Annotated in this window: 51 protein-coding genes (2 of these 51 cut by a window edge); 12 read left to right on the forward strand and 39 right to left on the reverse strand. The window is 66.8% G+C overall.

All coding sequences use genetic code 11. The features are described 5' to 3' along the window. The 8 genes from ACWRN3_RS04060 to leuS form a co-directional block, all read right to left on the reverse strand. Positions 1–1,575 carry the 5' portion of a ComEC/Rec2 family competence protein gene (locus ACWRN3_RS04060; protein WP_476739924.1) on the reverse strand. It extends 285 nt beyond the left edge of the window, so the window shows 1,575 of its 1,860 coding nt (coding positions 1–1,575); its start codon is at positions 1,573–1,575; the stop codon falls past the left edge of the window. 361 nt (positions 1,576–1,936) lie between these two features. After that, entirely contained in the window at positions 1,937–2,836 is a 900-nt protein-coding gene (locus ACWRN3_RS04065) for a ComEA family DNA-binding protein (protein ID WP_476739925.1), read from the reverse strand. A gap of 612 nt (positions 2,837–3,448) precedes the next feature. Then, positions 3,449–3,760: a hypothetical protein gene (locus ACWRN3_RS04070; protein WP_476739926.1), complete on the reverse strand. Its 312-nt coding sequence runs from the start codon at positions 3,758–3,760 to the stop codon at positions 3,449–3,451. A gap of 9 nt (positions 3,761–3,769) precedes the next feature. Next, on the reverse strand, positions 3,770–4,444 hold the full coding sequence (locus tag ACWRN3_RS04075; protein WP_476739927.1) for a hypothetical protein: 675 nt from the start codon (positions 4,442–4,444) through the stop codon (positions 3,770–3,772). Positions 4,445–5,014: 570 nt separating this feature from the next. Beyond that, entirely contained in the window at positions 5,015–5,419 is a 405-nt protein-coding gene (locus ACWRN3_RS04080; RefSeq protein ID WP_476739928.1) for a hypothetical protein, read from the reverse strand. A 482-nt stretch (positions 5,420–5,901) separates the two neighbouring features. Next, positions 5,902–6,930, reverse strand: coding sequence for a hypothetical protein (locus tag ACWRN3_RS04085; RefSeq protein ID WP_476739929.1), 1,029 nt, complete (start codon positions 6,928–6,930; stop codon positions 5,902–5,904). Between the two features lie 175 nt (positions 6,931–7,105). Beyond that, positions 7,106–8,101 (reverse strand): DegV family protein, encoded by a 996-nt coding sequence (locus ACWRN3_RS04090; protein WP_476739930.1) that lies wholly within the window; start codon positions 8,099–8,101, stop codon positions 7,106–7,108. A gap of 87 nt (positions 8,102–8,188) precedes the next feature. Further along, positions 8,189–10,711 (reverse strand): leucine--tRNA ligase, encoded by a 2,523-nt coding sequence (leuS, locus tag ACWRN3_RS04095; RefSeq protein WP_476739931.1) that lies wholly within the window; start codon positions 10,709–10,711, stop codon positions 8,189–8,191. Positions 10,712–10,999: 288 nt separating this feature from the next. On the opposite strand from leuS, the gene ACWRN3_RS04100 reads away from it, so the two are divergent. After that, positions 11,000–12,517, forward strand: a complete 1,518-nt coding sequence (locus tag ACWRN3_RS04100) for an FAD-dependent oxidoreductase (RefSeq protein ID WP_476739932.1) — start codon at positions 11,000–11,002, stop codon at positions 12,515–12,517. Between the two features lie 117 nt (positions 12,518–12,634). Here ACWRN3_RS04100 and glpK read toward each other — a convergent pair whose 3' ends face one another. The 3 genes from glpK to ACWRN3_RS04115 form a co-directional block, all read right to left on the reverse strand. Continuing rightward, positions 12,635–14,149, reverse strand: coding sequence for a glycerol kinase GlpK (glpK, locus tag ACWRN3_RS04105; RefSeq protein ID WP_255172300.1), 1,515 nt, complete (start codon positions 14,147–14,149; stop codon positions 12,635–12,637). Positions 14,150–14,191: 42 nt separating this feature from the next. Then, entirely contained in the window at positions 14,192–14,941 is a 750-nt protein-coding gene (locus ACWRN3_RS04110; RefSeq protein ID WP_159631930.1) for an MIP/aquaporin family protein, read from the reverse strand. Positions 14,942–15,032: 91 nt separating this feature from the next. Further along, on the reverse strand, positions 15,033–16,856 hold the full coding sequence (locus ACWRN3_RS04115; protein WP_476739933.1) for a glycerol-3-phosphate dehydrogenase/oxidase: 1,824 nt from the start codon (positions 16,854–16,856) through the stop codon (positions 15,033–15,035). 125 nt (positions 16,857–16,981) lie between these two features. On the opposite strand from ACWRN3_RS04115, the gene ACWRN3_RS04120 reads away from it, so the two are divergent. Genes ACWRN3_RS04120 through ACWRN3_RS04135 form a run of 4 tightly spaced genes read left to right on the forward strand, consistent with a single transcriptional unit; the run spans position 16,982 to position 20,851 of the window. Next, the gene (locus ACWRN3_RS04120) at positions 16,982–17,947 is read left to right on the forward strand and encodes a sugar-binding transcriptional regulator (protein ID WP_324645268.1); all 966 of its coding nucleotides are present in this window, start codon (positions 16,982–16,984) and stop codon (positions 17,945–17,947) included. A 19-nt stretch (positions 17,948–17,966) separates the two neighbouring features. Beyond that, complete coding sequence (locus ACWRN3_RS04125) at positions 17,967–18,836, forward strand: aldo/keto reductase (protein ID WP_224026142.1); 870 nt, start codon at positions 17,967–17,969, stop codon at positions 18,834–18,836. Between the two features lie 9 nt (positions 18,837–18,845). Further along, a complete protein-coding gene (locus tag ACWRN3_RS04130; RefSeq protein ID WP_476739934.1) occupies positions 18,846–19,775 on the forward strand; it encodes an alpha/beta fold hydrolase in 930 nt (309 codons plus the stop codon). After that, positions 19,772–20,851, forward strand: coding sequence for a glycosyltransferase family 4 protein (locus ACWRN3_RS04135; protein WP_476739935.1), 1,080 nt, complete (start codon positions 19,772–19,774; stop codon positions 20,849–20,851). The genes ACWRN3_RS04130 and ACWRN3_RS04135 overlap by 4 nt, the downstream gene beginning before the upstream one ends. Here the strand turns inward: ACWRN3_RS04135 and ACWRN3_RS04140 are convergent. The 13 genes from ACWRN3_RS04140 to pyrR all read right to left on the reverse strand — a co-directional run bounded on the left by ACWRN3_RS04140 (position 20,848) and on the right by pyrR (position 35,906). Continuing rightward, positions 20,848–22,932 carry a primosomal protein N' gene (locus ACWRN3_RS04140; protein ID WP_476739936.1) on the reverse strand — a complete coding sequence of 695 codons (2,085 nt, stop codon included), beginning with the start codon at positions 22,930–22,932 and terminating at the stop codon, positions 20,848–20,850. The two genes, ACWRN3_RS04135 and ACWRN3_RS04140, sit on opposite strands and share 4 nt — an antisense overlap. A 126-nt stretch (positions 22,933–23,058) precedes the next feature. Further along, positions 23,059–24,294, reverse strand: a complete 1,236-nt coding sequence (gene metK, locus ACWRN3_RS04145) for a methionine adenosyltransferase (RefSeq protein ID WP_255172307.1) — start codon at positions 24,292–24,294, stop codon at positions 23,059–23,061. A gap of 76 nt (positions 24,295–24,370) precedes the next feature. Beyond that, the gene (gene coaBC, locus ACWRN3_RS04150) at positions 24,371–25,609 is read right to left on the reverse strand and encodes a bifunctional phosphopantothenoylcysteine decarboxylase/phosphopantothenate--cysteine ligase CoaBC (RefSeq protein ID WP_476739937.1); all 1,239 of its coding nucleotides are present in this window, start codon (positions 25,607–25,609) and stop codon (positions 24,371–24,373) included. 38 nt (positions 25,610–25,647) lie between these two features. Beyond that, positions 25,648–25,908 carry a DNA-directed RNA polymerase subunit omega gene (rpoZ, locus tag ACWRN3_RS04155; protein ID WP_003800778.1) on the reverse strand — a complete coding sequence of 87 codons (261 nt, stop codon included), beginning with the start codon at positions 25,906–25,908 and terminating at the stop codon, positions 25,648–25,650. 15 nt (positions 25,909–25,923) lie between these two features. Next, positions 25,924–26,517, reverse strand: coding sequence for a guanylate kinase (gene gmk, locus ACWRN3_RS04160; protein WP_255172309.1), 594 nt, complete (start codon positions 26,515–26,517; stop codon positions 25,924–25,926). Positions 26,518–26,561: 44 nt separating this feature from the next. Then, on the reverse strand, positions 26,562–26,879 hold the full coding sequence (gene mihF, locus ACWRN3_RS04165) for an integration host factor, actinobacterial type (protein ID WP_201302514.1): 318 nt from the start codon (positions 26,877–26,879) through the stop codon (positions 26,562–26,564). Positions 26,880–26,989: 110 nt separating this feature from the next. Beyond that, a complete protein-coding gene (gene pyrF / locus ACWRN3_RS04170) occupies positions 26,990–27,850 on the reverse strand; it encodes an orotidine-5'-phosphate decarboxylase (protein ID WP_476739938.1) in 861 nt (286 codons plus the stop codon). Beyond that, positions 27,843–31,157, reverse strand: coding sequence for a carbamoyl-phosphate synthase large subunit (carB, locus tag ACWRN3_RS04175; protein ID WP_324642048.1), 3,315 nt, complete (start codon positions 31,155–31,157; stop codon positions 27,843–27,845). Before carB ends, pyrF begins: the two co-directional genes overlap by 8 nt. Beyond that, the gene (carA, locus tag ACWRN3_RS04180) at positions 31,157–32,458 is read right to left on the reverse strand and encodes a glutamine-hydrolyzing carbamoyl-phosphate synthase small subunit (protein WP_476739939.1); all 1,302 of its coding nucleotides are present in this window, start codon (positions 32,456–32,458) and stop codon (positions 31,157–31,159) included. Before carA ends, carB begins: the two co-directional genes overlap by 1 nt. After that, positions 32,439–32,957, reverse strand: coding sequence for a PH-like domain-containing protein (locus ACWRN3_RS04185; RefSeq protein ID WP_324642052.1), 519 nt, complete (start codon positions 32,955–32,957; stop codon positions 32,439–32,441). The genes carA and ACWRN3_RS04185 overlap by 20 nt, the downstream gene beginning before the upstream one ends. Further along, the gene (locus tag ACWRN3_RS04190; RefSeq protein WP_255172312.1) at positions 32,957–34,297 is read right to left on the reverse strand and encodes a dihydroorotase; all 1,341 of its coding nucleotides are present in this window, start codon (positions 34,295–34,297) and stop codon (positions 32,957–32,959) included. Before ACWRN3_RS04190 ends, ACWRN3_RS04185 begins: the two co-directional genes overlap by 1 nt. Further along, entirely contained in the window at positions 34,297–35,322 is a 1,026-nt protein-coding gene (locus ACWRN3_RS04195) for an aspartate carbamoyltransferase catalytic subunit (protein ID WP_255172313.1), read from the reverse strand. The genes ACWRN3_RS04190 and ACWRN3_RS04195 overlap by 1 nt, the downstream gene beginning before the upstream one ends. After that, positions 35,319–35,906, reverse strand: coding sequence for a bifunctional pyr operon transcriptional regulator/uracil phosphoribosyltransferase PyrR (gene pyrR / locus ACWRN3_RS04200; RefSeq protein ID WP_141160350.1), 588 nt, complete (start codon positions 35,904–35,906; stop codon positions 35,319–35,321). Before pyrR ends, ACWRN3_RS04195 begins: the two co-directional genes overlap by 4 nt. Positions 35,907–36,084: 178 nt before the next feature. Between pyrR and ACWRN3_RS04205 the strand changes: the two genes are divergently transcribed. Next, entirely contained in the window at positions 36,085–37,362 is a 1,278-nt protein-coding gene (locus ACWRN3_RS04205) for a PrsW family intramembrane metalloprotease (RefSeq protein ID WP_476739940.1), read from the forward strand. Positions 37,363–37,432: 70 nt separating this feature from the next. On the opposite strand, the gene nusB is transcribed toward ACWRN3_RS04205, so the two are convergent. The 14 genes from nusB to ACWRN3_RS04275 all read right to left on the reverse strand — a co-directional run bounded on the left by nusB (position 37,433) and on the right by ACWRN3_RS04275 (position 51,012). Beyond that, a complete protein-coding gene (nusB, locus tag ACWRN3_RS04210; RefSeq protein WP_141160348.1) occupies positions 37,433–37,843 on the reverse strand; it encodes a transcription antitermination factor NusB in 411 nt (136 codons plus the stop codon). Next, the gene (efp, locus tag ACWRN3_RS04215; RefSeq protein WP_141160347.1) at positions 37,843–38,406 is read right to left on the reverse strand and encodes an elongation factor P; all 564 of its coding nucleotides are present in this window, start codon (positions 38,404–38,406) and stop codon (positions 37,843–37,845) included. The genes nusB and efp overlap by 1 nt, the downstream gene beginning before the upstream one ends. Positions 38,407–38,578: 172 nt before the next feature. Continuing rightward, positions 38,579–39,097 (reverse strand): tetratricopeptide repeat protein, encoded by a 519-nt coding sequence (locus ACWRN3_RS04220; protein ID WP_255172315.1) that lies wholly within the window; start codon positions 39,095–39,097, stop codon positions 38,579–38,581. Further along, complete coding sequence (gene aroB / locus ACWRN3_RS04225; RefSeq protein WP_476739941.1) at positions 39,097–40,188, reverse strand: 3-dehydroquinate synthase; 1,092 nt, start codon at positions 40,186–40,188, stop codon at positions 39,097–39,099. Before aroB ends, ACWRN3_RS04220 begins: the two co-directional genes overlap by 1 nt. Next, entirely contained in the window at positions 40,185–40,754 is a 570-nt protein-coding gene (locus tag ACWRN3_RS04230) for a shikimate kinase (protein ID WP_476739942.1), read from the reverse strand. Before ACWRN3_RS04230 ends, aroB begins: the two co-directional genes overlap by 4 nt. Continuing rightward, positions 40,754–41,953, reverse strand: a complete 1,200-nt coding sequence (gene aroC, locus ACWRN3_RS04235) for a chorismate synthase (protein ID WP_476740011.1) — start codon at positions 41,951–41,953, stop codon at positions 40,754–40,756. The genes ACWRN3_RS04230 and aroC overlap by 1 nt, the downstream gene beginning before the upstream one ends. Before the next feature lie 23 nt (positions 41,954–41,976). Further along, complete coding sequence (locus ACWRN3_RS04240; RefSeq protein ID WP_255172318.1) at positions 41,977–42,837, reverse strand: shikimate dehydrogenase; 861 nt, start codon at positions 42,835–42,837, stop codon at positions 41,977–41,979. Then, positions 42,834–44,570, reverse strand: coding sequence for an endolytic transglycosylase MltG (mltG, locus tag ACWRN3_RS04245; RefSeq protein ID WP_476739943.1), 1,737 nt, complete (start codon positions 44,568–44,570; stop codon positions 42,834–42,836). Before mltG ends, ACWRN3_RS04240 begins: the two co-directional genes overlap by 4 nt. Further along, complete coding sequence (gene ruvX / locus ACWRN3_RS04250; RefSeq protein ID WP_255172320.1) at positions 44,567–45,166, reverse strand: Holliday junction resolvase RuvX; 600 nt, start codon at positions 45,164–45,166, stop codon at positions 44,567–44,569. The genes mltG and ruvX overlap by 4 nt, the downstream gene beginning before the upstream one ends. Before the next feature lie 7 nt (positions 45,167–45,173). Next, positions 45,174–47,852 carry an alanine--tRNA ligase gene (alaS, locus tag ACWRN3_RS04255; RefSeq protein WP_255172321.1) on the reverse strand — a complete coding sequence of 893 codons (2,679 nt, stop codon included), beginning with the start codon at positions 47,850–47,852 and terminating at the stop codon, positions 45,174–45,176. A gap of 126 nt (positions 47,853–47,978) precedes the next feature. Continuing rightward, positions 47,979–48,209, reverse strand: a complete 231-nt coding sequence (locus ACWRN3_RS04260; protein ID WP_224026156.1) for a DUF6167 family protein — start codon at positions 48,207–48,209, stop codon at positions 47,979–47,981. Between the two features lie 17 nt (positions 48,210–48,226). Then, the gene (locus ACWRN3_RS04265; protein WP_141160339.1) at positions 48,227–48,601 is read right to left on the reverse strand and encodes a DUF948 domain-containing protein; all 375 of its coding nucleotides are present in this window, start codon (positions 48,599–48,601) and stop codon (positions 48,227–48,229) included. Positions 48,602–48,746: 145 nt separating this feature from the next. Further along, positions 48,747–49,373: a 30S ribosomal protein S4 gene (gene rpsD / locus ACWRN3_RS04270; protein WP_009357431.1), complete on the reverse strand. Its 627-nt coding sequence runs from the start codon at positions 49,371–49,373 to the stop codon at positions 48,747–48,749. A gap of 169 nt (positions 49,374–49,542) precedes the next feature. Then, positions 49,543–51,012, reverse strand: a complete 1,470-nt coding sequence (locus ACWRN3_RS04275) for a replication-associated recombination protein A (protein WP_255172322.1) — start codon at positions 51,010–51,012, stop codon at positions 49,543–49,545. Positions 51,013–51,075: 63 nt separating this feature from the next. On the opposite strand from ACWRN3_RS04275, the gene ACWRN3_RS04280 reads away from it, so the two are divergent. From ACWRN3_RS04280 to ACWRN3_RS04305, 6 genes are all read left to right on the forward strand, one after another. After that, positions 51,076–51,744 (forward strand): acVLRF1 family peptidyl-tRNA hydrolase, encoded by a 669-nt coding sequence (locus ACWRN3_RS04280; protein WP_476739944.1) that lies wholly within the window; start codon positions 51,076–51,078, stop codon positions 51,742–51,744. A gap of 66 nt (positions 51,745–51,810) precedes the next feature. Continuing rightward, entirely contained in the window at positions 51,811–52,596 is a 786-nt protein-coding gene (locus ACWRN3_RS04285; protein WP_476739945.1) for an IclR family transcriptional regulator, read from the forward strand. Positions 52,597–52,718: 122 nt separating this feature from the next. After that, positions 52,719–53,480 carry an SDR family NAD(P)-dependent oxidoreductase gene (locus ACWRN3_RS04290; RefSeq protein ID WP_476739946.1) on the forward strand — a complete coding sequence of 254 codons (762 nt, stop codon included), beginning with the start codon at positions 52,719–52,721 and terminating at the stop codon, positions 53,478–53,480. A gap of 94 nt (positions 53,481–53,574) precedes the next feature. Next, positions 53,575–55,251, forward strand: coding sequence for a 4-oxocyclohexanecarboxylate 2-dehydrogenase (chcC1, locus tag ACWRN3_RS04295; protein ID WP_476739947.1), 1,677 nt, complete (start codon positions 53,575–53,577; stop codon positions 55,249–55,251). 1 nt (position 55,252) lies between these two features. Next, positions 55,253–55,582 carry a Dabb family protein gene (locus ACWRN3_RS04300; RefSeq protein ID WP_255175592.1) on the forward strand — a complete coding sequence of 110 codons (330 nt, stop codon included), beginning with the start codon at positions 55,253–55,255 and terminating at the stop codon, positions 55,580–55,582. A 17-nt stretch (positions 55,583–55,599) separates the two neighbouring features. Further along, positions 55,600–57,003: an MFS transporter gene (locus ACWRN3_RS04305; RefSeq protein ID WP_476739948.1), complete on the forward strand. Its 1,404-nt coding sequence runs from the start codon at positions 55,600–55,602 to the stop codon at positions 57,001–57,003. Positions 57,004–57,027: 24 nt separating this feature from the next. Here ACWRN3_RS04305 and ACWRN3_RS04310 read toward each other — a convergent pair whose 3' ends face one another. After that, positions 57,028–57,671, reverse strand: the 3' portion of a protein-coding gene (locus tag ACWRN3_RS04310; RefSeq protein ID WP_255175593.1) for a GNAT family N-acetyltransferase. 121 nt of this gene lie beyond the right edge of the window; the window shows 644 of its 765 coding nt (coding positions 122–765); its start codon lies beyond the right edge, outside the window — the gene reads right to left on this strand; it ends in the stop codon at positions 57,028–57,030.

The following is a 57,671-nucleotide window of genomic DNA, read 5'->3' on the forward strand; positions in this document are numbered from 1 at the left end:
GGACAGCATCCCCGGCACCCCTTCCGGCCATGGGAGCGCAGACCCCGGCAGCTGGGCTGCGATCCTGGCCGTAGCCGCGACGGCCGCGCTGAAGGTCCCGGCAACGGCTATCAGCGCTGCGGCCCCCCACGGCAAAACGACCACCAGGGGCACCGCTGCTGTTCCCAGCAGGGTCACGGGAGCCACCAGGGGCGAGGCGACGACATTGGCCGCCAGGGAATAGGTTGAAAACTGGGGTTGCAGGAGCACGATGACGGGCCCGCACAGCAGTTGGGCGGACAACGGAACCGCTACCGCGGCAGCGAGCCACCGTGGGACCGCCGCGGGAATCCAGCTGATGATCCGCCGGCCTATAAGAATGATTCCCAGTGTGGCCAGGACAGAAAGCAGGAAGCCAAAACTCGTGCCAAGAGCCGGATCCGCCAACAGCAGCCCCAGTACAGCCAGGCAAAGGAAGCTCAGACCGCGCCCTGAACGTCCACCGGCCAGAGAGGCGACGCCAATGGCTCCCATCAGCGCTGCCCGCAGAACGCTGGCATCAGGCCCCACCAGGACCACGAAAAGGGCCAGGCCGCCAAGGGCAACAGCTGCGGCAGGGGCACGCGGCAGCCGGAACCACCGGCACAGCAGCAGCAACGCCCCCAGCACCAGGCTGCAGTTTGCCCCGCTGACTGCCGTCAGGTGCGTCATGCCAACCGCTTTCATGGCGTTGTTCAATCCCTCATCCAGCGCACTGGTGTCACCGGTGACCATCCCCGGGAGGAGCCCGCGGGCATCCGGTTCGAGGAAAGCCGAGGCAGAAACGAATCGGCCGCGGAGCTCCCTGGCTGACTCTTCCAGCAGTGAGCCACCCGAGGGCTTGCCTGGAGCCGTCGAAGCGGCCAGGTTTCCCGCCTCCTGCCCTCCGGGGTCTGCCGGCCGCAGCTTGCCGGCAGCCCGGAGCGTCTGCCCCGGCACCACGCCGCCCCACCCCTGCCCGCCCATCACCACGAGCCGGGCGCGGGTGCGAACCAGGATGCCACCCGTTGTCACTTCCCGCGTCCACACCGGGACCGACCACCTCCCCGCCGCCCCTCCGGGTCCGGCCAGCGCCCGCGGGTTTCCGGCTACCTCGACAATGACGACGGCCGACTTTCCGTCCACGATGGCCTCAGCGAGCGGCCCCTCGAACCGCTGGCTTGAGGTTGTCGCGGAATGGGCTGCCGCCGCGGCGGCCAGCATCAGGGAGACGCCCAATGCTGCCCGAAAGCTTCGGCCCCGGACACCGAGCCTCCATCCCGGCCCCGAAGCGCGGGCGGCGGCACGCAAGCTTCCCCTCCGTCCTCCCTTCGCGGCGCGGGCCAGGAAAAGGCCGCCAACTGCCGCAAGCGCGCAGCACACGGTGGCCAGCCACGGGGGCGGCAGCCAGAGCCCCGCCACCGAGGCAGCCCACACCGAAACTGCGGGGAGGGCAAGCCGGACGTCCGTGCGGCGCCGCGGTCCCACATGGCCGGAGTCACTTTCCTCCCGCTCGTGGCCGCTTTCAACCAGCCGCCTGAGAGCGCGGTCCAGGCACTGCGCCCAATACCCTTTCATGTCCCCAAAGGTCAGAGCCCGGCAGGTCAGAGCCCCGGCTTTCAGGGCCCGGCCCTTCGGGGTCCGGCCTTTTGCGGTCCCGCGGCGGCGTGCCGGCAGACCTGGCGCCTGCGGGCGTGCCCGTCCCAGGGACGGTGGAACTGCTCCGGGACGCGAACGTGTTCCGGGCGGTTGCGTTGTCGATGGGTGCACCCCCCGTGCGGGACCCCCGGTGTCTGGCCCCCGGCCGGGCCCCTGCACCGCCGAGTCCACGAACCGGTTCCAAGGACTCGTGGCTCCCTCTCCCCCGGCGGGGCCTCCCCGCCCTTCCGGGCCGTCGGGCCTGCCTGTGCTGCTCCTTCCGCTTGCCATCCGGGATGCCTTAGACCGTCACAAAGGGCAGCAGGACCTCGAGCAGCTTCGGCCCGACGCCATCCACCGCGTCCAGTTCTTCGACGCTTTTGAAAGGTCCATGGTCTTTTCGCCAATCCACGATCCGCTGGGCTAGTACCGGACCGACTTTGGGAAGCGTGTCCAGCATGGCAACGTCAGCGGTGTTGAGGTTGACTTTCTCGCCCGCAGTGCTGCCTCCTGACCCCTGTGTTCCGGTAGTGTCCGCGCCGCTGCCGCCGGAGCCAGGGGCGTACGGCGGCGCGGTAGCCGGCTCGCCCTGCAGCGGGACGACGATCTTCTGGCCGTCCTCCATCACGAGTGCAAGGTTGAGCTGGTTGGCGTCGGCCTCCGGTAGTGCTCCGCCCGCAGCGGCAATGGCGTCCTCAACGCGGCTTCCCTGTTGAAGCCGTACTACTCCTGGTTTGGCCACGGCACCGGCCACATGGACCACCAGCAGGGCCGCAGGGGCGGACTCCGCGTGGTGTGGCCCGGCATCCGGTTGATCTGCTTCGGCCTCATGTGGGGTATTCCCCCTTTCCTGGGTTTCGGCGGTTGTCCCGGAACCAACGCCTGCCAACGGCAGGACTTCCGGTGCGGCAGCGGCTGCCTGCCACCAGAACCAGGCGCAGGCGGCGGCAGCGAGGGCAGCCAGCAGCAGGGCAACGCGCAACCCCACCCGCCAACGCAGCGTAGGCGCAGTACTGGACGTGCATTCCGGACCAACGGCGCCTGGAGCCCCACTTGTTTCTGCAGGCCCCCGGTATTCGAAACCGCCCAGGCCCAGGTCGTCCTCCGAAGCCCCTGCCGTTGCCTCCCCCAGGGCGGCCTGCAGCCTTGCCCTCACAGGCCGCGCCTGCTGACCTGTTGCTGCAGCGTCCCGGCGTGACATAGCTCCACCCTAAGAATCCTGCCCGCTGCCCGGCAGGCGCCAAAGCCCCTATGTGGAAACTTGGGGCCCCGACGCCCGATTGCCAGAAGCAATCAAGGACGACCGAAAGCAGCATAATTTCCTGATCTCCGCAGCAAACTGGTATCTGGTTTGTGATATCAAGCTGCAGCCTCATCAACGGTCATGGCCCCCTGCTTCCCGGTCCAGCCCCGCCGCCGATGCCGCCAGGCCCGAATGACCTCGGCGCCGCCACGGGCCAGCAGTTGAGCCTCGAAGGCGTCCACGTGCGGGAGCAGCTAGTAGCGAAGGTACTGCTGGACTGCCGAACGCATACGGTGAGTCAACGTTTTTGCGCCCGTGGCTTAGGGCTTCCAGGGAGTGATCCGGACACTGGTGAGGGCACGGTCCCCGGATGGATTCATCCTGGCTGAGGCACAGACGCTGAAGGCGTAGCGCGTCAGGGCGACGTTGATACATCCTGGCATTCGCACCGGCCAGAGCCGGGCAAAGCTGCCAGAACAGCCCGCGGTAATGCTGTGGTACTCCCCCAAGTTGTGACAGAGCGGGAGCCTGCGACGGGTCACTGCGCGCGGTTTAGCAACACGTGGCTGCTCAATACTGCGCGACCGCGGAAAGCATGACCGCGCCGGTCACCACCGCCATTGCGAGGGAGGCCAGGGTGATTGTCCAGCTGAGTACCGAGCGTTCTTTGTGATGGATAACGCTGACCAAGCCGAGCACCGCTGTGGCCGCAGCAGGGGCTATGACTGCCTGACCGAACCCGTACCAGACCCAGTTGAAGAACGGATACTCCATCATCGGCCCGAGCGTGATCCACGCGATAAGGGTCGCTACGACGGTGATGGCAGCGAAGAGCAGGCTCCAGCGCCCGGACGCTGAGCGGGGTGTAATTGTGATGGACATTTCTTCTGCCTAGGGGTGTGGTGTAAACAGGCTGATGAAAAATGCAAGGTAGAAGTACGCCAGCTGCGCCGGCCCGGCGACCAGTGCGACGACCGAAAGCACTGAGCGCTCCCGGTAACTGAACATGGCCGCCAGTGCCAGCGCTGGTCCGGACATCGCTATTGCCGGGCTCAGGGCAGCCCATGGGCTGTACTGAAGAACCTCACCGACTCCAAGAAAGGCCGCGGCCCACCATCCGAGGGATGTCGTGGGCAGGAACCGTGTCACTGCTCCTTCAGCCCGGAATCCCGCGAGAATACCCAGCACCGCCGCCGCAGTAAGAGCAATGGTCCCGGCGAAGATGAACACGTCGGGGGTCACGGGCATCTGTGTGCCCGGTGAGAAAACTACCGAGGCGGCAGCCATGATCGCGGCCGAAAGAACAAGGAAAGCAAGCGCGCAGTAGCCGAGCGCCGTGCGGATAAAGCGGTGCTTTCGCGCCTCGGCCGCGATCGCTGAGACGATGCTGAGAACAAAGGCACCGACGGCGACAGTAGCCCAAATGGCCGGCCCGGCGGGCGGAGGCCCCGACGGGAGAAAACAGGCCGTGAGGGCCACAATGAACAGCCCCACAGCCGTCCGGAAACGGGAGATACGCGGCACGGCACGCCCGGCTGCGTACGGGGACTGAAGCGGAACTGCCATCGGAGGCTCCAAATGTGGTGGAAATTCACCCTAAGAGGCGAACCGTGGGATGGGAAAACATTGCAGTGGACAATAAGGCCTTGTGCAGCCACATCACTGGTCGACTTCCTGCCGCCGCCTCTGAGGCTCATCGCGTCCTTAATAGAATGATTGGCTCGGCAACCAGCCCGGGATAGGGCTCAAAGACCTACCATCCCGGCAGGGTACTTCGCCGCATGATCGACGCCGATGCGGTGGGCCCGGACGCCAGTTTCATTGAGGACACCCTGGAACTGAGCCTGCTGGCCCCGGGACCTGTCACCGGCCCGTGGACCGGCCCTTGAAGGACTACGAAATTGACCGGCTGTAGCCGGCAGAGCACTTGCCCAGGAGGCGCCCTTCAGGGTTGCCACACCACTGCGCTAATGTACTCTTCCGGCGAGAGGGGGCACCTCTGAGCCGCTCATGAAATGGAGCAAACCCCCATCCGCCGGAGCAAAGTCCGGAGGTCCACCAGACTGTCTCCCATGGTTCCGGCCCCAGCTCCCTGCAGCGCTGGTGCTGCCAACCCGGCCATCCGAGGTGATCCGGTTACTGGCGTTTCACTGCAGCGACAAACTCCTGGGCTATCTGCGTCATCACGCTGAGAGCTTCCTCCCCACCGATCGCCATCCCCGTGTTGGATCCCATGTCGAGAGATACCGTTCCGGAAAGGACCCTGAGACCCACAGCCATGTTGTTCCCGTCGATGGATTCCTTGGTCACGTATGACTTCTCCCCGATGTCCGGGCCCGGAAGAACTTCGATGGTGACCTTCTGGGGTCCAGTAGCTCCGGACAGCGTCTGGTCAAACAAGGCGCAGTGAACCATCAGCTCCTGGCTGTAATCAAAGTCGGCTCTCATGAGAACCTCCCGGGGGCCGCTTCTGACATCGAAGAGGATCATTCCGACTCCATGGTCGCCGGCGTTGAACACCTCCCCAAGGGCAAAGCCCATGGAGGGGTCCAACTGTGCCTCGTGCTGCCACGACCTGTGGAACACGTTACATTCTGCTGGTTCGGTGGCACCCAGCAGGGCGACGCCGACACAGACGCCGGTGGCTGGGTCATCAACGCGTACGACTTGCGTGCCATGGCCGTGTCCTCAGCTCTTCCGCCGTGTGGCTCAAGGACTTTACTGCTGATGGCCATGAGTTCCTGGTCCGTGAAGACCCTGGGCGACGCCGTGGAGGGCTCCGCCGCGGGGGCCGTGCTTGATGCATCTGCACGCGTGGTACTGCTGCCGTTCTGTGAAGGCGTGTCAGCTGGCTGGCCGGACCCGCATCCGGTGAGGATTAACAGTGCAGCGAACAACATTCCGGCTCTTCTGAACCGACCGGCGCACCTGAGCTTTTGCACGGAGCTGGCTTCTCTGGCCATCCGGATCCCCTCCTGCGTGTACAGCTGTGGAGTTTGTTGGCGCAGCGCGCACAGGCTGGCCTAGAAGTCGATGCCCTTGACCAGGGTGACGAACTGTTCCTTGACCTGCTCTTCGCTGGGCCCCTCCGGTGAGATCAGGATCTGTGCGGTGAAGATTGCCATGTTCTGCCCACGGGCGACCATGAGGGACAAGATTGTGACCGGAACATCGCTCGGGGGCCTAAGGGACTTCGGTCCGCCCGGTTCCGAGCGGATGATGAGAGTTGCCTTGTCGCCAACGCCCTGGATGATTTGGCCATCCGGCGGCAACGGCCCCGGGAGCGCAGCCGCACCTCCCTGATGCAGTTCGATGGCGAACACGAGCGAGTCCGGACCAGGCGTGCCCAACGCGCCAAAGCGGTACCGGCAGTTGCCCTCCCCCGGGAGAACCTGCGCTTGGGTGGTGGCACCGAAGGCCTGCTTGAGAGCATCAGCGCTGACCAGGGCGCATACAGGGCTGTTTGTGGACGTCTGCGGACCGACAGATGGCGCCGGCGGAACACGAAGTTCAGTGCCGTTGCCCCACCCGGCCTCGACAACTGCCTGGGCCAGGGCGCGTGCCGACACGTTGCCGTCCGGTACCGGGGTTCCTGCTGCAATGGGTGGCATGGCCACGATGCGCAGGTCAAGGGACTCGCTGCCCCGGACGGCCTTGAGCACGGTGTTTGCCGATGCGCCTCCGGGCTCGCCGCGGAACCACCCCGTCCACTGCATGCAGGCGAAGTCCCCGATGCCATCCACCACAGAGCAGTCGGGGGCCTTTTTCGCGTCGGTGACGTCGGCGGCCGATGCAGGCGAGATGAGCGAGACGGAGAGCGCAAGGACCTTCTCGTACTTGCTCATGTAGCTGCACAGATAGGCCGGACTTCCCGCCGGTTTCCCGTTTTGCCCCATCTGGACCAGCCCGGGATCGACCTTGGCAGCGATGGCAGGAGTGATCAGGTCGCAGGCCGGGTTCCCTGATCCGGCTGGCTTGGCCTGGGTAGGCGACGAGGGGCTGCCACCCTGTGCGCATCCGGCCAGTCCGAATACCAGTGCGGCCAAGACCACTGGCAATGTCCAGGGAGCGCGGACTCCGGGAGCACGCATGGTTTCCTCCGGCCTCTGACTGCCGTCCCGAACGGGAAAGTCGCTGATGGGGCGACACTACGGACTCCCGCGAATGGCCGCCAGAGGCCAAGGACCCTGCAGTCAGTGCGGCAGCAGGCCGCCCACAGTCACCCGCTCAGCTGGGGACCACACCGCCGTGAACCGTGGCCGACCTGCCAACGATCACCGCAAGGACCCCAAGGCCCGCGTGCGCTGCCAGGACCGCGGGAAGGGAGCTGATCTGCGCCGGAGGGCACTGTGGAAGGGCCGCCTCCAGCCGCACCGCCAGGCTCTCCGCTTCCTCAGGATTGCCGAAGTAATGGACGGCCAAGACCACGGAGTCGCCGGGATGCGCCTCCGCTTCCGCCACCACGATTTCCTCAAGCCGGGCCACAGCCCTGGCACCTGATCGCACTTTTTCCAGCGGAACTATCCTGCCGCCGTCGACCGCCAGGATTGGTTTGATGGCAAGCATGGTCCCCAGGAGCGACGCGGCCGCCCCGATCCGCCCGCCGCGGCGCAACTGCTCAAGGGTGGGCACGTAGAAGAAGACCTTGGTACGTGCTGCCTGGGCCGCTGCCGCAGCGGCCACCGCGGACCGGTCACCGCCGGCTGACGCTGCTTCCAATGCTGCCTGTACAGCCATGCCCTGCGCCATGCCAACGGTTTCCGTGTCCACCACGTCCACGGGAATACCCACCCTGGCCGCAGCCAGGCGCGCAGCGTCCGCGGTGCCGGAAAGTCCGCCCGAGATGTGGACCGAAACGATCCCTTCGTATCCCCGGAGTTCAGCGGCCCGGTAGGCCTGCTCGAACTGCCCCGGCGACGGCCTGGACGTCTTGACCGCCGTCCCCGCGGCCAGGGCCACCGCGATGGTCTCCAGGATGTCGTCTTCGCCCTCACCGTAGATTTCAGCGCCGACCATGACGGGCATCGGAGTCACCGTCAGGATCCCGTCCCGCGGCAGTCCGGCAACGTAGTCCGCCGGCAGGGCAGCAGCCGAGTCCGTGACGACGGCGGTGCGGGCGACAGGGCTGCCACCCGGACGCCGTGTTCCCGGCCGGGCCGCAGGACGGAGGCCCGACAGCCGGGCACGGACCCAAGGCCAGGCGGCGGCGTTACTGTCGGGCAAGGGGCCTCCTGGAGACGCTGTCCGGCTCAACCAGCACCGGCCGCCGGAAAGTTTCCGGCGGCCGGTGCATCACTGCGGGTGCAGCAACTATGCCGGAACGATGTTGACCAGCTTAGGCGCACGGACGATCACCGTGCGGATGCCCCGGCCGTCCATGGCGCGCTGGACGTTCTCCGACGCCAGTGCCAGTTCGCGCAGCTGGTCTTCGGAGACGTCCGGGGACACCTCCAGCCGGTCGCGGACCTTGCCCTGGACCTGGACGACGGCGGTGACCGTGTCCTGGACCAGCAGGGCGGGGTCGTGGGACGGCCAGCCGGCGTTGGCAACCGATGCCGGGTGGCCCAGCAGGTTCCACATGTCCTCGGCGGTGTACGGCGCGAACAGGCTGAGGATTACGGCAACCGCCTCTGCGGCTTCGCGGACTGCGGGATCCGCTGCGCCCGCACCGGAGTCGATCGCCTTGCGGGTGGCGTTGACCAGCTCCATGAGTTTGGCCACCACCACGTTGAACTTGTTGGCGTCCAGCAGTTCGGCGGCATCGGCGATGGTGCGGTGCGTTACCGAACGCAGCCCGCGGTCTCCGGTTGCGGCGTCCACACCGGCATCACTGGTGACGTCCTGCGCCAGGCGCCAGGCCCTGGCCAGGAACTTGGCGGAACCGGACGGCGACACGTCGGCCCAGTCCACGTCGTCCTCGGGCGGGGACGCGAACACCATGGTCAGGCGGACAGCGTCCACGCCGTACTTGTCCAGCTGCTCGCCGAGGTCAACGCCGTTGCCCAGGGATTTGCTCATGGCCTTGCCGCCGTTGAGCACCTGGCCCTGGTTCAGCAGCGCGCTGAATGGTTCGTCGGCATCGATCATGCCGAGGTCGTGGATGACCTTGGTGAAGAAGCGGGCGTAGAGCAGGTGGAGGATGGCGTGCTCCACGCCGCCCACGTACTGGCCCACCGGCATCCAGTCATTGATCTTCTGCGGATCGAAGGGCCCCTCGGTGTAATGCGGCGACACGAAGCGCAGGAAGTACCAGGATGAGTCCACGAACGTGTCCATGGTGTCGGTGTCCCGTCTCGCGGGCCCGTGGCAGGTGGGGCATTCCACGTTGACCCAGGACTCCGCCGCAGCCAGCGGCGAGGTGCCCTTCGGTGCCAGGTCCTCACCGCGGAGGTCCGCGGGCAGGGTAACCGGCAGCTGCTCATCGGGGACGGGGACTTCACCGCAGGACGGGCAGTGGATGATGGGGATGGGGGTGCCCCAGAAGCGCTGGCGGCTCAGCAGCCAGTCCCGGAGCCGGAAGTTCACGAACTTCTCGCCGGTACCCTGCTGTTCCAGCATGGCAATGGCGGCAGGGATGGCCTCAGCCTTGGGCAGGCCGTCCAGCTCGCCGGAGTTGATCAGGGTGCCCTCGCCCGCTGTCGCGGTGCCGGACACAGCCGGATCCTCCTCGCCGGTGTCCAGGACCGCGCGGACCGGCAGGTCGAAGGTCCTGGCGAAGTCGAGGTCGCGCTGGTCGTGGGCCGGGACGGCCATGATGGCGCCCGTGCCGTAGTCCGCCAGGACGTAGTCGGCGGCCCATACGGGCAGCTTCTCCCCGTTCAGCGGGTTGATGGCGTAGCGGCCGGTGAAAACGCCGGTCTTCTCGCGTTCCGTGGACTGGCGTTCGATCTCGGAGAGTGCCTTGACCCGTTCGCGGTATTCGTCCAGGGCGGCAGCGTGCTCGTCCGTGACAAGTTCGACGGCGAGTGGCGCGTCGGCGGCGACCACAAAGAAGGTTGCGCCGTAGAGAGTGTCCGGGCGCGTGGTGAACACCGTGACGTCCTTGGCGGGCCTGCCGCCGTCGGCCTCGATCACGAAGTTGACGTGCGCACCCTCGGACCGGCCGATCCAGTTCTTCTGCATGGCCAGGACACGTTCGGGCCAGTGGCCACGGAGCTCGTCCATGTCGTCCAGCAGCCGGTCCGCGTAGTCGGTGATCTTGAAGTACCACTGGTTCAGGGACTTCTTGGTGACGGTGGTGCCGCAGCGCTCGCAGGCGCCATTGACGACCTGCTCGTTGGCCAGGACGGTCTGGTCCTTGGGGCACCAGTTGACCGGGGAGTTCTTCCGGTAAGCAAGGCCGCGCTCATAGAAGCGCTTGAACAGCCACTGCGTCCAGCGGTAGTACTCGGGATCAGAGGTGTGCAGGCGGCGCGACCAGTCGGCGGAGATGGCGTACCGCTTGAAGGAGGCCGCCTGGGTGTCGATGTTGGCGTACGTCCACTCGCTGGGGTGGGCGTTGCGCTTGATGGCGGCGTTCTCCGCGGGCAGGCCAAAGGAGTCCCAGCCGATGGGATGCAGGACGTCGTAGCCCTTCTGCCGCAGGTAGCGGGCCACCACGTCGCCCATGGCGAACGCCTCGGCGTGGCCCATGTGCAGGTCGCCGGACGGGTACGGGAACATGTCAAGCACGTAGCGGCGCTCCCGCGACCCATCATCCACCGGGGTGAAGACCTTGAGGTCATCCCACACCTGGGGCCATTTGGCCTCCATGGCGGCGAAACTGTAGGTGCCCTCTTCAGGCTCCGCCGATACTGTTGTTGTTCCGGTCTCTGTCTCCGGCTGAACGCCCACTGCTGCCCTCTTCTGTTCTGTTACGGCATCTGTGCTGCCATAACGGCCTGATCCTCCTGCTGCCGGCCCGGCGTCATGCCCCGGACACACAAAAGCCCCTCTCCATGGAGGGGCTGCCGCTCAGCTGTCCGATTATCGGAGCCGGCGGCTAACTAAGCAGAAGGATCGCACGCATGGATCTACTTTAGCGCACCGGCACGTCCCCCGCCTCAGCCAGGCTGAACGGCCCGTTGCATTGGCCGGGGCAAGCGCGCATGATCGTCCCACAACGTTGGGAGGCGGCACACCATGTCAGAAGCAACCACCGCCGGCCCTGCTGAAGGACAGCCCCTCTCCCTCTGGCTGGCAACCGCCGGCTCCACTGACTTTCCGGGCCTGCGCGGCACCGTGGAAGTGGACGTGGCAGTCATCGGTGGAGGCATCGCCGGGCTGACCGCAGCGCTGGCCCTGAAACGTTCGGGCCGCTCGGTGGCAGTCCTGGAAGCCGGCCGGATCGGCACCGGCGTCACTGGCCACACCACCGGCAAGGTGACGTCCCTGCACCGCCTCGCCTACACGGATCTGCAGCGGAGTCATGGCGTTGCAGCGGCCAGGAGCTACGGATTGGCGAACCAGGCGGCCGTGGAATACATCGGTGCGGTGGTGGACGCTGAGAACATTTCCTGCGGTTTCCGCCGGGTCGCCAACTACACCTTTGCTGCAGGCCATGATGCGCTGCCGCAGGTGCGGGCAGAAGCCGGGCTTGCGGCAGACCTCGGCCTTCCGTCAACGTTCACCGCCGACGTTCCCCTGCCGTTTCCCGTGGCCGGTGCCGTACGGTTTGACGGCCAGGCCCAGATCCATGGCGTCCAGTACCTCCAGGGGCTCGCCGGACGGGTGGACGGGGACGGCAGCTGCGTCTTCGAACGCACCCGCGCAATGGAGCTGCGCGAGGGCAGTCCCGTCACGGTGGCCGCCGCCGACGGAACCGTGCTCGCCCGGGATGCGATTGTGGCCACGAACGTTCCCTTCGCCGACCACGGCCGGTTCGAAGCACTCTGCCAGCCGCACCGCTCCTACATCGTCGCCGCGCCGATCGGCACCCCTCCCCTGGACGCCACCTTCATCAGCGCGGATGAGCCCATGCGTTCGCTGCTGACGGTCCGCCTCAACGCGGTGACGTACCTGCTGACGGGCGGCGAGGGCCATCCCGCGGGCGCGCACGTAGACCCGGCACCGCGCCATGCCAGCCTGGCCCGTTATGCGCGCCTCCAGTTCGGGGCCGGCGGCGCGGCTTACCGTTGGTCCACCCAGGACGCGCTGCCTCTCGACGGTCTGCCCTATGCGGGGCCGCTGAACCCGGACAGCCGGCACGCGTTCGTCATCACGGGCCTGCGCAAATGGGGCCTGACGAACGGTACGGCAGCGGCGCTGATGCTGGCGGATCTGCTCAACGGCACGCCCAATGAGTGGGCGGCCCTGTTTGACAGCAACCGTGCGACGTCGCGGACCACCACGGCGGCAGCGCCACCAGCAGCGCACGGGGACACCGTTCCCGGGGAAGGGACCACACAGCGGGCAGCGGACCTTGTTCCGGGCGACGGCACTGTCATTGAAACGGACGGGACCAGCACGGCGTGCTACCGGGATCCTGCGGGACAGATCCACGCGGTGTCCGCGATCTGCACCCATCTTGGCTGCACTGTCGGGTTCAACCGGGAGGACCGCACGTGGGACTGCCCCTGCCATGGCTCCCGGTTCGATGTGGACGGCAAAGTCATCCAGGGGCCGGCAACCGAGGATCTCCCTGTGCGCCCTGCGCCGTGACGTGCCCGCGCGCTGCCGCCCGCACCCTGCCTGGCGCAAATCCAGGAATGGTCCGCCGGACATGGCAGGGGCCGCCCTGCATGGAAAGGCAGGGCGGCCCCAAAGGTGTGAAGGACGCTACCTGACGTCCTCGTCCACCCACTCCATGGACTTGGTGACCGCCTTCTTCCACAGCCGCATCTGGCGTTCCTGCTCAGCCTTCTCCATCTGCGGCTCCCAGCGCTTGTCCTCGGACCAGTTGGCCGAGCACTCGCCCAGGTCCTTCCAGAACCCAACCGCCAGGCCTGCCGCGTAGGCAGCCCCCAGCGCCGTGGTCTCAATGACCTTGGGACGGATGACCGGGACGCCAAGGATGTCCGCCTGGAACTGCATCAGGGCGTCATTGGCAACCATGCCGCCGTCGACCTTCAGCTCGCTCAGCGGCACGCCGGAGTCCGCGTTGACCGCGTCCAGCACCTCGCGGGTCTGGAACGCGGTGGCTTCCAGCGCTGCCCGGGCGATGTGGTTCTTGTTGACGAACCGGGTCAGGCCCACAATCGCACCGCGGGCATCGGAGCGCCAGTACGGGGCGAACAGGCCGGAGAACGCCGGGACGATGTACACGCCGCCGTTGTCCTTGACCGACGCGGCAAGGGTTTCCACCTCGGGGGCGCTGCTGATCATGCCCAGGTTGTCACGCAGCCACTGGACCAGTGAACCGGTGACGGCGATGGACCCTTCCAGGGCATAGTGCGGTTTGGCGTCGCCCAGCTTGTAGCCCACCGTGGTGAGGAGCCCGTTCTTCGAGTGCACGATTTCCTCGCCCGTGTTGAAGATCAGGAAGCAGCCGGTGCCATAGGTGTTCTTCGCTTCGCCGGCGTCAAAAGCGGCCTGGCCGAAGGTTGCGGCCTGCTGGTCTCCCAGGATGCCCGAAACCGGCGTTTCGCGGAGCAGCTGGGAGCTGTGGACGGTGCCGTACACCTCGGAGGAGGACTTGATCTCCGGCATCATGCTGCGCGGCACGCCAAAGATGCCGAGGATCTCGTCGTCCCACTGCAGGGTTTCAAGATCCATGAACAGGGTGCGGGACGCGTTGGTGACGTCGGTGACGTGCACGCCGCCGTCGACGCCGCCGGTCAGGTTCCACAGGACCCAGGCGTCGGTGTTGCCGAAGACCAGGTCCCCGGCCTCTGCCTTTTCCCTGGCGCCGTCAACGTTGTCCAGGATCCACTTGATCTTGGTGCCGGAGAAGTAGGTTGCCAGCGGCAGGCCCACCTTCTGTTTGAAGCGGTCGGCTCCGCCGTCCTTGGCCAGCTGGTCCACGATGTCCTGGGTGCGCGTGTCCTGCCACACGATGGCGTTGTAGACCGGCTTGCCCGTGGTCTTGTCCCACACCACGGCGGTTTCGCGCTGGTTGGTGATGCCGACGGCGGCAATATCGTGCCGCGTCAGGTTCGCCTTTGAGAGGGCCGAGCCGATGACCTCGCGGGTGTTGTTCCAGATCTCCGCAGCATCGTGTTCCACCCAGCCGGCCTGGGGGAAGATCTGTTCGTGTTCCATCTGGCCGGAAGAGACGATGGCGCCGCTGTGGTCGAAGATGATGGCGCGGGTGCTGGTGGTGCCCTGGTCAATGGCGATTACGTACTGGTTCATAATGACGTCCTTGTCTTGTTGTTCGAACTGGGTGCCGGGGGTTTAGGAAGCGGCGGTGACGATGATCGGGGCGATCCGGGCAACAACTCCGGCCAGGGCGCCGCCGACAAGCGGACCCACCACCGGAATCCAGGAGTAGCTCCAGTCACTGGAGCCCTTGCCCTTGATCGGGAGCACTGCGTGGGCGATGCGGGGTCCGAGGTCGCGGGCGGGGTTGATGGCGTAGCCGGTGGGCCCGCCAAGGGAGACACCGATGCCGACCACGAGCAGCGCGACGGCGAGTGGGCCGAGCCCCGAGGGGGTACCACCGAGGGTGAGGATGACGAAGACCAGGACAAAAGTGCCGATGATCTCGGTGATCAGGTTCCATGGGGTGGACCGGATGGCAGGGCCGGTGGAAAAGGTCCCGAGCTTGCCGGCAGGCTCCGGCTCGTCATCGAAGTGCTGTTTGTAGGCCAGCCAGCAGACCACGGCGCCGAGGAACGCGCCCAGCAGCTCGCCTCCGAAGTAGGTCAGGGTGGAGGCGAAGTCGACGGCGACTCCCGGAGCGTATTCGGGCTTGCCGTTGAGCAGCAGGCCGAGGGTGACGGCCGGGTTGAGGTGCGCGCCCGACTTGGCGGCGACGAAGACACCCGCGAAGACGGCGATTCCCCACCCCCATGTGACCATCAGGAAACCGCCGTTGTTGCCTTTTGTCCCCCGCAAAGCCACGTTGGCAACGACGCCGCAACCCAACAGGGTCAGCATGCCCGTGCCAAAGACTTCGGAGAGGAAGACTATTCCTAGAGACATCTTTGACTCCTTCTTTGTTTAGTTGTCGGTCCTCCGCGGGTGAAGGACCGTGGGGCCGGGACGCTGGCGCGCCCCGGCCGGCTGCCTGGCCTTAAGAGACCAGGCTGTGCGTTTCCACGCGGTGGAAACGCTGCAGCACGTCCTGGGCGTGCTTGATCTCTGCGGCACGGGCTGCCGCGTCCCACTTGAGCGGCACCGACAGCACCTCCGCCACTTCGTTGAGGAGTTCTCCGGTCACGAGCCCCCGGAAGGCCAGTGAGGTACGCCGGATGAGGACATCCACGAGGTGCCCCACCTGCTCGTTTGCCGCCATGAATTCCAACTCGCGGACGCTGAGCTCCCGGGTGGACCGCAGCGCCTGGTCAGGTTCGGCGTCGAGGTATTCGATCACGGCTTCGGCCCGGGTCCCGTAGCGGGTCAGCAGGCCGGCCGTTCGGTCTGCGTCGCGGCCGTCGGCCATGTGGGCCTTGATCCACTTCTGCACGCCTGCCTCGTCGGCAGGGAAGCCGGCGCCGCCGCCGATGGGGAGCTGCGCCGTCGAAAGCTTCCGCTGCACGCCGAGCTCGGTGAGGACCTCGTTGGTCAGGTGCTCTGAGAGGGCGCGGAAGGTGGTCCACTTGCCGCCCACCAGGCTCAGCACGAGTGCCCCGGTTCCGTTTGTTCCGGAAGCGCGGCGTTCGATGCGGTAGTCGCGGGAGACGAAGCCCGGCTGGGTGGCGTCATGGCTCGGCAGGGGGCGCACACCCGAGAACGTGTAGACGATGTCGTCAGGCGTGACGTCAATGGACGGGAACACGTGGCCGATGAGGTCGAAGAAGTACTGGATTTCCTCGTCGGTGCAGATGGCGTCTTCCGACATGTCCGCGTCGACGTCCGTGGTGCCCACCAGCACCCGGTCACCCATGGGGTAGATGAGGACAATCCGGCCGTCGGTGTGCTCGAAGAAGATCTCCCGGCCGCGGCAGGCGGCGAGGAGGCCCGGGTGGTCCAGCACGATGTGGGAGCCCTTGGTGCCGCCCATGAAGGCCGACGCCGCGCCCATGGCCTCATTGGTCAGGTCCACCCACGCCCCGGTGGTGTTCACGATGATGTCAGCCGTGAAATCGAACTCTTCCCCGGTGAGTTCATCGCGGAGCCGGACGGTGCTCCCCCGGCCGGTCCCCGGGTTGGGGGTGGAAGACATGGACTGCAGCGAGAGGTAGTTGCTGGCGCGGGCCGTGTCACCCTGCGCGCTGGTGCCCGTCACGTTGCTTGCGCGGCCGGCCTTTTCGCCGTCCTGGAGGACGTCGAGGGTCAGCCGTTCAGGGTTGTGCACCGAGGCGTCGAAGTAGGTTGCGGTGTATTTGACGTCCGGCCGAAGGGCGGGAAGTTCCTGGAGGGCTGCCTTGTGGGTGCGGAACTGATGCCGGGGCACCGTGCCGCCGTCCCGGGAAAACGAATCGTAAAGGCTGAGGCCCGCCTTGATGAGGAACGCACCGCGCTCCTTGGGCTTGCCCTGCTGCTTGTGGGTGAGGAAGCGCAGCGGCGCGGAGAGGATACCGGAGAAGGTGCTGAAGATCGGGATGGTCGTCTGCAGCGGCTTGACGTAGTGCGGGGCGATCTTCAGCAGCCGGTTGCGCTCCACCACGGATTCCCGGACCAGGCGGAACTCGCCGTTTTCGAGGTACCGGATGCCACCGTGGATCATGTGCGAAGACGCGCCGCTTGCGCCCTGGCAGTAGTCGCCGCGCTCCACCAGTGCAACGTCGACGCCCTGCAGTGCCAGATCGCGGAACGTGCCCACTCCGTTGATGCCGCCGCCCACCACCAGCACTTTTGCGTGCGGGCGGCGCCGCAGGCTGTGGACCGATGCGCGTTCGGCCCCTGGCCGGGGCGCAGTAACAGACGGTTGAACAGTTGAATCCTTGGGTCCCAAAACGACTCCCTTGGGGCTTTGTGTGATGCGGCCACCGCTGGTTGGCGCCGCCGTTCTGCTCTATTGTTTGGAGAATTGGAAAATGGAGTCAAGGACTATGCACAAACGTGCAGAACGGAAGTGAGATGGCACTTTCCCGGGACCAGGATGCCCTCCGAGCTGCACAAATGTACTATCTGCAGGACCTCACCATGGACGCCATTGCCCGCGAGCTGCGCACCTCCCGGTCCACCGTCTCGCGCCTCTTGTCCTCGGCGCGGGAGTCCGGCCTGGTGCAGATCCAGATCCGCAACCCGCTGGACACCGGGCCCGAACTTGAGGGCATGATCAGGCGCCGGTACAACCTGGATGTCCATGTGGTTCCCATCCTTGGGACGCTGAATGAAGCCGAGACCCTGGACCGGGTGGCCATGCAGGCAGCGCGGACCATCGGGCCCCTGGTGGACTCCAACGCGATCATCGGTGTGGCTTGGGGATCTACGCTCAGCGCGGTGAGCCGGCACCTCACCCGGAAGATCACCCACGACAGCGTGATCGTCCAGCTCAACGGTGCCGGGAACATGCACACCACGGGCATTACCTACGCGAGCGACATCATGCGCCGGTTCGGGAGCGCGTACGGGGCGCGGGTGGAGCAATTCCCCGTCCCGGCGTTCTTCGACCACGCCGACACCAAGACGGCCATGTGGAATGAGCGCAGCGTGCAGCGCGTCCTGGAACTGCAGGCCAAGATGAGCATCGCCATATTCGGCGTCGGATCCGTGCACGCCGACTATCCCAGCCACGTCTACGCGGGCGGGTACCTCGACGAGGACGACCTCAATGCCCTGGCCAACTCAGACGTGGTGGGCGACGTTGCCACCGTGTTCTTCCGGGCCGACGGGTCCTCTGACGGGATCGTCCTGAACGAGCGGTCCACCGGCCCTGCCCTCGCCCAGCTCCGGGAGGTGCGCCGAAGGATCTGCGTGGTGTCGGGAGTCTCGAAGATCAACGGCCTGCGCGGGGCACTGGCAGCACGGCTCGCCACGGACCTGATCCTCGACGAAGCCACCGCACGCCGGCTGGTGGATTACGAGGGCCTCACCAGCTGAAGTGGGTAGAGTCGTTGCCATGAGAACCTCACCCCGGCTCAGCCTGAATAACGGTGTGCTGATAGACCAGCTCGGCTTTGGGCTGTACAAGGTGCCGGCAGCAGACGCGGAAGGGCTGGTGGCAACCGCGCTCGCCGCCGGCTACCGGCACTTCGACACCGCCGCCATGTACGGCAACGAAACCGGCGTGGCACGCGGCATCAGTTCCCAGCTGGATGCAGGGACCGGCAGCGGCGGCTCAGGCGAACTCTTTCCGTCCCTGACGCGTGAAGACGTGTTCATCACCACAAAGGTGTGGAATGACCACCACGGCTACGATGCGACGCTGCGCGCCTTCGACGATTCCATGGTCAACCTTGGCCTGGACTATGTGGACATGTACCTCATCCACTGGCCGTGCCCCCGCCGGGGCCTGTTCCCCGAGACCTACCGTGCCCTGGAGACGCTCTACCGCGAGGGCAGGGTCCGTGCCATCGGCGTCAGCAACTTCCAGCCGGCACACCTTGACCGCCTGCTGCAAAGCGCCGAGGTGGTCCCCGCCGTCAACCAGATCGAGCTGCACCCATGGCTGCAGCAGGAGGAGCTGCGCAGCAAGCATGCGGAACTGGGCATTCGGACCGAAGCATGGAGCCCGCTGGGCCGCGGCCAGGTGCTGGCCGATCCCGTCATCCAGGCCTGCGCCGCCGAGCACGGCCGGACCCCCGCGCAGGTGATCCTCCGCTGGCACATGCAGCTGGGACATATCGCCATCCCCAAGGCCAGCTCCGAGGCCCGGATCCGGGAGAACCTCGATGTCTTCGGTTTCGAGCTCTCCGGGCGGGACCTGGTGGCCATTAAGGCACTGGACCGCGGGCAACGCACCGGGTCGCATCCGGACAACGTCAACTAGGCCTCCGCCATGGATACTGTGAACCCGGGGCCTTCCCCTGCGCCTGCGTACCTGAGTGCCGGCCTCGCCGACCGCACCACCCCCTCCACCGTGAGCCTCGACGGCAGCACAGTGGCTTTTTGGACCTATGAGCCCGTCGAGGAGACCCCGGAAACCCGCACCATCCTGGTGGTCCACGGGTTCCGCGGCGACCACCACGGACTCCTGCGCGTAGCCGACCAGCTTCCGGACATGCGCATCATCATGCCGGACCTTCCCGGCTTCGGCAGTTCGGACGCTTTTGCCCGCGGCCCCCACTCCGTGGAGCGCTACGGTCAGTTCATCACCGACTTCATGGCCAACCAGGGCCTGGGGCCGGACACCGTGCTCCTGGGACACTCGTTCGGGTCCATCGTGGCGTCCCACTTTGTGGCCAACAACCCGCAGGCCGTGCGCCCCCTGATCCTCATCAACCCCATCGCCGCTCCGGCTTTGGAGGGTCCAAAGGGCGTGATGACCCGGCTGGCCGTGTTGTACTACCAGCTCGCGGCACGGCTTCCCCGTGGCCCGGGACTCGCTCTGCTGCGCAATCCGCTGATCGTTCGGGTCATGAGCGAGACCATGGCCAAGACCCGCGACCGGGAGCTGCGGGCCTTCATCCACTACCAGCACCACGCCTACTTCAGTTCCTTTGCCGACCGGGACAGCCTCCTGGAGTCCTTCACCGCCTCCGTCAGCAACCATGTAGCGGAGGTTGCCGGTCAACTGGACCTGCCCGTGCTGCTGGTCGCCGGTGAAAAGGATGAAATCGCTACGCTCCCCAACCAGCACCGCCTCCTGGAGTTGCTACCGGACGGGGAGCTGAAGGTGATTCCCGGCGTCGGGCACCTGATCCACTACGAGACGCCTGAGCCGGCCGCCCGTTACATCCGCAGCTTCCTGAAGGACCATCCCGCGTGAAGATCGTCATTGATGCACGTTTCACCCGTACCGACCACCACGACGGCATCAGCCGCTACGGAGCCAGCCTGATTGCTGCCACGGCAAAGATCGCGGACGTCTCCATGCTGGTGTCCGACGAGCGGCAGCTTGCCCTGCTGCCGGACGTTCCCTACACGCTCATCAGCAGCCCGCTCTCGCCGCTGGAGCTGTTCGTTGCCCGGAAAGTCAACGCCACAGGGGCGGACGTGGTGGTCTGCCCCATGCAGACCATGGGCACCTGGGGCCGGAAGTACGGGCTGATCCTGACCCTGCACGACCTCATCTATTACGAGCACCCCGCTCCCCCGGGGTTTTTGCCGGCGCCGGTCCGGCTGCTGTGGCGTCTGTACCACAAGGCGTTCTGGCCGCAGCGCGTGCTCCTCAACCGGGCCGATACTGTGGCAACGATCAGCCAGACCACGGCGGCGCTGATGGCCAAATACCGGCTGACGCGCAGGCCCGTGCGCATCATCGCGAACGCACCGCAGCCGGCGCAGGAACCCCGTGACCCGGCCGCCGGCGCGGACAAATCGATCATCTACATGGGGTCGTTCATGCCGTACAAGAACGTGGAAACCATGGTGGCCGGCATGGCCGGGCTGCCCGGCTACACCCTGCACCTGCTCAGCCGGATCACGCCGCAGCGGCGGGCGGAACTCGAAGCCATCGTGCCTGCGGGCGCTTCGGTGCTGTTCCATAATGGCGTGACGGATGCTGAGTATGACGGGCTCCTGCGCAGGGCCACGGCCCTGGTGAGCCTGTCCAAAGCGGAGGGGTACGGTCTTCCGCTGGTGGAGGCGATGGCGGTGGGTACGCCCGTGATCGCCAGCGACATTCCCATCTTCCGCGAAGTCGGTGCAGACGCCGCGCTGTACGTGGATCCGGAGTCCCCCGGGCAGTTCGCGGACGCTGTGGGTCAGCTGCAGGACGATGGGCACTGGCAGGACATGTCCCGCCGTTCGATTGCGCGTGCGGCGGAGTTCAGCTGGGATGAGTCGGCGCGCCAGCTGGTGGATGCTGCGCATGAGGTCGTGGCGAAAAGGCGCCGGGCCTAGAGCACGTCGACACCATCGAGCCGCAGCTGCACGGGGTCCAGGGTCCGCTTCGCAGCCACGGCTGCCCGGGTGACCCGCAGGACGCGGACGACGGCGGCAGCCTGGCCGTACGGGAAGAACAACAGGGTCCGGACGTCCTCGGCCGGGCGCCTGCCGGAGGGCGGTGGGCTGAGCAGCAGCGGCGCAGGGCCCGCCGTACGCACCGTGATACCCGCGCCGGCCAGGTCCGCTTCCACCGCACCTGTGAAGTGTTCAACGGCGTCCCGCGGCCCTGTCACCGATGCGATGCGCACCGCCGGTGGAAGCTGGAGTTCCATCCGCAGGGACAGTTCACGATGGGCGTAGCCGGCCGGATCCCACCGCAGCAGCGCGCCCGTAGCAGCGGTGTCCGTAGCGGTGACCACCACCAGGCCTTTGTCCGGGGCAGGGCGCACCAGGGCGGCTGCGTTAAACCAGCGGCGAACGGTGTCCTCGCCCGCACGGAGGGTTTCGCGGCGCAGCAGGGAATCGCCGTCCAGCAGCAGTGCGGCGGCGTACCCGCCGTCTGCGACGGGTTCGGCCCCCACCGTTGCCACGACCAGGGCCTTCCCGGCACCCACGTTGGCCTTCACCTGGTCCCCTGAGGACGTGATGACCGTCGTCCCCGGAAACGCGCGGCCAAGCTCTTCGGCGGTCCGCAGGACGCCGGTGGCCCCTTTTCGAAGCCGCCGGCCACCGCAGTGGGAGCACTTCCAGTCTGGGGCGGGGGTGGAACACCAGCGGCATTGGGGCAAAACGGAGGAGCCGGCCAAAGCCAGGGGCCCTTGGCAGTGTGCGCACCGGGCGGGTTCACGGCACGTCTCACACACGAGGGAGGGTGCATAGCCCGCCCTGGCGACCTGGACCAGGACGGGGCCACGCTCCAGCCCCTCCTTGGCCGCCTGCCACGCGGCATGCGGCAGGCGGGCGATGGTGGCCAGCGGGTCCCGTCCCTGTTCGAAGCTGTCGGCAGTGCTGACGACGCGGGGAACCGACGCGCGGACAGCGGACCGCCCGGCCTCCACGGGTACGGCCCAGCCGGCCTCCACCAGCCGCTGGACTTCGGTGCTGCGTGCGTGCCCGGCAAGGAGGCAGGACGTACCCTCCTGTTCTGCCCGCAGGAGCAGGACCTCCCGGGCATGGGCGTAGGGTGCGCGCTGCTCGATGTGGAGGTCGTCGCCGTCGTCCCAGCAGGCAACCAGCCCCAGGTCCTGCACCGGGGCGAAGGCGGCCGAGCGCGTTCCGATGGCAATCCTGGCCCGGCCGGCCAGGAGGCGCAGGAAGTTCCGGTAGCGCGGTGTGGGACCGTCGTCGGCCGTGAGCCTGGCCACGGCCTCCTCCGGCACCAGGCCCTTCAGGGCATCTTCAAGGCGGTCCAGGTCCCGGTAGTCGGGCACCACCAGGAGCGCGCCCCGGCCTGAGGCATAAGCGGCAGCCGCGGCCTGCGCCAGCAGGGCCGGCCATCCGGTGGGACCGTACCCGTGCAGCGGATTGATGACGGCGCGGGGGGCTCCCCCTGCGGCCAGGTGCCTGAGGAAGGCAGCGCCGGTCCGGTACGGCGCCCACGATGAAACGCCGGGGGCACCGGGCAGGGCGGGGACGACTTCCGCTTCCCCGGTGTCCAGTGACGCTGGGTACTCCTTCTCCAGCCTGGCAACGCGGGGCGGCACTGCAAGGCGGAGGACGTCGCTGACGGTGCCGGCGTACCGCGCAGCGACGGCAGCGGCGAGAGCCTTGACGGCTGGCGTGAGGACCGGCACCGGGGACACCACTTTTGCCAGCGGCACCAGGGCGTGTCCGGCGTCCGACTCAGCGACCCGCTCAAGGAGGAATCCGTTGAGGTCCTGGCCGTTGAACTTGACCTTGACCCTGACACCTGGCTGGGCCGCCTGGTGCAGCTCAGCCGGGACCGCATAGTCAAAGGGCCGGTCCAGATGGGGCAGCGAAGACTCAACGAGGACCCGGGCCACCGGAAGGTGCCCTGCCACGGCAACGCCACTGGGCAGCGTGCGTGCCGGAAAGCCCTGCAGCAGGGACGGCTGCACGGAACTGTCAGCAACCACTGCGGTTACCTCCGTTCAGCTGCCGGGTTGGACAGGGACAGCAAAGCACGGGGCACTGACATTGGGCTTCCAGCCTGCGCCCATGGGCTTCCAGCCTGCGCCCATGGGACTCCGGCGGAAGCGCTGCTAGGCGTTGAAGAATGCCTTCAAATCGTCCACCCGGTCAAGGCGTTCCCATGTGAAGTCGGGATCGTCGCGGCCAAAGTGACCGTGGGCAGCGGTCTTGGCGTAGATGGGCCGTTTCAGGTCCAGGGCGTCGATGATGGCCCGCGGACGGAGATCGAAGATTTCCGCGATGGCTTCGCTGATCCGGGCGGGATCCACGGTCTCGGTGCCGAACGTCTCCACGTAGGTTCCCACGGGGCGGGCCTGGCCGATTGCGTAGGCGATCTGGATCTCGGCACGCTTGGCCAGCCCCGCGGCCACCACGTTCTTGGCGACCCAGCGCATGGCGTATGCGGCGGAGCGGTCCACCTTGGAAGGGTCCTTGCCGGAGAAGGCGCCGCCGCCGTGGCGGGCCATGCCGCCGTAGGTGTCGACGATGATCTTGCGGCCGGTGAGGCCGGCGTCTCCCACCGGCCCGCCGATGACGAATTCACCGGCAGGGTTGAGGATGTTCGCGGCGCGGGAGATGTCCAGGTTGGCGGCGGCGAGGACGGGCTCAATGACAATGGCGGCGAGGTCGGCGCGCAGCTGCTCAAGGCTTGCGCCCTCGGCGTGCTGGCTGGAGATCACCACGGTTTCAACGGATACCGGAACGTCTTTGTCGTAGCCCACGGTGACCTGGGTCTTGCCGTCCGGGCGGAGGTAGGCCAGCTGGCCCGTCTTCCGGACGTCGGTCAGGCGTTCGGAGAGCCGGTGGGCCAGCCAGATGGGCGTGGGCATGTAGGAAGGGGTCTCGTCGCTGGCGTACCCGAACATCAGGCCCTGGTCGCCCGCACCCTGGAGGTCATAGTCGTCCTCCTGGCGGCCTTCGCGGGCTTCCAGCGAGTTAAAGACGCCGCCGGCGATGTCATTCGACTGCTGGCCGATGGATACGGACACGCCGCAGCGGGCACCATCAAAACCGTTGGCTGATGAGTCGTAGCCGATGCCGAGGATGGTCTCGCGAACGATCTGCGGGATTTCGACGTAGGCGTCGGTGGTGACTTCGCCTGCCACGTGCACCAGACCGGTGGTCGCCATGGTCTCCACGGCTACACGGGATTCGGGGTCTGCGGCCAGGAGCGCGTCCAGGATGGCGTCGCTGATCTGGTCACAGATCTTGTCCGGGTGGCCTTCGGTAACCGACTCGGACGTGAAGAGCCGGAGCGCGGAGGGCGTGGCCCCATGGGACTGGGGAAGGTGCAGCGGTAAAGTCACTCAACTACCTTACTGGTTGGAGCACGCCGGCCCTGCGGGAGATGTCTTCCCGCGAAGCAAACGTGGTGCGGAACACTCAGGTCCGGGGCGAAACCCGGTTCAGTTCAAAGCTGATGCGGGTAATGATGGCTTCGGCAACCTCAGTCTTGGTTCCCGACGCTTCCTGTGGTTCGGAGCCGGAGCGGGAGAGGATGACCACCGAGTTGGAGTCCTGCCCGAAGACCTTATCCGTCCCCACGTGGTTGACCACCAGCAGGTCGCAGCCCTTCCGCTGGAGTTTTGCCTCCGCATACTCCAGGACGTCGCCCTGGCTGTCCCCGGTCTCCGCGGCGAAACCGACGATGAGTTGCCCGGAAGCCGAATCCCCGGCATTGCGCTGTTCCACGAGCTCCTGCAGGATGTCCGGGTTTCGGACCAGGGTGATGACGGGGTCTGCTGTATCGTCCCGCTTTTTGATTTTGGTGTCAGAGACATCGGCCGGGCGGAAGTCGGCCACGGCGGCGGACATAATGACGACGTCGGACTCCGCTGCGGCGTCCAGTGCAGCTTCCCGGAGTTGCAGGGCGGTCTCCACGCGGACCACCTCCACCCCGGCCGGTGGCGCAACATCCATGTGTGCGGCCAGTAACCGCACGGTGGCGCCGGCGTTCCGGGCAGCGACTGCCAGCGCCACGCCCTGCTTGCCGGAAGACCGGTTGCCCAGGAACCGTACGGGGTCCAGCGGTTCGCGGGTGCCGCCGGCGCTGACGGTTACGGTGCGGCCCGCAAGCGGAAGCTGGTAATCGGACCGTCCCTGGACCAGCGCCATGGCTGCGTCGAAGATCACCTGCGGTTCCGGGAGCCGGCCGGGGCCTGAGTCTGCGCCGGTCAACCTGCCGGAGGCCGGCTCCAGGACGGCGGCGCCGCGGCCGCGGAGCGTTTCGACGTTGGCGCGGGTTGCGGCGTGCTGCCACATTTCGGTGTGCATTGCGGGGGCGAACAGCACGGGGCCGTGCGCCATCAGCAACGTGTTGGTCAGCAGGTCCCCGGCCTGGCCGGTTGCAGCTTTTGCCAGGAGGTCCGCCGTGGCCGGTGCCACGACCACCAGGTCTGCCTCATGGCCCAGGCGGACGTGGTTGACCAGGTGCACGTCATCGAAGACGCTGTTGCTGACCGGGTTTCCGGACAGCGCCTCCCAGGTGGCGGTGCCGATGAAGCGGGTGGACGCCTCCGTGGGGATCACCGTGACGTCATGGCCGGCTTCAGTAAAAAGCCGGAGGAGCGATGCCACCTTGTAGGCGGCAATCCCTCCCCCGACTCCGAGGACTATGCGCACGTGATCTCCGTCAACAGCAAGTCAGTTCAGCGGCAGGATTACTCTGCGGCTTCGATCGGCGTGGAAACCAGCTTGCCTTCGTTGATTTCGCGCAGTGCGATGGAGAGCGACTTTTCGTTCAGCTTGGTGTCAACCAGGGGGCCGACGTACTCGAAGAGGCCCTCGTGCAGCTGGGCGTAGTAGGCGTTGATCTGACGAGCGCGCTTGGCACCGAAGATCACCAGGCCGTACTTGGAGTCGGCTGCTTCGAGCAGCGAGTCGATCGGCGGGTTGATGATGCCTTCAAGGTTCGTGGACACGAATTCTCCAAATTCCTAGCGGGCTGACGGTTCCGGCAGGTGTGGATGCGGTGTCAGCCCCATGAGTGAAACAAGCTCGTCCGCTGCCCGGCGGACGTCGTCATTGATGACGGTGTGGTCGAACTCCGGTTCAGCAGCAAGTTCCAGTTTAGCGGTTTCCAGGCGCCGCTGCTGTTCTTCGGGGGTTTCTGTGCCGCGGCCCACCAGCCGGCGCACCATCTCGTCCCACGTTGGCGGGGCGAGGAAGACGAACTGGGCGTCGGGAACGGCCGCTTTCACCTGCCGTGCACCCTGGAGGTCGATCTCCAGGAGCACCGAACGGCCCTCCGCGATGGCCGCGTTGACGGTGCTCTTGAGGGTGCCGTAGGTGTTCTGGCCGTGGACAACGGCCCACTCCAGGAGTTCACCGTCGGCGATGAGCCTCTCGAACTCCTCCTTGGTCTTGAAGAAGTAGTGGACACCGTCCACCTCGCCGGGCCGGGGCGCCCGGGTGGTGGCGGAGACGGAAAGCCAAACCTCCGGGTAGTTGTCCCGGATATAGGTGGACACGGTGCCTTTGCCAACAGCCGTCGGACCTGCGAGGACTGTCAGTCCAGGTTTCTTGCTCACGTATTCCTTTTGCCACGGTTGGGGAAGGGCAGGCGCCGCCTGCCTCAGTGCTCGTCTATAAAATCTACCAGCGCGCGGCGCTGGTGGACGCCCAGGCCCCGGACCCTGCGGGACGCTGCGATGCCCAGCTGCTGCATGATGGCGGCGGCCCGCACCTTTCCGATGCCGGGCAGGGCTTCGAGCAGTTCAGAAACCCGCATGCGGGCCAGGGCGTCGTCCTCCAGCGCGGAGCTGATGATGTCCGCCGCCGATCTGTCGCCGTTCCGGAGGCTCTCCTTGGCGGCGGCACGCGTTGCCCTGGCTGCTGCCGCCTTGCCCAGGGCGTCGGCCCGTTCAGACGCAGATAGAGGTCGCAGGACCATCACGGACACCCCCGAAGTCGGCGGATTCATCCAAGGGCGGCCGCCCTTGGACCTGTCCTGAAACTACCCTCTGGTGCAGCCTGAATCAATGCATCCGGACAATTGCAGGCCTATTCGCCCCGCAGTCCGTCCAGCGTCCGCAGCGCGGCCTCGCGCAGGCCCCGCGTTTCCGGTCCGGCCGACATGATGTCCCGGCTGGAGGTTCCCAGGACCAGCGGGTAGGCAGCGCCGAAGGTGGCCCGAAGGTCAGCCGGCGTTGCCCCCTGGGCCCCGAGGCCGGGCGCCAGGATGGGGCCACGGACCGCAGCAAGGTCCAGTTCCAGGTCTGCCAGGGCGCTGCCGACGGTGGCGCCGACCACCAGGCCAACAGAACCGAGGCTTTCGGGGTACCGCGAGTTCTCCGCTGCCGCGGACTCCGTGATCCTGCGGGCCACGGAATCCTTTCCGCCCACGTGCTGGACCGAGGCTCCCTCGGGGTTGGACGTCAGCGCCAGCACGAACACGCCCCGCCCGGTTTCCGCCGCGAGGTCAAGCGCGGGGCGAAGGGACTCGAAGCCGAGGTAGGGGCTCAGCGTGACGGAGTCCGCTGCGAGCGGAGACTCGTCGCGCAGCCAGGCGTCCGCGTAGGCGGCCATGGTGGATCCGATGTCGCCGCGCTTGGCGTCGGCGATGCTGAGCACGGATTCGTCCCGGGCCGTGGCCAGGACCTCCTCCAGCACCGCCATGCCGGCAGAACCGTGGCGTTCGTAAAGTGCCACCTGGGGCTTCACGGCGGCAGCGAGCGAAGCCACTGCCTCCAGGACCGTCAGCGAGAAGCGCCGAAGCCCCGCGGCGTCGTCGTCCAGTCCCCAGCTCTTCAGCAGTGCCGGGTGCGGATCAATGCCAACGCAGAGGGGACCACGGGCGGCCATGGCCGCGCCGAGCCGGGAGCCAAAGGACTCCCGGCCGGCAGTGGCTGCCTGCTCAGGCATGCTGCAGGGCCGCCTTCTGCGACTCGGCCAGCGCTGCAGCGTGCTCCTGCAGGCTGGTGACAGACCACTCGTAGGTGCGCATGGCCTCGATGGCCTGGACGGCGGCGTTGAACTCGGCCACCGTGGTGATGCACGGAATGCCGATGGACGTTGCCGCGGCACGGAGCTCGTAGCCGTCGCTGCGGGCTTCGCCGCCGGAGGGCGTGTTGAAGACCATGTCGATCTCGCCGGCCACGATGAGGTCGGCAATGGTGCCCTCCCCCTCGGCGCTGCTGCCCTCGGCAACCTTGCGCACCGGGGTGGCCTGGATGCCGTTGCGGCGCAGGACGTCGGCGGTGCCGCCGGTGGAGACGATCTCGAAGCCGAGGTCGGAGAGCCGCTTGACGCCCATGATCACGGAACGCTTGTCGCGGTTGGCCACGGAGACGAACACCTTGCCCTCGGTGGGGAGGGCGTTGTTGGCGCCGGCCTGGCTCTTGGCGAAGGCGGTGTCGAAGTGCTTGTCGATGCCCATGACTTCGCCGGTGGAGCGCATTTCCGGGCCGAGCAGGGAGTCCACTACCTTGCCTTCAAGCGTGCGGAACCGGCTGAACGGCAGCACTGCTTCCTTGACGGCCACGGGGGCGTCCAGCGGCAGGGTTGAGCCGTCACCGGTTTCCGGCAGCATCTTGTAGGCGCTGCGGAGCTGGTTGATGGTCACGCCGGTGCCGATGAGGGCAGCGGCCTTGGCCATCTGGACGCCGGTGGCCTTGGACACGAACGGCACGGTGCGCGAGGCGCGGGGGTTGGCTTCCAGGACGTACAGCACGTCCGAGGCCAGCGCGAACTGGATGTTGATCAGGCCGCGCACGCCCACGCCTTCGGCGATGGCACGGGTTGCCACCCGGACACGTTCGATAACGTTGCTTCCAAGGGTGATGGGCGGCAGGACGCAGGCGGAGTCGCCGGAGTGGATGCCGGCTTCCTCGATGTGCTCCATGATGCCGCCCAGGTACATGTCGGTGCCGTCGAAGAGGGCGTCAACGTCGATTTCGACGGCGTCCTCCAGGAACCGGTCGATCAGTACCGGGTGGTCCGGGGTGATCTCGGTGGCGTTGGCGATGTAGCGGGAGAGGTTGGGCTCGTCGTAGACGATTTCCATGCCGCGGCCGCCCAGGACGTAGGACGGGCGGACCAGGACCGGGTAGCCGATCTCGTCGGCGATCGTCTTGGCGTCCTCGAAGGAAACGGCGGTGCCGTTCTTGGGCGAGACCAGGCCGGCCTTGTCCAGCACGCGGGAGAAGGCGCCGCGGTGCTCGGCCAGGTCGATGGCTTCCGGGGAGGTGCCCAGGATCGGCACGCCGGCGTCGGCCAGCTGCTGGGCCAGCTTCAGCGGAGTCTGGCCACCGAGCTGGACGAACACGCCCATGACGCCGCCGGTGCGTTCCTCGGCCGCGATGACCTCCAGGACGTCCTCGAGCGTTAGCGGCTCGAAGTACAGGCGGGTGGAGACGTCGTAGTCGGTGGAGACGGTTTCCGGGTTGCAGTTGACCATGACGGTCTCGTAGCCGGCCTTGCGCAGCGCCATGGAGGCGTGGACGCAGGAGTAGTCGAACTCGATGCCCTGGCCGATGCGGTTCGGCCCGGATCCGAGGATCAGGATGGACGGCTTGGAGTGCAGCGCAACCTCGTCCTCCTCGTCGTAGGCCGAGTAGTGGTACGGCGTGTACGCGGCGAACTCTGCGGCGCAGGTATCCACGGTCTTGTAGACGGGGCGGATACCCAGGGCCTGGCGCACACCGCGGACCACGGCCTCGGAGTTGTGGGTCAGCGCACCGATCTGCTCGTCGGAGAAGCCGTGGCGCTTGGCGCGCTTGAGCATGTCTGCCGTGAGGGCGCCCGCCTGGCGGATCTCGTGGGAGATCTCGTTGAGCAGCTGGAGCTGGTCCAGGAACCACGGGTCGATCTTGGTGGCTTCGAAGAGCTGTTCCACGGTGGCACCGCCCAGGAGAGCGCGCTGGACCTGGTGCAGGCGTTCTGTGGTTGGGCGCTTGGCCTTCTCGATCAGTTCCTCGACCTGGTACTCCGGCACGGAGCTGAAGTCCAGCTGCGAGCCCTTCTGCTCCAGGGAGCGCAGGGCCTTCTGCAGGGCCTCGGTGAAGTTGCGGCCCATGGCCATGGCTTCGCCCACGGACTTCATGGTGGTGGTGAGGGTGTTGTCCGCCGCCGGGAACTTTTCGAAGGCAAACCGCGGGACCTTGACCACCACGTAGTCCAGGGTGGGTTCGAAGGACGCGGGGGTCTTCTGGGTGATGTCGTTGGGGATCTCGTCCAGGGTGTAGCCGAGCGAGAGCTTGGTGGCGATCTTGGCGATGGCGAAACCGGTGGCCTTGGATGCCAGTGCCGAGGAGCGGGAGACGCGGGGGTTCATTTCGATGACCACCACGCGGCCGGTGGCGGGGTCGATGGCGAACTGGATGTTGCAGCCGCCGGTGTCAACGCCTACCTCGCGGATGACGGCGATGGCAACGTCGCGCAGCTTCTGGTACTCACGGTCGGTGAGGGTCAGTGCCGGAGCCACGGTGATGGAGTCACCGGTATGCACACCCACGGGGTCGAAGTTCTCGATGGAGCAGACGACAACCACGTTGTCGTTCTTGTCCCGCATCATTTCGAGCTCGTATTCCTTCCAGCCCAGGATGCTCTCTTCGAGCAGCACCTCGCTGGTGGGGCTGTACTGCAGGCCCTGGCCGACGATGCGGCGCAGGTCATCCTCGTTGTAGGCCAGGCCGGAGCCCAGGCCGCCCATGGTGAAGGACGGGCGCACCACCATGGGGTAGCCAAGGTCCACGGCCGCCGTGAGGGCCTCGTCCATGCTGTGGATGATGTGGCTGCGGGCGGATTCGGCGCCGCAGCGCTCAACGACGCCCTTGAACTTCTCGCGGTCCTCGCCGAGCTCGATCGCCGCGATGTTGGCGCCGATCAGTTCCACGTTGTACTTCTCCAGCACACCGTTCTTGTCCAGGGCGATAGCGGTGTTCAGCGCGGTCTGACCGCCCAGGGTGGGCAGCACGGCGTCGGGACGTTCCTTGGCGATGATCTTCTCCACCACCTCGGGGGTGATGGGCTCAACGTAGGTGGCGTCGGCGAACTCGGGGTCGGTCATGATGGTGGCCGGGTTGGAGTTCACGAGGATGACGCGCAGGCCTTCCTCCTTGAGGACCCGCAGGGCCTGGGTGCCGGAGTAGTCGAACTCGGCGGCCTGGCCGATGACGATCGGGCCGGAACCAATGACGAGGACGCTTTTGAGATCTGTACGTTTCGGCATTACTTCTTGTCCTCAGTCTTGTTGTCGTTTTTGTGGTCGGCACCGGCGGAATGTGCGGAGTCCACCGGGTCCTTGGACAGGTTGGCGTTCCGGCCGTCCCGCGTGCCTTCCATGAGGTCGATGAACCGGTCGAACAGGTAGGCGGCATCGTGCGGGCCGGCCGCAGCCTCGGGGTGGTACTGCACGGAGAATGCCGGGATGTCCAGGCAGGCGAGGCCTTCCACGACGTCGTCGTTCAGGCTGATGTGGCTGACTTCAACCCGGCCGTAGCGTGCCTCCGGAGCCTGGGTGGCGCCGTCGAGCGGGGCGTTTACGGCGAAGCCGTGGTTCTGGGAGGTGATTTCCACCTTGCCGGTGCGGCGGTCCATCACGGGCTGGTTGATGCCGCGGTGGCCGTAGCGGAGCTTGTAGGTGCCAAAGCCGAGGGCCCGGCCCAGGATCTGGTTGCCGAAGCAGATGCCGAAGTAGGGCAGCTTCTCGTCCAGGACGGAGCGCAGCAGCTTCACCTGCGCGTCGGCGGTGGCGGGATCGCCCGGGCCGTTGGACATGAAGAAGCCGTCCGGGTTGACGGCCTTGACGTCCTCCAGGGTGGCGGTGGCCGGAAGCACGTGGACGCGGACGCCGCGCTCGGCGAACCGCACCGGGGTCATGGCCTTGATGCCGAGGTCGATCGCCGCGATGCTGAATCGGGGCTCGCCCTCCCAGCCATGGTCCTTCGGTTCCACCACGTATGCTTTGTCGACGCTGACTTCCTCCGCCAGGCGCGAACCCTCCATGGGGGCACTGGCCAGGACGGCGTCGAGCAGTTCCTTGTCCGTGGCCTGCGCTGCCCCGCCGGAGAAGATGCCGGCGCGCATGGTCTTGTGCTCGCGCAGGTGGCGGGTGATGGCACGGGTATCCACACCCTGGATGCCGACGATGCCCTGGGCCACCAGCTCCTCATCGAGCGACCGCTCGGAACGCCAGTTGGAGGGCCGGCGCGCGGCGTCGCGGACAATGTAGCCGGCCACCCAGATGCGCCGGGACTCGGCGTCGTCATCGTTCACGCCGGTGTTGCCGATGTGCGGGGCCGTCTGCACCACCAGCTGGCGGGCATACGAGGGATCGGTGATGGTTTCCTGGTAGCCGGTCATGCCGGTCGCGAAGACGGCCTCGCCCAGGGCGGTGCCGGTGGCGCCGTAGCTGGTGCCGCGGAAGATGCGTCCGTCTTCGAGAACCAGCGCAGCCGGGGCCGATACAGGAGCGGAGGTGGTTGCTGTCAATGTATTCGCTTTCACTGTCTTACTTTCCACTGGTGGCACCAGCCGCTGGGGCTGACGAAATCAAATCCTGAAGGGCCTGGTACAGCACATCCTTGTCCGCGGCGCGGCGCGTTCGGAAGCCGGTATCCAGGTCATGCGTGCCGTGCGTCCATCCGAGCACCAGGAGGCCGTCCTTTTCCACGAACTTCCCGGCCATGCCGCTGTCCTGCCGGACTTCCGTGAGGGATGCCGCGGGGATGTACAGGGCAGGGGCACCGGAGCGCTCATAGAGGACACCGTGCGGGTACACCTCAAGGGTGGCGTTGGTGCGGATGCCCAGCCCGTGCACTGCGATCCGGTCAAGCCAGTCACCAGCCGTTGTGGTGGCCACGTACTGCCCCTCGGCAACGGCGGTGGGCTCGCCCGGCGCTGCAGGCACCTGGGGCAGTTGCCCGACGTCGGACTGGCGCTTCAGGCGGTTGCGCCACCCCACTGCGAGGAGGACAAACACGACGGCGACCACCGCCAGCATGGCAAGGCCAGGAAGGATCTTGTCCATCAGGCAGCGCCTGCAGGGGTTGCGGCGGCATCCGGGTGGGGCGAGTTGAGCGCGCCGTCGAGGACGGTGGCGTGCCCCCTGAAGAAGGTTGCCACCACCTTGCCCGGAAGCTCCCTCCCCTTGAAGGGCGAGTTGCGGCCCATGGTGGCCATCTGGAAGGGGTCCACCGTCCAGCGTGCGGCCGGATCCACCAGGATGAGGTTGGCGGGTTCCCCGGCTTCGATGGGCCTGCCCTGGTCGCTCAACCGGCCGATCTTCGCAGCCGCCGTGGACGTGACCCTTGCGAAGTCCGCCCACGTCATCAGGCCGGTCTCGATCATGGCGTGCTGGACGACGGACAGGGCCGTTTCCAGTCCGGTCATGCCCATGGCGGCCTGCGCCCACTCGCATTCCTTGTGCTCGCTGGGGTGCGGTGCGTGGTCGGTACCCACAACGTCGATCGTGCCGTCTGCCAGGCCTGCGCGCAATGCCTGGACGTCGGCATCGGTGCGCAGCGGCGGGTTGACCTTGAAGACGGGGTCGTAGCTGCGAACCAGGTCGTCGGTCAGCAGCAGGTGGTGCGGGGTGACCTCGGCCGTGACGTCGATGCCGCGTTCCTTGGCCCAGCGGATGATCTCCACCGAGCCTGCCGTGGACACGTGGCACACGTGCAGGCGGGAACCGACGTGCTGGGCCAGGAGGACATCGCGGGCGATGATGCTTTCCTCGGCCACGGCGGGCCAGCCGGTGAGGCCGAGGACGGCGGAGACGTCGCCCTCGTTCATCTGGGCCCCCGCGGTCAGGCGCGGTTCCTGCGCGTGCTGGGCCACCACGCCGTCGAACGCTTTGACGTATTCCAGTGCGCGGCGCATCAGCACGGGGTCGTGGACGCAGATGCCGTCGTCGGAGAACATGCGCACCCGGGCGCGGGAATCGGCCATGGCACCCAACTCGGCCAGTTGCTCCCCCGCCAGGCCCACGGTGACGGCGCCCACCGGGCGCACGTCCACCCACCCGGCGGCGCGGCCAAGCGTGTAAACCTGTTCCACGACGCCCGCGGTGTCGGCCACGGGCGTGCTGTTGGCCATCGCGTGGACCGCTGTGTAACCGCCCAGCGCTGCGGCACGCGTGCCGGTCTCCACCGTCTCAGCGTCCTCGCGGCCGGGTTCGCGGAGGTGGGTGTGGACGTCCACCATGCCGGGCAGGGCCACCAGTCCGGCGGCGTCGATGACGGTGGCACCATCAGCGGACAGGCCGTGGCCGACCTCGGCGATGATGCCGTCGCGGACCAGCAGGTCAGTGGGGTCGCCGCCCAGGATGGCGGCGCCCTGGATGAGGTACGTTCCGGTGTTGCCTGCCATCAGTTGCTCTCCTTGGTGGACGGGGCGGCGGCGTAGGCCGGTGCCCGGGTTGCGGCTGGTTCCCGGGTGTCCCCGGAGAGCAGCAGGTACAGTGCGGCCATCCGCACGGACACGCCGTTGCGGACCTGGGCCAGGACGGTGGAGCGGGGTGAGTCTGCGGCGGCTGCGCTGATCTCCAGCCCACGGTTCATGGGGCCCGGGTGCATGATGATGGTGTCCGTCATGCCGAGGTCATCGAGGGCCCGGAGCCGGTTGTCGTCGAAGCCCCAGCGGCGGGAGTATTCGCGGGTGCTCGGGAAGAACGATGCGTTCATGCGTTCGCCCTGGACCCGGAGCATCATGACGGCGTCAACGCCGTTTGCGAGGGTTTGGTCCAGGTCGTAGCTCACGCTGCAGGGCCACTTGTCGACGCCGACCGGCAACAGGGTGGGGGGCGCCACCAGCGTGACCTCCGCGCCAAGGGTACGGAGCAGCCATACGTTCGACCGCGCCACGCGGGAGTGCAGGACGTCACCTGCGATGGCGACCCGCATGCCTTTAAGGTCCGTTCCTTCGGAATCCGTGCCGGCAAGGCGGGCCCAGTGCCGGCGCATGGTGAAGGCATCGAGGAGGGCCTGGGTGGGGTGCTCATGCGTGCCGTCGCCGGCGTTGATGACGGCCGCGTCGATCCAGTCGGTGGCAGCCAGCCGGTGCGGTGCGCCGGAGGCCCAGTGCCTGATGACGACGGCGTCCGCCCCCATGGCGGACAGGGTCTGGGCAGTGTCCTTGAGGGACTCACCCTTGGAAACGGAGGACCCCTTGGCGGCAAAGTTGATGACGTCCGCCGACAGCCGCTTGGCCGCGGCTTCGAAGGAGATGCGGGTGCGGGTGGAGTCCTCGAAGAAGAGGTTGACGACGGTGCGGCCACGCAGTGCCGGAAGCTTCTTCACTTCCCGCTCCCCCACTGCCGACATTTCCTCGGCAGTGTCAAGGATGCGGATGGCGTTCGAAAGGCTGAGGTCGCCGGTGGACAGGAGGTGCTTCATGCGCCGCCCTCAATCACGACTTCGTTGACCGGCGCTCCGGCATCGGACGTGTCCGTTTCCTCCAGCCGGACCCGGACCTTTTCGGCGGAGGAAGTGGGCAGGTTCTTGCCTACATGGTCCGCGCGGATGGGAAGTTCACGGTGGCCCCGGTCAATCAGGACCGCGAGCCGGACAATACGCGGGCGGCCGAGGTCGACCAGGGCGTCAAGGGCGGCGCGGATGGTGCGGCCCGAGTACAGGACGTCGTCGATCAGCACCACTACTTTGTTGTCGATGCCGGTCCGGGGCAGCCTGGTGGGGTACGGCGGCCGGGTCCCCTGGTGGGAGAGGTCATCACGGAACATGGTGACGTCCAGCTGGCCCACAATGGCAGCGGCGTCAACGGTGTTGTCCGCCGCAGCGATCTTTTCAGCCAGCCGGACAGCCAGCGGGTAACCGCGGCGGGGAATACCCAAAAGGACCAGGTCCCGGGATCCCTTGTTGGCTTCGAGGATCTCGTGGGCGATACGAGTGAGGGCCCGGTCAATGTCCGCCTGGCTGAGGACAACCCTGGCTGGAACCGGTGCGCTGGTGACAGATGTCAACGCTCGTCTCCCCTTTCCCCGCCTCACAGGACGGAATTAAAAAAGGAATGTTTGCTGTTCAAAATTACCACACGGTCCCTGCCGGGCCCGTGCCCGGACAACGCGGCGCTGATCACATTCCGGCGGCCCTGAGGCCGGGTCCTTTGTGGTGCGGCAGCACCCGCTTAGGCTTTCGGGTATGCCGACGTACCCGCAGCAGCCTCCCTCCGGCCTCCCCGACGACCACTACCGCGGCGGCTACCGTCCCCTGCCCCAGCAGGCCAACCCCAGCTGGATGGGCCATGTGCAGCCGGAACACTACCGGGCTGCCCCGGGCCACCAGGGCCAGCCGCTGGCCGTGATGGTGCCGGCCCAGGCCCAGGGAACGGCGCTGCATGCGACGCGGGCCCGCGGCGGGCTGGTGGGGTTGTCGATTGCCGGCGGCGTGCTCGCTTTCCTGAGCCTGTTCCTGGTGGTGCCGTTCCTTTTGTCCAACACGGGCGCCGCGGGATTCCTGATTGGTTTCCTGGCGTCCCTGATCCCGCTGGCGGTGGTCCTGACAGCGGTCCACATCATCGACAGGTGGGAGCCGGAGCCGAAACGCCTGCTGTTCTTCGCCTTTACGTGGGGCGCGGCGGTGTCCGTGGCAGTCACCCTGCTGATCCAGCCGTTCTTCGTCATCGCATTCCAGTTCACCGACCAGCCTGACCTGCAGACCTATATGGCAACAGTGCAGGCGCCCATCGTGGAGGAATTCGCCAAGTCCCTTGGGCTGCTGATCCTCCTGCTCGCGGCGCGGCGGCAGTTCGACGGCCCCGTGGACGGCGTGGTGTTTGCGTTCACCATCGCCGGCGGGTTCGCGTTCACCGAGAACATCCTCTATTTCGGCCGGGCCATCTCGGAGTCCACGTCACCGGCCAGTGACTTCGCGCAGATCTTCTTCCTCCGCGGCGTCATGTCCCCGTTCGCGCATGCCATCTTCACCGGCACCACCGGCCTTGTCATGGGCTTCGCCGCACGGCGCTGGCACACCGGCGCGTCCATTGGCGCCTTCTTCGTGGGCCTGCTGCCGGCCATGTTCCTGCACAACAGGTGGAACAGCATGGGCCAGGGCTTCCTGCTGGACTACATCGTGGTCCAGGTGCCGATCTTCGTCCTGGCCGTGGGAGGCATCATCTTCCTGCGGGTGGCCGAGAAGCGGCTGACGCGGCAGCGGCTGATGGAGTACTCGGCGGCGGGCTGGTTCACCCCGGCTGAGGTCCAGTTGCTGGCCACTTTGGGCGGCCGGCGCACCGCCCTGGCCTGGGCTGCGAACTCCGGCCGGAAGCGGCAAATGAAGCAGTTCATGAAAGCCGCCACGCAGCTTGCCAACACCCGGCAGCGCATCCTCAGCGGACGGGACGTGCCGCTCCACCAGGCCGAGGAAAGGCAGCAGTTGCAGCGCATCCTCTCACTGCGGGCGGCCGTGGCCGGCTGAACCTGCACCCGTGGGAACGCGATAGGGCCCCGCCTGCGGCGGGGCCCTATCGCGTTGTCCTGCGGGGAGGCTAGGCGAGCAGCGAAGGCTTCAGCTGCTGCAGCCGGCCCAAAAGGCCATTGATGAACTGCGGAGACTCGTCCGTTGACAGCGTCTTGGCCAGCGCAACAGCCTCGCTGACCGCTACGCCATCGGGGACGTCGTCGTTGTACAGAAGCTCCCAGGTGCCGATGCGCAGGATGATGCGGTCCACGGACGGCATGCGCTCCAGGGTCCAGCCCTGCGAGTAGGTCTCCAGGAACTCATCGATGGCGGCCTGCTGGGACACTACGCCTTCGACAATCTCCAAGGTGTAGGGGTTGACCACCTGGTCGGTCTTTTCCCGGCGTGCGCGAAGCACGTCGAACGCCGAAACAGAGCGCTGCTCCGCTTCGAAAAGAACATCCAGTGCCCTGCTGCGGGCTTTACCGCGGGCGCTCACTACTCAGAAACCCGGCCCAGGTAGCTGCCGTCGCGGGTGTCCACCTTGACCTTGGTGTTGTTCTCGATGAACAGCGGGACCTGGATTTCGTAGCCGGTTTCCAGGGTGGCGGGCTTGGTGCCTGCGGAGGAGCGGTCGCCCTGCAGGCCCGGCTCCGTGTAGGTGATTTCCAGGACAACGCTCGGCGGCAGTTCGATGTAGAGGGGGTTGCCGTCGTGGATGGCGATGTTGACCATCTGGTTCTCGAGCATGAAGTTGGTGGCGTCACCAACCGTGGCGCCGGACACGGTGATCTGGTCGTAGTCCGAGGTGTCCATGAAGACGAAGTCTGCGCCGTCCTGGTACAGGTACTGGTAATCGCGGCGGTCAACGGTTGCCGTTTCGATCTTGAGCCCGGCGTTGAACGTCTTGTCAACAACCTTGCCGGACATCACGTTGCGCATCTTGGTCCGGACAAAGGCGCCGCCCTTGCCGGGCTTGACGTGCTGGAATTCGATGACGTTCCAGAGCTGGCCCTCGAGCTTCAGGACCGTTCCGTTCTTAATGTCGTTAGTGGTTGCCACTGGTTTCCTCTGGTTTCTTTGTCTGGCCGCGTGGTCAGATGCTGTATGCCGGGCGGGCACGCCACAACGGCCCGCCTGCACGTGTTTGTCAAAAATCGCGTGGATGCAAAAATTCCACAACCATTCTACCGGTAATTCCGGGGCAGCCTTTCCGCGGCCACCGGGCTCCGGGTCAGCAGGCCAGGTCCAGGACGTCCCGGGCGCGCTGCAGGGCCACCGTGGAGGAGTAGATCTGGGCGGCATCCGCGGACTGCGCCACCCGCAGGTCCAGTGCCTTGGAGAAGGATTCAACGGCAGCGGAGGTGTGCCCGGCTGCATACTGTGTCCGCCCCAGGTATTGCAGGGCCAGCGCTTCGCGGGAGGTGCCATGCACCTCCGCCACAAGCTGGCGGAACAGTTCGATGGCACGGTCCATCCGGTGGGAGACGCTCAGCACCTCGGCCTCGAACACGCGCAGCCGGAACGATTCCGGGTCCTTGAAGCGGGCTTCGGCCAGCAGTTCGGCGGCGTCGGACGCGTGGCCCTCAACCAGCAACACGAAGATCGGGTCGGCGGGATCGGTGGAGGCGGCCAGGGCATCGCGGACGGCGTCCTCGTTCACGATCTGCGGCCGCAGGGTGTCCGGGTTGATCCGGATACCGGGGAACCCTGCCTCGGGCCAGTCGGCGGTGCCGCTCATGTCGCCCTTCATCAGGACGCAATTTCCTGGTAGGCCGCAAACAGCAGCGATGTGTCCGGGACGTCGAGGATTCCCGGTTTGGCGATGCCGTCCAGGACAACGAAGCGCAGGAGGTCCCCGCGGGACTTCTTGTCGCGGCGCATCCCGTCCAGCAGGCCCTGCCACCGGTCCCGCCGGTAGGTGACCGGAAGCCCAAGCCCGTCCAGGATGCTCCGGTGCCGGTCGGCGTCGGCATCGCTGAGCCGCCCGACGCTGCGGGCAAGTTCCGCGGCGAACATCATGCCCACGGACACCGCGGCCCCGTGCCGCCAGGAGTAGCGTTCCACCAGTTCGATGGCGTGGCCCAGAGTGTGGCCGTAGTTGAGGATTTCCCGCAGCCCGGACTCCTTGAGGTCCTCGGAGACCACCTTGGCCTTGACGGCGATGGCCCGCTCGATCAGCTCGCGGAGCGCGTCGGAACGGGGATCCACCACTGCGGCGGGGTCCTTTTCCACCAGGTCCAGGATGGCGGGATCGGCGATGAAACCGCACTTGATCACCTCGGCCAGGCCGGAAATGATCTCGTTCTTCGGCAGCGTGTCCAGGGTGTCCAGGTCTGCCAGGACGGCGGCGGGCGGGTGGAAGGAGCCTACGAGGTTCTTTCCTTCGGCGGTGTTGATGCCTGTCTTGCCGCCCACGGAGGCGTCCACCATGCCCAGCAGGCTGGTGGGCATGTGGATGACCTTGACTCCGCGCAGCCAGGTGGCGGCGACGAAGCCTGCAAGGTCGGTTACTGCTCCCCCACCCACGGCGACAATGGCATCCGAACGGGTGAAATCGTTCTGGCCCAGGACCTGCCAGCAGAAGGCGGCCACCTGGATGTGCTTGCCTTCTTCAGCGTCCGGGATTTCGGCGGTAAGCGACGTGAAGCCGGCCGCTGCGAGTTCGTCGCGGACGGTGTCACCGGTGAGGCGCAGGGCGCGGGGGTGGATCACCAGGACGCGGCGGACCCGCTCTCCGAGCAGCCCGGGAAGGTCACCAAGCAGGCCGCGCCCGACGACGACGCCGTAGTTGTTGCCGGCACCTTCGCCGGTGACGTTGATGACTGTTGATTGCGTGTTCACTTTTCAACTTCCTGTTTGGCAGCTGCGTGGTTCCGCAGTGCTGCTTCCAGCCGGCCGCCGAGCTCGGGTACCGAGCCGTGGCGGACGTCCAGGGTAATGTCGGCCAGCCTCTCGTAGACCGGCCTGCGGGTGGCGAACATTGCTGTCCAGCGGCCCATGGCGTCGCCGGCGAGGAGCGGGCGGCCCGAGTTCCGGGCGATCCTGTCCGCCACGGTATCGGCGTCGCACTCCAGGTACACAACCGTGCAGCGGCTGATGAGCTGCTGCGTGCCCGAGTCGAGCACCGCACCGCCGCCCAGCGAGATAACGGTCAGGGTCCCTTCAGCTTCCTCCACGGCATCGGCCACGGTGCGGGCTTCGATCTCCCGGAACGCGTGCTCGCCGCGCCCCGCGAAGATATCGGCGATGGAGCCGTGGCCGGCGACGATGACCGCGTCGGTGTCAATGAACCGGGCCCCCAGCTGCTGGGCGAGGTGCTGCCCGATGGCCGATTTGCCCACCGCCATGGGACCGATGAGTACTATCGGCCGGCCGCAGAGGGGTCCGGGACTGCTGCGGTGGAGCACTACTGGCCGATCGAGTCCAGGGATGCCGGGATGTTGTCCAGGTAACCCTTGATGTTGCGCGCGGTTTCCGCCACTGAGTCACCGCCGAACTTCTCGATGACGGCCTCGGCGAGGACCAGGGCTACCATGGCCTCGGCCACTACGCCGGCGGCCGGTACTGCACAGACGTCCGAACGCTGGTGGTGTGCCTTGGCGGGTTCACCGGTGCTGACGTCGATGGTCCGCAGGGCGCGCGGAACCGTGGCGATGGGCTTCATGGCTGCGCGGACGCGGAGGACATCACCGATGCTCATGCCGCCTTCGATGCCACCGGCACGGTTGCTGGTGCGGACAATGCGTCCTTCACCGTCCCGGACGATTTCGTCGTGGGCGGCGGAGCCGCGGCGGGCAGCGGTCAGGAAGCCGTCACCGACCTCCACCCCCTTGATGGCCTGGATGCCCATGAGTGCCGCGGCCAGCCTGGCGTCGAGCCGGCGGTCCCAGTGCACGTAGCTGCCCAGTCCTGGCGGGAGTCCGTATGCCAGGACCTCCACTACGCCGCCCAGGGTTTCGCCTTCCTTGTGTGCAGCGTCCACCTCGGCCACCATGGCGTCGGAGGTTTCGCGGTCGAAGCAGCGCAAGGGGTCTGTGTCCAGGGCAATGACGTCGCCGGGCACGGGCAGCGGGCGGCCTTCCGGCACCGTCACGCTGGCAATGGACACGGTGTGGCTGACAAGTTCAATGCCGAGGTGCTTGAGGAACTGCGCGGCCACCGTGCCCAGCGCCACGCGGGTGGCGGTTTCGCGGGCGCTTGCACGCTCCAGTACGGGACGGGCCTCATCGAAGCCGTATTTCTGCATGCCGGTGAAGTCGGCGTGCCCCGGGCGGGGGCGCGTCAGGGGCGCGTTGCGTGCCTGGTCGGCGAGGAGCCCGGGGTCCACGGGGTCGGCGGACATGATCTGCTCCCACTTGGGCCATTCGGTGTTCGCCACCTGGATGGCGACGGGACCGCCCTGGGTCAGGCCGTGGCGGACGCCGCCAAGGATAGTGACCACGTCCTGTTCGAACTTCATCCGGGCGCCGCGTCCGTAGCCAAGCCGACGGCGGGCCAGGGAGTCTGCGATGTGGCCGCCGGTGATTTCAACACCGGCGGGGACGCCTTCAATAATTCCCATCAGAGCCGGGCCATGGGATTCACCGGCAGTCAACCAACGCATAATTTCCATCCTGCCACGTAGGGCGGTCACAACGCCCGTCGGGCAAGGCCGACTGCGTCACACATCACATCTATGACAGGTGCGTTAACGTCTTCCCCGCGGCGGGTGAAGAGCCGCACCTGTTCCACGGCCTGGTACAGCAGCATCTCCAGGCCGGGCACTACGGCGCCGCCGCCGGACTCCCATACCGAGGCGATGAGGCTGGGCCACGGATCGTAGGCAACGTCGAGCAGGACGCCGGGCGTCCTGGTCTTGAAGGCCGCAATTTCCGCGGCGAGTCCATCTGCGGCGCGGGGCGGCAGGGTGGAAATGACGACGTCGGCCTCCGCCGTGGGGCGGGCCGCACCCGCCAGCGGACGGACCTCGAGGGCCACGCCAAGGCTGTCCGCGGCGGAGCGGACGTCTGCTGTCCGCGAGGCATCGCGGACAAAGACCTGCACACTGCTGGTGCCCAGTTCCTTCAGGGCCGCGACCGCCGATGCCGCTGTTCCGCCGCCACCGAGGATGACGGCGGACGGTGCTGCCCGGGTACCGGCGTGGCGCAGGGCGTTGACGATGCCGGTCACGTCCGTGTTCGAGCCCACAGTCTTCACCCTGCCGGCGGATTCCTCGAAGGTGACAGTGTTCACCACTCCGAGGGTCCGTGCCACGCCCCGCACCTCGTCCACCTCGCCGAGCATGGCCGTCTTCAGCGGCATGGTCACCGAGAGCCCGCGCCAGCCCGGCTGGTTCCGGATCTGGCGCATGAAGGACGGCAGCAAGGCCTCCGTGACGTCGATGGCCGTGTAACTGATGCCCGCACCCAGCCGCTCATAGGCGGACAGGTGCAGGGCCGGGGACTTCGAGTGGCTGATCGGGTGGCCCAGGACGGCAGCCCGCAGGCTCATGTGCAGCGGCCCGCGTTGGCCTGGCACCACGCGTTGTACTGCTCGACGTAGGCGTTGTGTTCGGCCAGCGTCTTGGCGAACTTCGTCTCCTTGGTGTCCAGGTTGATGGTCACCCAGTACAGGTAGTCATTGGTCTTTGGCCGGGCGGCCGCGTCAATGGCGGTCTTGCCGGGTGAGCCGATGGGTCCCGGTGGCAAGCCCGGATTCGCGTAGGTGTTGTACGGGTTGGATTTGTCCTGCCGCTGCTCATCCGTGAAGTTGAAGCTTCGGGTGCCAAGGCCATACGTGACGGCAGAGTCAACCTGCAGGAAGCCGCCGGTCTGGTCGTTGGGCTTGAGGCGGTTGTAGATGGCGCCGGCCACGTCGCCGTAGTCGGCCTGGCCGCCCTCTGCCTGGACGATGCTTGCCACAATGACGGCCTGGTACTGCTTGGCGGGGTCCGTGATGCCCTGCGATACCAGTTCGTCGGTGGTGGCCTTAACCAGCGCCTGCAGGATGTCCTTGGCCTGCGTCCCCAGCGGGAAGCGGTACTCGCCGGGGGCCAGGTAGCCTTCAAGGTTTTTCGCGTTGGCCGGCAGGCCGAACTGGGCAGGTTGGTTGCTGAGCGCCTGCAGGGTCTGCATCGACACGCCGGAGCCCTCCGAGATTGCCTGCAGGGACTCGTTGATCCGCAGGCCCGCGCTCAGGGCGAAGTAAATGACCTTGGTCTTGTCCTTGCCGAGCAGCACATTCACGGCGTCAGCGTTCTTCATCTCCGTCTTGAAGGTGTAGTCCCCCGGTGACAGCGTTCCGCCGGACGCGTGGAAGGCCTGCATGAAGGTATCTGCGTTGGCAACGACGCGCTGGTCTTCAAGCTGGGCGGCGACAGAGCGCGTTCCTTCACCGCTGGCTACGGTCACCTGGACCTCGCCCGATCCGGGGCCGGGGAAATCCGAGGGCTTGCCACTGCCCAGGAGTGGCTTGAGGAACTGGGCGCCCACGGCGACTGCCGTCACGAACACAGCGAGGGTCAGGACCAGGGCCAGCAGCCTGCGGCGGCGCCGGACCTTTTTGGACGGCCGCACCACCTGGGCGGCTGATGAGCCTGGCAGCAGTTCGTGGCCTGCGTCCTGGTGCGGGACGTCCGCGTGGGGGTCCTCGTGGTATCCGCCGGAGTGGTACGCATGGGCGTCGTGCACGCCTTCCTGGTGGCCGTGCACGTCGGCCCCGTGGTGCAGGTCCGCCTCGTGGTGCGCGTCGAAGTGGTGGTTGTCCAGTGGCTGCGAATAGGCGTCGTGATGTGCGGGGTCATGGTAGTCCGCCCCGGCATGGTGGACATCGTCCGGATGGTGCCCGACGGCGGCCGGGGCGGCACCGGGGTGCGCAGCATCCTCGTGCCCGGGGACGGCGTCGTGGTGCTGGAGAGGGGCCGGCACGTCGGTGCCGGCATCATTGCCGGGGGAACCGGGCGCAGGCTGGTCTTCCTGGATGGACGGCGGGGTCTCCGGAAGAGCCGGAACGTCTCCGGCGGCGGGAAGCGGAGCGAAGGTGGATTCGGCCGCGGGAGATGCGGCAGCCGGAGGAGCTGCCGGCGGCGGCGGGACGTCACCGGTTTCGTAGGCCTGCTCGGGCACGGCGTCGTGGCCGCCGGTGTTGAGGCTCTTCTCCCGGGCCCGCATTTCCTTGCGGGTCAGCGGCCTGGCGGCCCCGGGGTCCAGCGGACCGGAGGTGTCGTCAATGTTGGCAGGGCTCACTGTTGCCTTCCATTATGTGAAGATTGGGCCGTGTCTGCGGGGATGGCGCGGACGGGCTGGTCCACCCCACCGGCCCCCAGGTCCACGGACGGGGATGGCGCTGTCACGCGTGAGCCGACATCCGCTCCCCTGGCTTTCTGCATGTCGATGGCGTGCTGAAGAATACCCGCCGCCGCGACCTGATCAACTACTTTACGATGGTCCCTGCTGCTCATGCCAGCTTCGTGCAGGTTCCGGTGGGCCGAGACACTGCTGAGGCGTTCGTCTACAAGGTTGACCGGGACCGCCAGGCCACGGGCGGCAAGCTCGGCCGCCAGGAGCAGGGCGTAGTCGGTGGCCATCCTGGCCGAGGAGTGTTCCTCGCCCTTCATGGTCCGGGGCAGGCCAACAATGACCTGCACGGCTCCCAGCTCCTGCGCCAGTTTGGCGATGACGCGCACGTCGGAGTTTTTCCTGGCGTTCCGGTCAAGGGTTTTGTAGGGCGTGGCCAGGATCGAATCCCGGTCACAGATGGCCACCCCTACGCGGACGGTGCCGACGTCTACCCCCAGTTTGACGCCCTGGGGGTAGCCGCCGGCAGCAACAGCATCGGTCATGGCTGTGTTATCGCCTGGAGATAGCGTCGACGACGGCGGCCAGGGCAGCGCCGACCTTTCCGGCGTCGGTTCCGCCGCCCTGGGCGACGTCGTCCTTGCCGCCTCCGCCACCGCCGAGCACGCCGGCAGCGACCCGGACCAGGGCACCGGCCTTGACGCCCGCTTCGCGGGCGGCCTCGTTGGTGGCCACCAGGATCAGCGGGCGGTCATTGGCGACGCCTGCCACGGCCACGGCGGCCGCCGCGGAACCGAGGCGGTTGCGCAGGTCCAGGGCCAGTCCGCGCAGGTCGTCGGCACCGCTGACGGTTCCTGCATCGTGGGCCAGCACCCGGACACCGGCGGCATCCTTGGCGCTGTCCACCAGCTGGGCGGCAACAGCGGCCAGCTGTTCCTTGCGGAGCCGGTCCAGTTCCTTCTCGGTGGCCTTCAGCTTGGCAAGGGTGGCGGAGATCCTGTCGGCGAGCTGGCCGGACGGCACCTTCAGCAGGTCAGTCAGCTCGGTCACCAAGGCGCGCTCTGCCGCGAGGTGGCGGAACGCTTCCATGCCAACAAACGCTTCCACGCGCCGGTTGCCTGAACCTACGGACTGTTCGCCCAGGAGGGACAGGCTGCCGATCAGCGAGGTGTTCGCAACGTGGGTGCCACCGCACAGCTCGCGGGACCATGCGCCGTCGATCTCCACGACGCGCACTTCGCTGCCATAGTTCTCGCCGAAGAGTGCCATGGCGCCCATGGCCTTGGCTTCGGCCAGTCCCATGATCTTCGTTTCCACCGCGTAGTTGTTGCGGATGGCAAGGTTGGAGACCTCTTCGATCTCGGACCGGGTGGCCGTGCTCAGGCCCTCGCCCCAGGCAAAGTCGAAGCGCAGGTACCCGGCCTTGTTGAAGGAACCGCGCTGGGTGGCTTCCGGCCCCAGGATCTGGTGCAGGGCTGCATGAACGATGTGCGTTCCGGTGTGGGCCTGCTCGGCCGCGTGGCGGCGTTCACGGTCGACGGCGGCGCGCACCAGCGAGTCAGCACCGATTTCACCTTCGCGGACAATCGCCTTGTGCACGCTCAGACCCTTCACGGGGCGCTGGACGTCGAGGACCTCGACGACGAACCCGTCACCGGTGATCAGGCCCGTGTCCGCGGCCTGGCCGCCGGCCTCGGCGTAGAACGGTGTTTCGGCAAGCACAAGTTCGATCTCGTCACCGGTGGCTGCCTGCTGTACCTGGCGGCCGGCGCTGAGCAGGCCGCGGACGCGGGATTCGCCTTCGAGCTCGGTGTAGCCGGTGAAGACGGTCTCGCCCTGGCCCAGGAGCTCCTGGAAGACGCTGACGTCGGCGTGGCCGCCCTTCTTGCCCTTGGCATCAGCCTGGGCGCGCTGGCGCTGTTCCTGCATCAGGCTGCGGAAGGCCGGCTCGTCTACCTTCAGGCCGGCCTCCTCGGCCATCTCGAGCGTGAGGTCGATGGGGAACCCGTAGGTGTCATGCAGGGTGAAGGCATCCTCGCCGGAGAGCGGCTTGTTGGCTGCCTTGGATTCCTTGACCGCGTCCTCAAGCCGGGCAGTGCCGGACGCAATGGTGCGCAGGAACGCCTTCTCTTCGGCGTAGGCGATGCGGCTGATCCGGTCGAAGTCGGTTGCCACCACGGGGTACACGCCCTTCATGGCGTCGCGCGAAGCCGGCAGCAGTTCAGGCAGGCAGGCATGTTCCACACCCAGGAGGCGCATTGACCGGACGGCGCGTCGGATCAGGCGGCGCAGGACGTAGCCGCGGCCCTCGTTGGAAGGCGTCACGCCGTCGGAGATCAGCATCAGGGCAGAGCGGATGTGGTCGGCGACGACACGCATGCGGACGTCGTCCGTGTGGTGGGGGTCCTCCGGTGTCTCGGCGGAGGTGTATTCCTTGCCGGACAGTTCCGCGGCCTTGTCGATCACCGGACGGACCTGGTCGGTCTCGTACATGTTCTCGACGCCCTGCAGGATCATGGCGAGGCGTTCCATGCCCAGGCCGGTGTCGATGTTCTTCTTGGGCAGCTCACCAACAATGTCGAAGTCAACCTTGGAGCGCACGTTTTCGATCTGGTACTGCATGAACACGAGGTTCCAGATCTCGATGTAGCGGGTCTCGTCCGCCAGCGGCCCGCCTTCGACGCCGTAGGCAGGTCCACGGTCGTAGTAGATCTCTGAGCAGGGACCGGCCGGGCCGGGCTGGCCCGTCGACCAGTAGTTGTCCGACTTGCCCATGCGCTGGATGCGCTCAGCGGGGACGCCCGTGTTCTTCAGCCACAGTTCCTCGGCTTCGTCGTCCTCCTCATAGACCGTCACCCACAGCCGCTCGGGCGGAAGACCGTAGCCGCCGTCGTCAACGCTCTTGGTGAGCAGCTCCCAGGCGAACTTGATGGCGTCTTCCTTGAAGTAGTCGCCGAAGGAGAAGTTGCCGCACATCTGGAAGAACGTGCCGTGGCGGGCAGTCTTGCCCACTTCCTCGATGTCGCCGGTGCGGATGCACTTCTGGACGCTGGTGGCGCGGGAGTAGGGCGCTTCCTCGCGGGCGGTGAGGTAGGGAATGAACGGGACCATGCCGGCCACCGTGAACAACAGCGAGGGGTCGCTGGAGACCAGCGATGCGGAGGGAACCGCGGTGTGGCCCTTGCTGACAAAAAAGTCCACCCAGCGCTTTGTGATCTCCTGCGACTTCATGAGCTGTTTTCTTACCCTTCGTGGTCCGCGCCGCCGGGCGGCACGGGAATTTCGTTCAGGTGGCGGGATCCCGAATGGGGGTCCTGCCGGTAGTTGGCTGGCTGCCGGTGAAATGCCCTGCCGGGCTTAGCGGCGGACCACTTCAGCGGATTCGATGCCCAGGGCCGTCCTCAGGTCGGTTTCCCGTTCATGCATCCCTGCGCGGACGGCGTCGGCGAAGTCGTAAACTCCGTCGGCCAGCCGTCCCACTGTGCGGTTGAGGCCCTCCGGCCCGAGGCTGGACTGGGCCTGGCTCACTTTTCGGAAGGCAATGACGCCAATGGCCACGCCGATTCCCATCCAGACAATTCTTTTCATGTTTGTTCTTTTCGAATCTAGCGGCTGCGGCGCCCGGCGGCGGGCTTCCGGCGGTTGGCGAAGGCGCTGCGGACGCCGTAGCTGAAGGCGGCAACCTTGATGAGCGGGGAACCAACCGTTGCGGCGACCAGCGAGGACAGTGCTGAGATGTTGGCGGACGCATCCGAGACGTTCGACGAGATGCCGTCAACCTTCTTCAGCTGCTGGTTGGTGGTGGACACGGTGGCCGTGACCTCGTCCATCAGGGGGGTGGCGCCGTCGCTAAGGGACCTGATGGTGGTCCGCACCTCATCGAAGACTTTTCCCAGCTTCAGGATGGGCACCGCAAGCAGCAGGACCAGGAGCGCGAACACCCCGGCAGCGATCAGGCCGGCAATATCGCCACCAGACATAGACGTTCATCTCCTCGAAATTCCGTGGGTGGGTCCCATCCTGCAGGCGCCCGGAGGGGGCGCCGCGCAGATGTCCCCCAAGTACCTTACATACAAAGAAGCCCGCGGCGCTTGCCACGGGCTTCTTTGGGTACGCTGCTGGGATTTAGCGTGCGTAGAATTCGACGACGAGCTGCTCTTCGCAGGTCACCGGGATTTCGGAACGCTTGGGTCGGCGCACCAGGCGGGCCTGCAGCGCTTCCAGCTTGACGTCCAGGTAGGCCGGAACGGCAGGCAGGACGTCGCGGTGAGCGCCGGCTGCGGCAACCTGGAGCGGAACCATGGTTTCGCTGCGGCTGTGGACGTGGACCAGCTGGCCTTCGCCGACGCGGAACGACGGGCGGTCAACGCGGACGCCGTCAACCATGATGTGGCGGTGCACAACCAGCTGGCGGGCCTGGGCGATGGTGCGGGCGAAGCCGGCACGCAGGACCAGGGCGTCAAGGCGCATTTCGAGCAGTTCGATGAGGTTCTCACCGGTCAGGCCCTTGGTGCGGCGGGCCTCTTCGAAGGCACGGGTCATCTGTGCTTCGCGGATGCCGTACTGGGCGCGCAGGCGCTGCTTTTCGCGCAGGCGTACGGCGTAGTCGGAGTCCTGCTTCTTGCGGGCACGGCCATGCTCACCGGGGCCGTACGGGCGGCGCTCCATGTACTTGGCGGCCTTGGGGGTCAGAGCAATGCCGAGGGACCGCGAGAGGCGGGCCTGACGGCGAGCACGAGTGTTGTTAGCCACTTGTGTCCTTCCAATATCTGCGGTGTGTCAGTGTTACTGGCCTCCACGATGGAGAGCATCGGCCAACCGCTGCCTTTTGCTACTGGGCGCAGGGCATAACCTTGCCAACCTGAATTGGGGAGATTGTGCGTCCGCGCCTTGCCAGACAAAGATTCAGCTTACCACGCCATTACTTGCCCCGGACAATCCTCCGCAGTCGTTCCAGCCGTTGGGCGATATCCCGTTCGGCACCGTTGCCGGTGGGCTGGTAGTAGTCGCGGCCCACCAGGTCATCCGGCGGGTACTGCTGGGTGGCCACTGCGTGCGGCGCATCGTGGGCGTACTTGTAGCCCACGCCGTGGCCCAGCTGCTTGGAGCCCGGATAGTGGGCATCGCGCAGGTGCGCAGGAATTCCGACGCCGAGGCCCGCCCGCACGTCCGCGATCGCTTTGTTGATGCCCATGTAGGCGGCGTTCGACTTTGGTGCGGTGGCGAGGTGGACGACGGCCTCGGCCAGGATGATCCGGCCTTCGGGCATACCGATGAGCTGGACCGCCTGTGCTGCTGCCACGGCGGTCTGCAGCGCGGTGGGGTCCGCCATGCCCACGTCCTCCGCCGCGGAGATGACGATCCGGCGGGCCACGAACCGGGGGTCCTCGCCCGCCTCGAGCATCCGGGCGAGGTAGTGCAGGGCCGCGTCCACGTCGGATCCCCTGATGGATTTGATGAACGCACTGGTTACGTCGTAGTGCTGGTCGCCCGCGCGGTCATAGCGGACGGCGGCGGCATCCAGGGCGCGCTCGGTGTGGCGCAGCTCCACGGTGACCGGCTCTTCGGTGCCCGGCGCGGAAGGTGCGCCTTCCTCCCCCACGGAACGTTCGACGTCGTCCGCGTCACCGAACGCGACGCCGGCCGCGGCCTCCAGGGCGGTAAGGGCACGGCGGGCGTCGCCGCCGGACAGCCGGACCAGGTGTTCCAGCGCTTCATCGCTGAGCCGGACCTTGCCGCCCAGCCCCCGCGGATCCTCCACGGCCCTTACGAGGAGGCCCTCGATGTCCGCATCGGTCAGGGGCTTGAGCGTGAGGAGCAGGGAGCGGGACAGCAGGGGCGAGACCACCGAGAAGGAGGGGTTTTCCGTGGTGGCAGCCACCAGGACCACCCAGCGGTTTTCGACGCCGGGCAGCAGGGCATCCTGCTGGGCCTTGTTGAAGCGGTGGATTTCATCGAGGAACAGCACCGTGGTGGTCTTGTACAGGTCGCGGGCCGTCAGGGCGTCGTCCATGACGCGGCGGACGTCCTTGACGCCGGCGGTGATGGCGGAAAGTTCCACGAACTTGCGCCCGGGGCCCCTGGCGATGACGTGCGCCAGGGTGGTCTTGCCGGTACCGGGAGGGCCCCAGAGGATCAGGGAGCTGGGTCCGGCTGGACCGGAGGCGTCCGCGCCTGCCCCGGCGGCCAGCTGGCGCAGCGGCGACCCCTGGCCAAGCAGGTGTTGCTGGCCCACCACTTCGTCCAGCGTGCGGGGCCGCATGCGCACAGCCAGCGGGCTCCGCGGCGAACCCTTGCCCCGCGAACCCTGTCCCCGGGAACCTGCGCTTTCCCCCGCGACGGGACGCTCGTCGTCGTCGTTTTCTGGGCCGTTCCCGAAGAGATCATCCACATAGATAGGCTACTTCCAGTCCACCACCTGCTTTTCCATCTCCCCCGATACGAAGGGACTGCCATGTCCGCCCCAGGTCCCCCCGGTGCCCCGCCGTCAGTTCGGACGGCGTTCGTGTCCGGTGCCCGGCTGGCCGGCTGGGCGGAGCGCTTCGGTTCCTCCCACGGCGGCTACCGGCTGCAGGACGGCGACGACGGCCTCCTCCTTGTGGCGTCCGACGGCACCGGGGCGCTCCTGCAGGCGCCGTGGCCGGCCGACGGACGCCCCGGGCGCGGAACCGGCCCCTTGGAGCGGCTGGCTGCGCTTGCGTCGCAGCCGCGCCGGCTGGGGTTGCTGCTGGTGCGGCGGGGCGGATACGGCATCGGGGTGGCAAGCGAAGGCATGCTGCTCGCGTCCAAGGCGGGCACCCGGTACGTCCAGTCCCGCACGGCGGCGGGCGGCCAGTCCCAGCAGCGGTTCGCCCGGCGCCGCTCCAACCAGGCGGACGCCCTGGTGGGAGCCGTGGCACAGCAGGCGGCGGAAGTGTTCCGCGCGGCCGCCTTCGAGTACCTGGTGCCGGGCGGCGACCGGACCCTGGCCGACCTGGTCCTGGAGGAACCGGCCCTGCGTGATTACGCCCGCCTGCCGCGCCTTGCCTACCTGGACGTAGCCGAACCCCGGGCCGCCGTGCTGAAGAAGGCCGCGGCGGACGCCTGCTCGGTAAGGGTGACAGTGACCGATCCGCCAGGCTGAGCCTGACGGGAGCAGGGGGCGGCACAGGAGGAGGATTACCATTGAGCGGGAATCCGAAGGAGCAATGTGGCCAATTCCGCGTCGGGCGAGTCGATTATCGGCCGCTTCGTGAAGATCGTGAGTGCATTCGACGACCGCCCTAGTTCCATGAGCGTCGCCGAACTTGGGCGCAGGACCGGGCTGCCGGTCACCACCACCTACCGGCTGGTCAACGATCTGCTCCACGAACGGCTGCTCGAACGTGAGCCCGGCGGCGACATCCATATCGGCACCCGGATGTGGGAACTGGCCTCCCGGGGGTCCAAGACGCTCAGCCTGCGGGAAGCCGCGCTGCCTTTCATGGAGGACGTCCAGTCCGTGGTGCAGCACTCCACCACGCTGGGCATCCTGGATTCGGACGAAGTGCTGTACATCGAGCGCCTGGGCTCGGATAAGACCATCGTGGACATCACCAAAGTTGCGGGCCGGCTGCCGCTCCACGCGACGTCGTCGGGCCTTGTCCTCCTGGCACACTCCCCCGCGGCCTACCAGGACAGGTTCTTGGCCCGGCCCCTGACGAAATTCACCGAAACGACGCTGACCGACCCGTCCGAGCTGCGCCGCCATCTGGCCGCGATCAGGCAGCGGGGCTTTGCAGCCATGCCGGGCGTGATTGTTCCCGAATCCAGCGGCATCGCCGTTCCCGTCTTCGGACCGGACAACTCCATCCGCGCGGCGCTCAGCGTGGTGGTCCCGCGCAACGAGGAGAATGCAGCCGCCCGGGTGCCCGTGCTGATGGCATCGGCCCGCGGGATCTCGCGGGCCCTCGGCTGGCGGGGCGAGTTGAAGGGCACCCTTCGCCAGAGCCACTAGGCAAAGCCACGAGAACTAACTTTTGCCGTTGATCGGTAAACATGTGGTTCCAGTCACAGCTCCCCTGCAACTCTGGCTGGGATGCAGCAACGAGGCTGCTGGAGTTACGAGGAGCAGACCGCATGAACACCACAGCGAACCGCGTGGCAGGCAAGACTGCAGTCGTCACAGGCGGCCGCGGTGACCTGGGCAGGGCCACTGCCGCCCTGCTGGCAGAACACGGCGCAGCAGTCGCCAGCCTGGACGTTGCCGGCATCCCCGCCGCAACCTCCCACACCAACGTCAAAGAGTACGACGTCGATGTCACCAGCGAGGAGAGCGTCGCGGAAGCCATCCGCCAGGTCCGCGAGGATCTCGGGACGCCGGACATCCTGGTCAACGCCGCCGGAATAATTGGGCCGGCCGGAGCCTCGCACACCGCCTCGGTGTCCGACTTCGACACGATCTTCAACGTCAACGTCAAGGGCGTTTGGCTCATGACCAAGCACGTGGTCCCCGGCATGATCGAAAAGGGCGCCGGCAGTATCGTCAACTTCTCCTCCATCCACGGAATCACGGGCGGACGGAACGTGCCGCTGTACCACGCGACCAAGGGTGCAGTCCGGCTCCTGAGCAAGTCCGATGCGGCGGCGTACGGTGCCCACGGCATCCGGGTGAATTCCATCCACCCCGGCTCCATGGACACCCGGATGAGCCGCCGCTCCGCCGAGCAGTCGGACATCGGCGCTGATGCCTACTACAAGCAGCTGGTGGGCTCCAATCCCCTTCCCCGGCAGGGCAAACCGGACGAGATCGCCTACGGGGTGCTGTACCTGGCCTCCGACGAGTCCCGCTTCACCACCGGTTCCGAGCTGGTTATCGACGGCGGCTACACCGCCGTCTAACCGGCCGCCGGGTTCCCGGCCCTGGCAGCCGCTTGACAGAGCCGTTGGCGCAGGCATCTGCGCAACCATTTCCTCCTCCTGAAAGGCAACACCCATGAAATTCGTCAATGGAACCGCAGCCGAAAGCTACGACGTCGTCGTCGTCGGATCCGGCGCCGGCGCACTCACCGCGGCGGCCACCGCAGCGCGCGCCGGCAAGTCCGTCCTCGTCCTGGAAAAGAGCCCCCTGCTGGGCGGCACGTCCGCCGTCTCCGGCGGCATGCTGTGGGTGGCGGATAACCACCACGCCCGGGAAGCCGGCATGACCGATTCGAAGGAAGCGGCCGCAAAGTACGTGCGTGCCGTGGCCCGGGGACGCGGACGGGAGGAGCTCCTGGACGCCGCCCTGGACTACGGGGACCAGATGCTCCGCTTCGTTGAAGAGGAATGCGGCGTCCGCTTCATCTTCCTCAACAACTTCCCGGACTACCGCCAGGACCTCCCCGGCGCCGTGGAGGGCGGCCGCACGGTGGAACCCGAGCTGTTCAACAGCAAGGAAGCCATCGGCAAGCTCACCGCGCACGTCCGCACTGACGGCCGGGCCCCGTTCACAATGCAGGAATACGAAAACTGGGGCGCCTTCACCAAGTTCCCCTGGGACGACCTCAACCAGCGCCAGGCTGACGGGCTCGTGGCCAAGGGCCAGGCCCTGGTGTCCATGCTCCTTGCCAGCCTGGTCCGCGACGGTGCCGCACTAGTCACCGAAGCACGGGGCCGTCGGCTGCTGACAGACGGCACCCGGGTAACCGGCGTCGAGCTCGAATCCGGTCAGGCCTTCCACGCAAACGATGCCGTAGTACTGGCCACCGGCGGCTTCGAATGGGACAAGGCACTCGCCGACTCGATGCTGGCCTCGCGGCTTTACACGATGTGCTCGCCGCCCTCGAACACCGGCGACGGCCTGCGGATGGCCCAGCGGATCGGCGGCCAGACCCGCGGCACCAGGGAAGCCTGGTGGGCCCCAATGTCCGTCACCGGGGACACCCGGGACGGCCAGCCGATCGGCACCCTGCTGCGCTTCGAACGCCAGGGCCCTGGATCGATCATGGTGAACCGCCACGGCCGCCGCTTCGCCAACGAGTCGCAGAACTACAACGACCTCGCCCGGAGCCTGCAGTCCTGGGACTCCCCCAAAAACCAGACCCTCAATACCCCTGCCCATGTAATCGTGGACCACGCCTACATGGAGCGCTATGGCATCCTGGCCCACCGCGCCGGCCAGCCCACTCCCGGCTACCTGATCGAGGCGGACACATTAGAAGAACTCGCGGCCAAGATCAACGTGCCTGCGGAAAACCTCCGCGCAACCGTGGCACGGTTCAACGAATACGCGGTCAAGGGCGAAGACCCCGACTTCGGCCGCGGTGAAAGCGCCTACGACAAGTACTGGGGCGACGAGGAGAACCCGTACCCGAACCCCTCCCTCGGTCCGCTGCAGACCGGGCCGTTCTACGCCATGGAAGTGGTCAATGGCGCTTTCGGCACCAACGGCGGCGTTGCAACCGACGGGCTGGCCCGCGTGCTCGACGTCGACAACCAGCCCATCAAGGGCCTGTTCGCCGCAGGAAACACGACCGAAAACGCCTACGCAGCCGGATACCCCGGCGCCGGAGCAACCCTTGGGCCAAGCATGACTATGGGCTACCTGGCAGGCCGCACCATCGCCGGGCTGCGGCCGGAGTATTGCGCGGCTGAACGAAACGGAGCAGGCGCGGAACTGGTGGGTGCCTGAGATGATCCGCCATACCGTGCTCTTCAAGTTCAAACCGGATTTTCCGCCCGCTGACAAGCATGCCTGGATCACCGGACTCGACAGGATGGCCGGGAACATTCGCGGCATGCTCAGCCTGACCCACGGCGCTAACGTGCTCGGGACCGAGCGCTCTTTCGACTACGCCATTGTGGCCGATTTCGAATCGGTCGAGGACATTGCGGTCTACAACACCCATCGCCTGCACGAGCCGCTTAAGTCCTACTCATTTCCCAACAGCCAGCAAATCCTCTCGGTGGACTTCCACCTGGCGGATTCCCAGCAGGCTCCCACTGAGACACCGACGTCTTGAGGAGAACCATGCAGTCCATGTCCCCATCCCAATCCGCACCAGATACTGCCCAGCGTAAGACTCCGGGCAAAGCGGCGTTGGCGTCCTTCCTCGGCAGCACGCTTGAGTACTACGATTTCTTCATCTACGGGACGGCCGCCGCCCTGGTCTTTCCGCACATCTTCTTTCCGACCGCAGACCCGGCGGTCGGGTTGATCAGTGCATTTGCCACGTTCGGCGTAGCCTACGTCGCCCGTCCGGTTGGAGGCCTGGTCATGGGCCACTTCGGGGACAAACTGGGCCGCAAGAAAATCCTGCTGCTCACCCTGGGCATCATGGGCCTGTCGTCATTGGGTATCGGGTTCCTGCCCGGCTACGAACAGGTGGGCATCTGGGCCCCGATCCTCCTGGTGGCCAGCCGCCTGGCCCAGGGGTTTTCCGCCGGCGCGGAATCGGCGGGCGCCTCGACCCTGACCCTCGAACATTCACCGGAAGGAAAAAGGGGCTTCTTCACCAGCTTCGTGATGACCGGCTACGCCTCCGGCATGGTGCTTGCCACCCTCGTCTTTATTCCCGTGGCAGCCCTGCCACAGGAAGCCATGATGGCTTGGGGATGGCGCATTCCCTTCTGGCTCTCCATCGTGGTCCTCGGGATCGCTTATTGGGTGCGGACGCACCTGGACGAGACCCCCGTTTTTGAGGAAGCCCAGGCAACGGACCAGGTGGCCCCGATGCCGATTAAGGAAGTGCTCAGGTTCCAGGGGGCTGACGTTATGCGCGTCGTGGGGATGTCCATCATGTCCGTCATGCAGACCGTTTTCACCGTGTTCGGATTGGCCTATGCCACCACTACTGCCGGCTTTGACCGAGCGTCCATCCTGACCGTCAATGCTGTGGCCATCGGACTGTCGATGGTGGCCATGCCGCTCGCGGCCAGGCTTTCGGACCGGATAGGACGACGCCCCTTGCTGCTTACGGCCGCCATCGGCTGCTCGGTTACGATCTTCCTCTACTTCCTCGCCCTGTCCTCCGGCAACCTCGCGCTGGTCTTCCTGTCCGCCTTCCTCAACATGACGGTGCTCTATTCGGGCTTCAACGGCATTTGGCCGGCATTCTTCGCCGAACAGTTCGCCGCCCCCGTCCGTTACACCGGAATGGCACGGGGTAACCAGCTCGGACTGGTTCTCGCCGGATTCGCACCAATGATTGCCGGCATGCTCCTTGCCCCCGGTATAACCGGTTGGATTCCGGTGGCTGTCTTCGCCACGGTCTGCATGCTTATCGCGGCAGCATCGGCCTTCTACTCCCCGGAGACCTTCAGGACACCTATTGCCGAACTGGGCACCTCCTACCTCAAGGGATCCGCACAGCGCCGTGATCTGCTGCTGGCAAGCAGGCACGAACTGCAGGACGCACCAACAGCCGGCACCCGGATCCACTGATCCCGCGGGCCCCCTAATGCAGCCCTAGCAACCAGTCAGGGCGCGCTGCGGGCGTTCCTGCCGGTACAGGTAGCGGCCGGCCTCACGGAACCCGGCTTTCCCGTAGAGTTGCTGCGCCCCACGGTTCGCCGCTGTGACCAGAAGCCAGAAGCCGTCCACTCCCCGCTCGTTGCCTGCCCGCAGCAGCGACTGCAGGATGGCGGCCGCGAAGCCCTGGCGGCGCGCGGCGGGCAGGGTAGCCATGCAGTACAGGCCGCCCTGCCCGCTGCCGCCCGGGAGGGCAAGGCGGCCGACGGCGGAAGCCCTGCCATCGCCGTCCCGCACCAGGGCATACACGGAGGGGCAGCCCTTAAGGATGGTTTCGGCGACGGCCAGGGAGTCCTCCCCGCCGCGGCCGTCCACCTCCCACCAAACCCGCAGCCACTCCCCTGACGGCTCCGTGGAGAGTTCCACCTCCGGTGTGGCGCCTGCGGGAATCCGGGCGTCCACGGCGCTGCGGGTCATGACCAGGGTCTCGGACTGGCGGGTGAAGCCCTCCGCGTCCAACAGTTCATGGAGACCGGACGCTGCCGGGGTGTCGAAGACCTGGAAGATGACCGGGAGGCTGCGGCTGCGGTACCAGGCCCTGGCCTCCCTGAGCAGGCCCGGGAGGTCGTCGCTGCACTGGT

Source organism: Pseudarthrobacter sp. rb (assembly GCF_056389225.1).

Coding starts and splice junctions, on each gene's coding strand:
- ACWRN3_RS04065 (WP_476739925.1), bottom strand. CDS start 2,836: ATGTCACGCCGGGACGCTGCAGCAACAGGTCAGCAGGCGCGGCCTGTG.
- ACWRN3_RS04070 (WP_476739926.1), bottom strand. CDS start 3,760: ATGTCCATCACAATTACACCCCGCTCAGCGTCCGGGCGCTGGAGCCTG.
- ACWRN3_RS04075 (WP_476739927.1), bottom strand. CDS start 4,444: ATGGCAGTTCCGCTTCAGTCCCCGTACGCAGCCGGGCGTGCCGTGCCG.
- ACWRN3_RS04080 (WP_476739928.1), bottom strand. CDS start 5,419: ATGGGCTTTGCCCTTGGGGAGGTGTTCAACGCCGGCGACCATGGAGTC.
- ACWRN3_RS04100 (WP_476739932.1), top strand. CDS start 11,000: ATGTCAGAAGCAACCACCGCCGGCCCTGCTGAAGGACAGCCCCTCTCC.
- glpK (WP_255172300.1), bottom strand. CDS start 14,149: ATGAACCAGTACGTAATCGCCATTGACCAGGGCACCACCAGCACCCGC.
- ACWRN3_RS04110 (WP_159631930.1), bottom strand. CDS start 14,941: ATGTCTCTAGGAATAGTCTTCCTCTCCGAAGTCTTTGGCACGGGCATG.
- ACWRN3_RS04120 (WP_324645268.1), top strand. CDS start 16,982: ATGGCACTTTCCCGGGACCAGGATGCCCTCCGAGCTGCACAAATGTAC.
- ACWRN3_RS04125 (WP_224026142.1), top strand. CDS start 17,967: ATGAGAACCTCACCCCGGCTCAGCCTGAATAACGGTGTGCTGATAGAC.
- ACWRN3_RS04130 (WP_476739934.1), top strand. CDS start 18,846: ATGGATACTGTGAACCCGGGGCCTTCCCCTGCGCCTGCGTACCTGAGT.
- mihF (WP_201302514.1), bottom strand. CDS start 26,879: ATGGTCCTGCGACCTCTATCTGCGTCTGAACGGGCCGACGCCCTGGGC.
- pyrF (WP_476739938.1), bottom strand. CDS start 27,850: ATGCCTGAGCAGGCAGCCACTGCCGGCCGGGAGTCCTTTGGCTCCCGG.
- carB (WP_324642048.1), bottom strand. CDS start 31,157: ATGCCGAAACGTACAGATCTCAAAAGCGTCCTCGTCATTGGTTCCGGC.
- ACWRN3_RS04185 (WP_324642052.1), bottom strand. CDS start 32,957: ATGGACAAGATCCTTCCTGGCCTTGCCATGCTGGCGGTGGTCGCCGTC.
- ACWRN3_RS04190 (WP_255172312.1), bottom strand. CDS start 34,297: ATGGCAGGCAACACCGGAACGTACCTCATCCAGGGCGCCGCCATCCTG.
- ACWRN3_RS04195 (WP_255172313.1), bottom strand. CDS start 35,322: ATGAAGCACCTCCTGTCCACCGGCGACCTCAGCCTTTCGAACGCCATC.
- ACWRN3_RS04205 (WP_476739940.1), top strand. CDS start 36,085: ATGCCGACGTACCCGCAGCAGCCTCCCTCCGGCCTCCCCGACGACCAC.
- ACWRN3_RS04220 (WP_255172315.1), bottom strand. CDS start 39,097: ATGAAGGGCGACATGAGCGGCACCGCCGACTGGCCCGAGGCAGGGTTC.
- ACWRN3_RS04240 (WP_255172318.1), bottom strand. CDS start 42,837: ATGAGCCTGCGGGCTGCCGTCCTGGGCCACCCGATCAGCCACTCGAAG.
- ruvX (WP_255172320.1), bottom strand. CDS start 45,166: ATGACCGATGCTGTTGCTGCCGGCGGCTACCCCCAGGGCGTCAAACTG.
- alaS (WP_255172321.1), bottom strand. CDS start 47,852: ATGAAGTCGCAGGAGATCACAAAGCGCTGGGTGGACTTTTTTGTCAGC.
- ACWRN3_RS04260 (WP_224026156.1), bottom strand. CDS start 48,209: ATGAAAAGAATTGTCTGGATGGGAATCGGCGTGGCCATTGGCGTCATT.
- ACWRN3_RS04265 (WP_141160339.1), bottom strand. CDS start 48,601: ATGTCTGGTGGCGATATTGCCGGCCTGATCGCTGCCGGGGTGTTCGCG.
- ACWRN3_RS04280 (WP_476739944.1), top strand. CDS start 51,076: ATGTCCGCCCCAGGTCCCCCCGGTGCCCCGCCGTCAGTTCGGACGGCG.
- ACWRN3_RS04290 (WP_476739946.1), top strand. CDS start 52,719: ATGAACACCACAGCGAACCGCGTGGCAGGCAAGACTGCAGTCGTCACA.
- chcC1 (WP_476739947.1), top strand. CDS start 53,575: ATGAAATTCGTCAATGGAACCGCAGCCGAAAGCTACGACGTCGTCGTC.
- ACWRN3_RS04300 (WP_255175592.1), top strand. CDS start 55,253: ATGATCCGCCATACCGTGCTCTTCAAGTTCAAACCGGATTTTCCGCCC.
- ACWRN3_RS04305 (WP_476739948.1), top strand. CDS start 55,600: ATGTCCCCATCCCAATCCGCACCAGATACTGCCCAGCGTAAGACTCCG.